58 protein-coding genes and 1 pseudogene (2 of these 59 only partly in view) are annotated in these 57,671 nt (G+C 37.7%); 33 read left to right on the top strand and 26 right to left on the bottom strand.

What is annotated here, in order from left to right; translation table 11 throughout:
* From V6670_RS19180 to V6670_RS19170, 3 genes are all read left to right on the top strand, one after another.
* Positions 1-349: the end of an ABC transporter permease gene (locus tag V6670_RS19180; protein ID WP_141904871.1), read on the top strand. It extends 683 nt beyond the left edge of the window; 349 of the gene's 1,032 nt are visible here — the last part of the coding sequence; the start codon falls outside the window, past its left edge; the stop codon is at positions 347-349.
* Positions 350-351: 2 nt separating this feature from the next.
* Positions 352-1,041, top strand: coding sequence for an ABC transporter ATP-binding protein (locus V6670_RS19175; protein ID WP_141904872.1), 690 nt, complete (start codon positions 352-354; stop codon positions 1,039-1,041).
* A 99-nt stretch (positions 1,042-1,140) separates the two neighbouring features.
* A complete protein-coding gene (locus V6670_RS19170; RefSeq protein ID WP_141904873.1) occupies positions 1,141-2,226 on the top strand; it encodes an S-layer homology domain-containing protein in 1,086 nt (361 codons plus the stop codon).
* Positions 2,227-2,266: 40 nt separating this feature from the next.
* Here V6670_RS19170 and V6670_RS19165 read toward each other — a convergent pair whose 3' ends face one another.
* Complete coding sequence (locus V6670_RS19165) at positions 2,267-3,013, bottom strand: arylamine N-acetyltransferase (protein ID WP_141904874.1); 747 nt, start codon at positions 3,011-3,013, stop codon at positions 2,267-2,269.
* A 186-nt stretch (positions 3,014-3,199) separates the two neighbouring features.
* Between V6670_RS19165 and nagB the strand changes: the two genes are divergently transcribed.
* The 3 genes and pseudogenes from nagB (at position 3,200) to V6670_RS19150 (ending at position 5,533) form a co-directional block, all read left to right on the top strand.
* The gene (nagB, locus tag V6670_RS19160) at positions 3,200-3,913 is read left to right on the top strand and encodes a glucosamine-6-phosphate deaminase (RefSeq protein ID WP_141904875.1); all 714 of its coding nucleotides are present in this window, start codon (positions 3,200-3,202) and stop codon (positions 3,911-3,913) included.
* Between the two features lie 350 nt (positions 3,914-4,263).
* Entirely contained in the window at positions 4,264-5,169 is a 906-nt protein-coding gene (locus tag V6670_RS19155; RefSeq protein ID WP_141904876.1) for an LD-carboxypeptidase, read from the top strand.
* A gap of 6 nt (positions 5,170-5,175) precedes the next feature.
* Positions 5,176-5,533 (top strand): annotated as a pseudogene (locus V6670_RS19150) (cytidine deaminase).
* Positions 5,534-5,709: 176 nt separating this feature from the next.
* On the opposite strand, the gene V6670_RS19145 reads toward V6670_RS19150, so the two are convergent.
* The 3 genes from V6670_RS19145 to V6670_RS19135 all read right to left on the bottom strand — a co-directional run bounded on the left by V6670_RS19145 (position 5,710) and on the right by V6670_RS19135 (position 8,864).
* Positions 5,710-7,296, bottom strand: coding sequence for a catalase (locus V6670_RS19145; protein ID WP_141904877.1), 1,587 nt, complete (start codon positions 7,294-7,296; stop codon positions 5,710-5,712).
* A gap of 353 nt (positions 7,297-7,649) precedes the next feature.
* Complete coding sequence (locus tag V6670_RS19140; RefSeq protein ID WP_058844479.1) at positions 7,650-8,159, bottom strand: hypothetical protein; 510 nt, start codon at positions 8,157-8,159, stop codon at positions 7,650-7,652.
* Between the two features lie 15 nt (positions 8,160-8,174).
* The gene (locus V6670_RS19135) at positions 8,175-8,864 is read right to left on the bottom strand and encodes a phenylalanine--tRNA ligase beta subunit-related protein (RefSeq protein WP_141904878.1); all 690 of its coding nucleotides are present in this window, start codon (positions 8,862-8,864) and stop codon (positions 8,175-8,177) included.
* A gap of 59 nt (positions 8,865-8,923) precedes the next feature.
* On the opposite strand from V6670_RS19135, the gene queG reads away from it, so the two are divergent.
* Together queG and trmL are read left to right on the top strand one after the other, a co-directional pair.
* Positions 8,924-10,054 (top strand): tRNA epoxyqueuosine(34) reductase QueG, encoded by a 1,131-nt coding sequence (gene queG / locus V6670_RS19130; RefSeq protein WP_058844477.1) that lies wholly within the window; start codon positions 8,924-8,926, stop codon positions 10,052-10,054.
* A gap of 330 nt (positions 10,055-10,384) precedes the next feature.
* Positions 10,385-10,858, top strand: a complete 474-nt coding sequence (gene trmL, locus V6670_RS19125; RefSeq protein ID WP_141904879.1) for a tRNA (uridine(34)/cytosine(34)/5-carboxymethylaminomethyluridine(34)-2'-O)-methyltransferase TrmL — start codon at positions 10,385-10,387, stop codon at positions 10,856-10,858.
* A gap of 38 nt (positions 10,859-10,896) precedes the next feature.
* Here the strand turns inward: trmL and V6670_RS19120 are convergent, their stop codons facing one another.
* Positions 10,897-11,742, bottom strand: coding sequence for a VOC family protein (locus tag V6670_RS19120; protein ID WP_141904880.1), 846 nt, complete (start codon positions 11,740-11,742; stop codon positions 10,897-10,899).
* Positions 11,743-12,132: 390 nt separating this feature from the next.
* Here V6670_RS19120 and V6670_RS19115 point away from each other — a divergent pair, with 390 nt between their 5' ends.
* Together V6670_RS19115 and V6670_RS19110 are read left to right on the top strand one after the other, a co-directional pair.
* Positions 12,133-12,306, top strand: a complete 174-nt coding sequence (locus V6670_RS19115; protein ID WP_186436195.1) for a hypothetical protein — start codon at positions 12,133-12,135, stop codon at positions 12,304-12,306.
* A 79-nt stretch (positions 12,307-12,385) separates the two neighbouring features.
* Positions 12,386-13,216, top strand: a complete 831-nt coding sequence (locus V6670_RS19110; protein ID WP_141904881.1) for an aldo/keto reductase — start codon at positions 12,386-12,388, stop codon at positions 13,214-13,216.
* Between the two features lie 47 nt (positions 13,217-13,263).
* Here the strand turns inward: V6670_RS19110 and V6670_RS19105 are convergent, their stop codons facing one another.
* Both V6670_RS19105 and V6670_RS19100 read right to left on the bottom strand, forming a co-directional pair.
* The gene (locus V6670_RS19105) at positions 13,264-14,103 is read right to left on the bottom strand and encodes an RluA family pseudouridine synthase (RefSeq protein WP_141904882.1); all 840 of its coding nucleotides are present in this window, start codon (positions 14,101-14,103) and stop codon (positions 13,264-13,266) included.
* Between the two features lie 54 nt (positions 14,104-14,157).
* Positions 14,158-14,583, bottom strand: a complete 426-nt coding sequence (locus V6670_RS19100; protein ID WP_036118605.1) for a disulfide oxidoreductase — start codon at positions 14,581-14,583, stop codon at positions 14,158-14,160.
* A gap of 188 nt (positions 14,584-14,771) precedes the next feature.
* On the opposite strand from V6670_RS19100, the gene V6670_RS19095 reads away from it, so the two are divergent.
* Both V6670_RS19095 and V6670_RS19090 read left to right on the top strand, forming a co-directional pair.
* Positions 14,772-15,887: a GAF domain-containing sensor histidine kinase gene (locus tag V6670_RS19095; protein ID WP_036118602.1), complete on the top strand. Its 1,116-nt coding sequence runs from the start codon at positions 14,772-14,774 to the stop codon at positions 15,885-15,887.
* A 12-nt stretch (positions 15,888-15,899) separates the two neighbouring features.
* Positions 15,900-16,547, top strand: a complete 648-nt coding sequence (locus tag V6670_RS19090; protein ID WP_036118599.1) for a response regulator transcription factor — start codon at positions 15,900-15,902, stop codon at positions 16,545-16,547.
* A 72-nt stretch (positions 16,548-16,619) separates the two neighbouring features.
* On the opposite strand, the gene V6670_RS19085 is transcribed toward V6670_RS19090, so the two are convergent.
* Positions 16,620-17,741 carry a response regulator gene (locus V6670_RS19085; protein WP_036118596.1) on the bottom strand — a complete coding sequence of 374 codons (1,122 nt, stop codon included), beginning with the start codon at positions 17,739-17,741 and terminating at the stop codon, positions 16,620-16,622.
* A 566-nt stretch (positions 17,742-18,307) separates the two neighbouring features.
* On the opposite strand from V6670_RS19085, the gene V6670_RS19080 reads away from it, so the two are divergent.
* The gene (locus tag V6670_RS19080; protein WP_141904883.1) at positions 18,308-19,234 is read left to right on the top strand and encodes a YafY family protein; all 927 of its coding nucleotides are present in this window, start codon (positions 18,308-18,310) and stop codon (positions 19,232-19,234) included.
* Between the two features lie 65 nt (positions 19,235-19,299).
* Entirely contained in the window at positions 19,300-20,043 is a 744-nt protein-coding gene (locus tag V6670_RS19075) for an effector binding domain-containing protein (RefSeq protein WP_338651874.1), read from the top strand.
* A gap of 18 nt (positions 20,044-20,061) precedes the next feature.
* On the opposite strand, the gene V6670_RS19070 is transcribed toward V6670_RS19075, so the two are convergent.
* From V6670_RS19070 to V6670_RS19055, 4 genes are all read right to left on the bottom strand, one after another.
* Complete coding sequence (locus V6670_RS19070) at positions 20,062-20,970, bottom strand: cation diffusion facilitator family transporter (protein ID WP_338651873.1); 909 nt, start codon at positions 20,968-20,970, stop codon at positions 20,062-20,064.
* A 189-nt stretch (positions 20,971-21,159) separates the two neighbouring features.
* Positions 21,160-22,479 (bottom strand): hemolysin family protein, encoded by a 1,320-nt coding sequence (locus V6670_RS19065; protein ID WP_170829877.1) that lies wholly within the window; start codon positions 22,477-22,479, stop codon positions 21,160-21,162.
* 444 nt (positions 22,480-22,923) lie between these two features.
* A complete protein-coding gene (locus V6670_RS19060) occupies positions 22,924-23,340 on the bottom strand; it encodes a hypothetical protein (protein WP_141904886.1) in 417 nt (138 codons plus the stop codon).
* A gap of 171 nt (positions 23,341-23,511) precedes the next feature.
* The gene (locus V6670_RS19055; RefSeq protein WP_141904887.1) at positions 23,512-23,715 is read right to left on the bottom strand and encodes a YheE family protein; all 204 of its coding nucleotides are present in this window, start codon (positions 23,713-23,715) and stop codon (positions 23,512-23,514) included.
* A gap of 212 nt (positions 23,716-23,927) precedes the next feature.
* Between V6670_RS19055 and V6670_RS19050 the strand changes: the two genes are divergently transcribed.
* The 4 genes from V6670_RS19050 to V6670_RS19035 all read left to right on the top strand — a co-directional run bounded on the left by V6670_RS19050 (position 23,928) and on the right by V6670_RS19035 (position 27,749).
* Positions 23,928-25,070 (top strand): DUF445 family protein, encoded by a 1,143-nt coding sequence (locus V6670_RS19050; protein ID WP_338651872.1) that lies wholly within the window; start codon positions 23,928-23,930, stop codon positions 25,068-25,070.
* Between the two features lie 15 nt (positions 25,071-25,085).
* Positions 25,086-25,433 carry a YlbF family regulator gene (locus V6670_RS19045; RefSeq protein ID WP_141904889.1) on the top strand — a complete coding sequence of 116 codons (348 nt, stop codon included), beginning with the start codon at positions 25,086-25,088 and terminating at the stop codon, positions 25,431-25,433.
* A 147-nt stretch (positions 25,434-25,580) separates the two neighbouring features.
* Positions 25,581-26,243 carry a ribonuclease H family protein gene (locus V6670_RS19040; RefSeq protein WP_036118570.1) on the top strand — a complete coding sequence of 221 codons (663 nt, stop codon included), beginning with the start codon at positions 25,581-25,583 and terminating at the stop codon, positions 26,241-26,243.
* A 594-nt stretch (positions 26,244-26,837) separates the two neighbouring features.
* Positions 26,838-27,749, top strand: coding sequence for a copper amine oxidase N-terminal domain-containing protein (locus tag V6670_RS19035; protein WP_338651871.1), 912 nt, complete (start codon positions 26,838-26,840; stop codon positions 27,747-27,749).
* Between the two features lie 256 nt (positions 27,750-28,005).
* Here V6670_RS19035 and V6670_RS19030 read toward each other — a convergent pair whose 3' ends face one another.
* Complete coding sequence (locus V6670_RS19030) at positions 28,006-28,401, bottom strand: hypothetical protein (protein ID WP_141904891.1); 396 nt, start codon at positions 28,399-28,401, stop codon at positions 28,006-28,008.
* A 173-nt stretch (positions 28,402-28,574) separates the two neighbouring features.
* Here V6670_RS19030 and V6670_RS19025 point away from each other — a divergent pair, with 173 nt between their 5' ends.
* The gene (locus V6670_RS19025) at positions 28,575-30,080 is read left to right on the top strand and encodes a coproporphyrinogen III oxidase (RefSeq protein ID WP_338651870.1); all 1,506 of its coding nucleotides are present in this window, start codon (positions 28,575-28,577) and stop codon (positions 30,078-30,080) included.
* 22 nt (positions 30,081-30,102) lie between these two features.
* Here the strand turns inward: V6670_RS19025 and V6670_RS19020 are convergent, their stop codons facing one another.
* Positions 30,103-31,200 carry a sugar diacid recognition domain-containing protein gene (locus V6670_RS19020; protein WP_338651869.1) on the bottom strand — a complete coding sequence of 366 codons (1,098 nt, stop codon included), beginning with the start codon at positions 31,198-31,200 and terminating at the stop codon, positions 30,103-30,105.
* 164 nt (positions 31,201-31,364) lie between these two features.
* Between V6670_RS19020 and V6670_RS19015 the strand changes: the two genes are divergently transcribed.
* The 5 genes from V6670_RS19015 to V6670_RS18995 all read left to right on the top strand — a co-directional run bounded on the left by V6670_RS19015 (position 31,365) and on the right by V6670_RS18995 (position 36,266).
* Positions 31,365-32,504: a glycerate kinase gene (locus V6670_RS19015; protein ID WP_338651868.1), complete on the top strand. Its 1,140-nt coding sequence runs from the start codon at positions 31,365-31,367 to the stop codon at positions 32,502-32,504.
* Complete coding sequence (locus V6670_RS19010; protein WP_141904895.1) at positions 32,505-33,851, top strand: GntP family permease; 1,347 nt, start codon at positions 32,505-32,507, stop codon at positions 33,849-33,851.
* A gap of 69 nt (positions 33,852-33,920) precedes the next feature.
* Entirely contained in the window at positions 33,921-35,111 is a 1,191-nt protein-coding gene (locus V6670_RS19005) for an MBL fold metallo-hydrolase (RefSeq protein ID WP_338651867.1), read from the top strand.
* The gene (locus tag V6670_RS19000; protein ID WP_141904897.1) at positions 35,098-35,346 is read left to right on the top strand and encodes a DUF3006 domain-containing protein; all 249 of its coding nucleotides are present in this window, start codon (positions 35,098-35,100) and stop codon (positions 35,344-35,346) included. Before V6670_RS19005 ends, V6670_RS19000 begins: the two co-directional genes overlap by 14 nt.
* Before the next feature lie 131 nt (positions 35,347-35,477).
* Positions 35,478-36,266 carry an HAD family hydrolase gene (locus V6670_RS18995; RefSeq protein WP_338651866.1) on the top strand — a complete coding sequence of 263 codons (789 nt, stop codon included), beginning with the start codon at positions 35,478-35,480 and terminating at the stop codon, positions 36,264-36,266.
* A gap of 43 nt (positions 36,267-36,309) precedes the next feature.
* Here the strand turns inward: V6670_RS18995 and V6670_RS18990 are convergent, their stop codons facing one another.
* The 3 genes from V6670_RS18990 to serA form a co-directional block, all read right to left on the bottom strand.
* Positions 36,310-37,233, bottom strand: coding sequence for a hypothetical protein (locus tag V6670_RS18990; RefSeq protein ID WP_141904899.1), 924 nt, complete (start codon positions 37,231-37,233; stop codon positions 36,310-36,312).
* On the bottom strand, positions 37,223-37,726 hold the full coding sequence (locus V6670_RS18985; RefSeq protein WP_338651865.1) for an RNA polymerase sigma factor: 504 nt from the start codon (positions 37,724-37,726) through the stop codon (positions 37,223-37,225). The genes V6670_RS18990 and V6670_RS18985 overlap by 11 nt, the downstream gene beginning before the upstream one ends.
* Positions 37,727-37,822: 96 nt before the next feature.
* The gene (gene serA, locus V6670_RS18980) at positions 37,823-39,430 is read right to left on the bottom strand and encodes a phosphoglycerate dehydrogenase (RefSeq protein ID WP_036118072.1); all 1,608 of its coding nucleotides are present in this window, start codon (positions 39,428-39,430) and stop codon (positions 37,823-37,825) included.
* Between the two features lie 806 nt (positions 39,431-40,236).
* On the opposite strand from serA, the gene V6670_RS18975 reads away from it, so the two are divergent.
* Both V6670_RS18975 and V6670_RS18970 read left to right on the top strand, forming a co-directional pair.
* Entirely contained in the window at positions 40,237-41,886 is a 1,650-nt protein-coding gene (locus V6670_RS18975; RefSeq protein WP_141904901.1) for an FAD-binding dehydrogenase, read from the top strand.
* A 308-nt stretch (positions 41,887-42,194) separates the two neighbouring features.
* Positions 42,195-43,544: an IS1182-like element ISBsp5 family transposase gene (locus V6670_RS18970; protein WP_338651864.1), complete on the top strand. Its 1,350-nt coding sequence runs from the start codon at positions 42,195-42,197 to the stop codon at positions 43,542-43,544.
* Between the two features lie 230 nt (positions 43,545-43,774).
* On the opposite strand, the gene V6670_RS18965 is transcribed toward V6670_RS18970, so the two are convergent.
* On the bottom strand, positions 43,775-44,746 hold the full coding sequence (locus tag V6670_RS18965) for a rhodanese-related sulfurtransferase (RefSeq protein WP_338651863.1): 972 nt from the start codon (positions 44,744-44,746) through the stop codon (positions 43,775-43,777).
* Positions 44,747-44,885: 139 nt separating this feature from the next.
* On the opposite strand from V6670_RS18965, the gene V6670_RS18960 reads away from it, so the two are divergent.
* Complete coding sequence (locus V6670_RS18960; protein WP_036118062.1) at positions 44,886-45,668, top strand: enoyl-CoA hydratase; 783 nt, start codon at positions 44,886-44,888, stop codon at positions 45,666-45,668.
* Between the two features lie 47 nt (positions 45,669-45,715).
* Here V6670_RS18960 and V6670_RS18955 read toward each other — a convergent pair whose 3' ends face one another.
* Positions 45,716-45,901: a YhzD family protein gene (locus V6670_RS18955; RefSeq protein WP_036075853.1), complete on the bottom strand. Its 186-nt coding sequence runs from the start codon at positions 45,899-45,901 to the stop codon at positions 45,716-45,718.
* Positions 45,902-46,148: 247 nt separating this feature from the next.
* On the opposite strand from V6670_RS18955, the gene V6670_RS18950 reads away from it, so the two are divergent.
* From V6670_RS18950 to V6670_RS18935, 4 genes are all read left to right on the top strand, one after another.
* The gene (locus V6670_RS18950; protein ID WP_338651862.1) at positions 46,149-47,363 is read left to right on the top strand and encodes a DNA repair exonuclease; all 1,215 of its coding nucleotides are present in this window, start codon (positions 46,149-46,151) and stop codon (positions 47,361-47,363) included.
* Positions 47,364-47,367: 4 nt separating this feature from the next.
* Positions 47,368-50,256 (top strand): AAA family ATPase, encoded by a 2,889-nt coding sequence (locus V6670_RS18945; protein ID WP_338651861.1) that lies wholly within the window; start codon positions 47,368-47,370, stop codon positions 50,254-50,256.
* Positions 50,253-51,188 (top strand): 3'-5' exoribonuclease YhaM, encoded by a 936-nt coding sequence (gene yhaM / locus V6670_RS18940; protein WP_058843256.1) that lies wholly within the window; start codon positions 50,253-50,255, stop codon positions 51,186-51,188. Before V6670_RS18945 ends, yhaM begins: the two co-directional genes overlap by 4 nt.
* Before the next feature lie 243 nt (positions 51,189-51,431).
* Positions 51,432-52,676, top strand: coding sequence for a HAMP domain-containing methyl-accepting chemotaxis protein (locus V6670_RS18935; protein WP_338651860.1), 1,245 nt, complete (start codon positions 51,432-51,434; stop codon positions 52,674-52,676).
* Positions 52,677-52,758: 82 nt separating this feature from the next.
* Here the strand turns inward: V6670_RS18935 and V6670_RS18930 are convergent, their stop codons facing one another.
* Positions 52,759-53,739, bottom strand: a complete 981-nt coding sequence (locus V6670_RS18930; RefSeq protein ID WP_141904906.1) for a peptidylprolyl isomerase — start codon at positions 53,737-53,739, stop codon at positions 52,759-52,761.
* A 143-nt stretch (positions 53,740-53,882) separates the two neighbouring features.
* Between V6670_RS18930 and V6670_RS18925 the strand changes: the two genes are divergently transcribed.
* On the top strand, positions 53,883-53,987 hold the full coding sequence (locus tag V6670_RS18925; protein WP_004230765.1) for a YjcZ family sporulation protein: 105 nt from the start codon (positions 53,883-53,885) through the stop codon (positions 53,985-53,987).
* A gap of 167 nt (positions 53,988-54,154) precedes the next feature.
* Here the strand turns inward: V6670_RS18925 and V6670_RS18920 are convergent, their stop codons facing one another.
* The 6 genes from V6670_RS18920 to V6670_RS18895 form a co-directional block, all read right to left on the bottom strand.
* Positions 54,155-54,340 (bottom strand): hypothetical protein, encoded by a 186-nt coding sequence (locus V6670_RS18920; protein WP_008173337.1) that lies wholly within the window; start codon positions 54,338-54,340, stop codon positions 54,155-54,157.
* A gap of 74 nt (positions 54,341-54,414) precedes the next feature.
* Positions 54,415-54,960 (bottom strand): DUF3267 domain-containing protein, encoded by a 546-nt coding sequence (locus V6670_RS18915; RefSeq protein ID WP_036118042.1) that lies wholly within the window; start codon positions 54,958-54,960, stop codon positions 54,415-54,417.
* 205 nt (positions 54,961-55,165) lie between these two features.
* Positions 55,166-55,726 (bottom strand): HTH-type transcriptional regulator Hpr, encoded by a 561-nt coding sequence (locus V6670_RS18910; RefSeq protein WP_036117418.1) that lies wholly within the window; start codon positions 55,724-55,726, stop codon positions 55,166-55,168.
* Between the two features lie 157 nt (positions 55,727-55,883).
* The gene (locus V6670_RS18905) at positions 55,884-56,279 is read right to left on the bottom strand and encodes a YtxH domain-containing protein (RefSeq protein WP_036117416.1); all 396 of its coding nucleotides are present in this window, start codon (positions 56,277-56,279) and stop codon (positions 55,884-55,886) included.
* Positions 56,280-56,411: 132 nt separating this feature from the next.
* Positions 56,412-56,948, bottom strand: a complete 537-nt coding sequence (locus V6670_RS18900; RefSeq protein ID WP_036117414.1) for a tryptophan transporter — start codon at positions 56,946-56,948, stop codon at positions 56,412-56,414.
* Between the two features lie 148 nt (positions 56,949-57,096).
* Positions 57,097-57,510, bottom strand: a complete 414-nt coding sequence (locus V6670_RS18895; protein ID WP_036117412.1) for an HIT family protein — start codon at positions 57,508-57,510, stop codon at positions 57,097-57,099.
* 104 nt (positions 57,511-57,614) lie between these two features.
* Between V6670_RS18895 and V6670_RS18890 the strand changes: the two genes are divergently transcribed.
* Positions 57,615-57,671, top strand: the 5' end (the start) of a protein-coding gene (locus V6670_RS18890) for an ABC transporter ATP-binding protein (RefSeq protein ID WP_036117411.1). 693 nt of this gene lie beyond the right edge of the window; the window shows 57 of its 750 coding nt (coding positions 1-57); its start codon is at positions 57,615-57,617; the stop codon falls past the right edge of the window.

The raw sequence follows: 57,671 nt of genomic DNA, 5'->3' as shown, positions 1-57,671 counted from the left end.
AGTTGTCATTAGTGGCATGTTATTCGCCATTTTCTTCTATATGATGAATGTGCAAAAAATTGGTTTGTATGGCATCTTAAAAGCAATTGGTTTAAAAACAAGTACGTTGTTTAAAATGATCTGGACACAGATGGCTATTATTACTATGATCTCACTTGTCATATCCATTAGCCTTAGCCAGTTATTTAATGTTGTTGCACCTAAGGGAATGCCTTTCACCTTAGCAATTGGCACTACAACACAGTTATCCATTGTGTTTCTTATCATTGGCTTTATCGGAGCTACATTGTCGGGTCTACAAATTAAAAAAATTGAACCGTTACAAGCCATACAACAAGGGGAGGCATAATCATGACATTGTTTACAATTGATGAAGTGCGAAAAACGTTTAAAAATGGTGAAGTGGAGGAGGAAATTTTAAAAGGTATCAATCTTTCGTTAAAAGAGGGGGAGATTACTGCATTGGTAGGTGCGTCTGGTTCAGGGAAAAGTACACTGTTAACGATAGCTGCGGGACTACAGCCAGCAACAGATGGGCAAGTGTTTTTCGAAGAACAAAATCTTACAACGATGAGCACTGAGCAGGTACGGAAATTACGTGCAAGTAAATTTGGCTTTGTCTTTCAGTTTGCGCATCTCGTACCATTTCTGACAGTGGAGGAGCAGCTGCTGTTAATGCTAGATGTTGCTGAGTCTCGGTTAAAGAAGTACGAACAGCAGCATGAAGTGAAGCATCTACTACAATTAGTTGGAATGGCTCATCGTAAAACGGCTTATCCTTCCTCCTTATCAGGTGGAGAAAAGCAGCGTGTAGCAATCGCACGTGCCATCATTCATCAACCAAAAGTATTGTTTGCTGATGAACCAACAGCTAGTTTAGACTCCCAGCGTTCTAAAGAAATTATGCTGTTGCTAAGAGAATTAACGAAAACATTAAAGATTACAACATTAATGGTGACACATGATGAAGAAATGCTCGCCTATGCTGATCGTATTATTAAAATGAGCGATGGGCTTGTGTTACCAAATGCTATGTACTAATTGGAAATACCACAATCATATCTTTTATGGTTGTGGTATTTTCATATGAAGAGTAAAAATTGACTTAGATGGGTAAAGAATCGAAGGAGGAGGGATAATGTGAAGAACCTATTGAAAATTATATGTTTAATCCTTATAACTGTTTGTCTATTACCTAAGGAAGTACGGGCAGCAAGCTTTAAAGATTTAACTGATGAGACATTATTAACAGAAATTGATTATTTAGTAGAGCAGGATATTGTGAGGGGTTATTCAAATACTCTGTTCAAGCCGAACGAAAAAGTTACGAAAGCACAGGTTGCTGTGATGTTAACTCGTGCTCTAGGATTAAATACAATCAATATAAAAAATCCTAATTTTCAGGATGTAACGACTGCACATAAGTATTATAAAGAAATTGCTGCGGTACAAAATGCGGGCATTTTTAATGCAGTCGATAAATTCCATCCAGATGCAATGATGACAAGAGGACAAATGGCTATTGTACTGCACAGAGCCTTTCAATTAAAGGGCTCAGATCCTTATTATTTTTCGGATGTAACGGAGCAGACACCAGGCTATAAAGAGATTTTAACATTGGCTCATAATCATTTAATAAGAGGTTATGAGGATGGAGCATTTAAACCAAATGAGCCTGTTACACGTGCTCACTTTTCAGCATTTTTGGCACGAGCGATGACTCTGACTAAGCCTGATTTGCTAAAAGATCCTGCTTTTGTTTATACGTATGCTCATTATTCTTTAAGTGATAATCAACGCTATACGTTAAACTATCAATATGACCATCATGACGGTAAAAATGATGTATGGACAGTCCAAAATGTAAGTACAGCACAAACATTTCCTAATGAACTGTTATATGGACATGACCGTATATATGGTCAAGCTATTGCTAGTGATGCTACCACACATTATGATTTGTATTTGGAACTACCACTAAGACTAGGTGTCATTTTACATGAGGATGACGAGGGAGTGACGTCTGGTGTACGAGTGACAGTTAAAACGACTAACGGTACTGTGCAAGCTGGTGAGGTTCAATATACGGGTGTCGTGATACTTGAAGAAAGATCCATCTATAGTGATGTGGTGAAAACTTATTATTTTGTAGATGGAATTGGTTTAGTGAAAGAGCTACACAATGACATTGTTGTGTTAGAGTTACTAAATCGTACAATGAAATAAATTGAAAGCAAGCCTCTTTTTGAAGTGGCTTGCTTTGTTGTTAGTCTTGTAATGTAATATGAAAAAAACGCTGAAGAGCTTGCAGCCATTCTTTGTCATTTTGTGTAGTATAAATTGTTAAGGATGAACCTTCATAGATTCTAAATTCGTTGTTCATCATAGTATGACGTCCACGAGTAGTGCGAATCATAGCAATTTTATTTTTTTGCTGCGAGAGTCGAGGTGCAAATTTTGCCTCATTTGCATCATCATGAAAACTATAAAGCAAACGCCAATTTTGTTTTGTTTGTTCAAGCAGCATCCAACCATTTGCTTCATCTCGTTCTATTTTATATAACTCTTGGCCTTCACGATGTTGATGTCCTGCAATCAATGGTACTGGCTTACAGGGGGCTAAGGCACCTACCCCTACATCTGAGATATAGGTCTGTCCACCCTCATTTATTAATAAAAGCTGGTGCATAGGAATCGCCTCTGTAGGTGTATCTTCTGCCACGTTACGCCAAAACTGCGCATATCGATTAGTAACAGAGAATCCAAGTTCCCGCAAGAGCCAGCTAAATAAGATATTGAGTTCAAAGCAATTGCCACCACGTCGTTCAACCATTATTTTTTGATATAAATCAGGGATAGCGAAGGAGATACCACGGTTCAAGGCAACATCTAAATTTTCATAGGGAATGGTCAATAGATGTTTCGTTTGTAGTTGTCCAAGTAGTTGTATAGTTGGCTCTAAAGATCCTTGAAATTGAATATGCTGTAAATAGTGATGAATCTGAGAATTCATAAAATCGCCTCACTTCCTTATTAATAACATAACCGAAATAGTCTAAGATTACACGCATAAACTGAAGGAGGAAATGATAGAAAAATAGCTAAATAACTAGTAAGATTAATATATTAGCTACTATAAAGTGAAATATTTTACATATTAGTTAATAATATTGAGGGTAAGGTAGGTATCGTAATTACTATGAAGTGGATAGAAGTAAATACATATGAGGAAATGAGCGAAGTTGCAGCTCATATTTTCTCCAAGCAAATACAAGAGAAACCTAATAGTATTTTAGGGTTAGCAACGGGTGGATCACCTGTTGGTATGTATAAGAAATTAGTGGCAAGACATCAGGCAGGTCATCTATCTTTTAAGGATGTTCAAACTTTTAACTTGGATGAGTATGTAGGTCTTGAGCAAACAAGTCCAGCAAGCTATTGGACTTTCATGCATAAGAATTTATTTAATTTTGTAGATATACAAGAAGAAAATATACATTTGCCAAATGGCAAGGCAGCCGACTTAGCTACCGAATGTCTTGCATATGATGGACGTATTGAGGAAGCAGGAGGCATTGATTTACAGCTGCTTGGAATCGGTGTGAATGGTCACATAGGCTTTAACGAACCAGGCACTTCGTTTGATTCTATGACCAATATAGTTGAGTTAACAGAGTCCACAAGAACAGAAAACGCTATTTACTTTGATGACCCTTCTGAAGTGCCCACACATGCGATTACGATGGGCATTCAATCCATTATGAAGGCAAAGGAAATCGTCCTTATTGCCTTTGGAGAGAAGAAGTTGGATGCAATGGAAAAATTGAAGAGTGGTCATGTGACGGAAGATTTCCCAGCAAGTCAATTATTAAACCATCCTAATGTTACGATTATTTATGGTGGAACAAACTAACAAGAATAAGCAAAGACTTCTTATAATGGAAGTCTTTGCTTATTTGTTTTTCCGGTAGGATAATTTTCATCGAAAAAAAATAAATATTCACCTTGTTCGCACCAAGCAGTATAACACTGTTATTCCAGCAAAAAAGCAACAATAGAAGCAAAAATACCAGCAATCGTTGCTGTCTATTTCCAATGAATAAAGTTTGTGCTAGATAGTGTTTCTGGAAGGTAACTCTATGGCGAGATTATCATGAAGCGATAACTTCTAATATTATGGTTTATTTTAGGCATGAAGCATCGCAATAATCAATGCTCCCATAGTATGGCTATGCTAAAATAAGAAAAAGAGGAGTGATTGCGTTGAAAAGTACAGTACCATATCTACAAAAAGGTGATTTAGTTGGTGTTATTGCCCTTTCAAGTCTTGTAGAGCCTGAAAAGCTAGGAGATGCATTAGCCTTTTTGGACGAATTGGGGCTTCGCTATATTGTAGGAGATACGATCCATGCAAAACATGATTATTTAGCTGGAGATGACGAGACCAGGTTAGCTGATCTGCATGAAATGGTGAAAAACCCTGAAGTGAAAGCGATCTTTTGTGCAAAGGGAGGCTATGGCTCTGCACGAATTGCTGAAAAAGTTGATTATACTTTATTAGAGGAAAACCCTAAAATTTTTTGGGGCTTTTCAGATCTGACATATTTACATTGTGCCATCAATGAATATGCCAACCTAGTGACATTTCATGGCCCTCTGCTTATGGCAGCTAGTAAGATGGATGACTTATCAAAGAAAATGTTTTTACAATTATTTTCCCCGATGGAAATTCAGTATACAGAGGCGATTTCTCCTTTAACAACAATTGCTGGGGGTGTTGCAAGAGGTGAAATTATCGGAGGCAATCTCTATCGTCTTGTCAGCACATTAGGAACGAAATTTGAAGTGCGTACTGAAGGTCGAATTTTATTGATAGAAGAACTAGGTGAAACGATTCCGGGAATTGATTCGATGCTTCAGCAATTAAAACAGGCTAGGAAGTTAGAACAGTTAGCAGGAGTAATCATTGGCTCATTTACACAGACAGGAGCTGATGAAGCGGCATTGCATCTGTTGATGAAGGAGTATTTTGCTGAATTGGGCATTCCGGTTGTGGCTGGCTTTAAGATTGGGCATGAAACGACGAATATTGCCATTCCACTAGGAGTGGATGCTATTTTAGACGCCGAGGAAAAGGTATTGAAAATATTACCTGGCGTACATAAATGATGTAGGATGGATATTGAAAAAACACTATATGAATCGGCAGTAGCATTAGCAGAAAAAAGATATCCCTCTGGCTGGGGAGGAGCTGCAACTTTGTATACTGAAGATGGGCGGATTTTAACAAGTATCGCACCAGAGGTCATGAATGCAAGCCACTGAATTATGTATGGAAACGGGAGCCATTCTAGAGACCCATCAATTCAATACAAAGGTTACACATTCAATTTGTGTTGCTCGAGAAAATGAAAAATCAGAATTTGTAGTACTTACACCATGCGGGTTCTGTCAGGAAAGACTTTTCTATTGGGGAGAGAATGTGAAAGCTGCGATTACGGATGCAAATGGTGAATTAGTATTTAAGTCATGAAAAGAAATTCAACCCTATCATTGGTATAAGGCTTATACATAATTAATTTGGCTATTATGAAAGCCAGATAATTTTAAGACAAAAAGCAAACCCGAGCTACTACAAAACACTAAAGGAGTGTATTGTAAAATAGATCGGGTTTTTCATTGGTTTGTCCCAGCCTATTTTTAACTTAGTTAATATGGCTCGGCATCATGACCTTTATTGATAGCATCTTGAGGTGCTTGATCGCCATCGATATTGCCAAGTGGTTTAGAAGCGGAGGCGTTTTTTCGTGCCTTATGCAAACCTTCTTTGAGTAAACGACCATATTCTTCATCCGCTTCCTCTGCTAGCGCAATCATTGCATTTTGAATATCCTCGTGACAGACTGATAAATCGCGTATTAAGTTTTCAAGAAGTTCATCTCGCTCCCACTGCTCAAAGCTACGGTAAGTTTCGCCAGCTTGCTTAGTATTGCTTTGACGATCGATTGATTCACGAACAAGATTTCCCTCTACATAGGGTGTATGTTCTTTCCCAGCTTGTGTCGCTTCCTTTAAACCATTGAGCATAGATGGCTCATAATTTATATGTGGATTTTGACCGGGAGCCAAATCACGCTTATACATCATTTGCCCACCATGTTGATTGGTAGCAACACGCTTTTTAGGCGCATTAATCGGTAGCTGTAAGTAGTTAGCCCCTACACGATGACGCTGTGTATCGGAGTAAGAGAAAGTACGACCTTGCAGCATTTTATCATCAGAAAAGTCTAAGCCATCAACCAGTACCCCTGTGCCGAATGCGGCCTGTTCCACCTCAGCAAAATAATCCTCAGGATTTTTGTTTAAGACCATTTTGCCAACTGCATACCATGGGAATTGATCGTTGGGCCAAAGCTTTGTATCATCCAATGGATCAAAATCAAGCTCAGGATGTGGACCATCCTCCATTATTTGAACATGTAGCTCCCATTCAGGATATTCACCACGATCGATGGCATCATATAAATCTTGAGTAGCATGATTGAAATTTTTCTGTTGGATTTCTTCTGCTTCTTTTTGTGTTAAATTTTTAATGCCTTGTAGTGGTTCCCAGTGATATTTAACAAGAACCGCATTACCTTCATCATTAACCCATTTATACGTATTGACCCCAGAGCCTTGCATCATACGATAATTAGCTGGAATCCCCCAAGGTGAGTAGACAAAAGTGACCATATGGAAGGTTTCTGGAGAGCTAGCACAAAAGTCAAAGAAGCGTTCGACGCTCTGAATATTAGTAATAGGATCTGGCTTAAAAGCGTGGATCATGTCTGGGAATTTCATGGCATCACGAATAAAGAAGATTTTTAAATTATTGCCCACTAAATCCCAGTTGCCATCCTCTGTATAAAATTTGACTGCAAAGCCTCGTGGATCACGTAAAGTTTCAGGGGAGTGACCGCCGTGTATCACAGTTGAAAAACGCACCAAGACAGGCGTTTTCTTCCCTTTATCCTGAAAGACTTTTGCACGTGTATACTTTGAAATTGGATCATCACCCACAACACCATAAGTTTCAAAATAACCATGTGCACCAGCACCACGAGCATGGACCACTCGTTCAGGAACTCTCTCTCGGTCAAAGTGACTCATCTTTTCTAGAAAATCATAATTTTCAAGTGTTGCAGGACCACGATTACTGATTGTTCGTAAATTTTGATTGTTGGTAATCGGATGGCCCTGTCGATTTGTTAAGGTTGTATCTTGCTCATGTGTTGAATCATTTTGCTGTGTCATAGTATGACCCCTTTCCTATAGATACTTCCATTTTGTCCTTGAATGGGGCAAACTAGACATTCGAATTCATCGACATTTAAACTTGGCATCAATGTGCCATGATTTACTGTTTATGTCTTTAAAAAAATGCTGAATCTACATAAAAAGGCTCTCCATACATAAATGTAGGAGAGCCATGGATGGCGTTTTCAAACGGAATCAAGTTGGTTGAGTATGGCTTTTGCCTATAGTTGGTCATTAGTCATCGGTCATACAGTAACAGGTAACTTGTTATTGGTTTGAGGCAAGTTAGCTCAAAAGCTGAATTTGAAAACAGCACATCCAACTCGGTTTGGAGTCTCACCGCCCCGAGATTAGAAATAACGAGAATCGTCAAAGTTAATTTGTATACTATAATTTTTTGAATTAATAAGATTGGATAGTTTATGTGCATCTTTTTCGAGTTGAATTGCTCGTTCTCGATATGCATCAGGCTCATACAAAGTGATTTCGTATAACATTGCATTTTCACCATAGCCAAATCGGACACTTTCTTTTTCACGCATACTAAATTCTTTACACAATTCAGCCTCGGCACGGAGCTGTGTCGCCAATTCGATGGCTTCTACTAGTGCTAACTTTTCACCTTTAAAATCGACGGAGTTTTGAATGTTCGCTTCATATACTAAACGGTCTAGCGTACGTGCATCGAGACGAATTTGTGCTAGGTCAGCCTCAATAAGGGGGAGAGCACGATTACTTGTTTTAGGAGCTTGTCCTTTTTCTACTGTCACAACAGCACTACGATGTAGTTCACTAACAAGCTCTTGAGTTTTCTTCCCTAAAATACTTTTTAGTTTAACTGCTTCTGCAAGATTAATCATGAAAACACGTCCTTTTTATAGTGTTGTAGATGGCGCATTATTTGATAAAAGTGCGGTTTGATAATGACCGCCATGGATTTGATTAAACATTTTTCCTGCTGACGAAAGAAGTTCGTTTGCTGCTTCAGTTGTTAACGATGGTCGGAGATAAAATATATGTAATGCCTCAGTCGTTTCCTCTGTAACAGCTGTGCGTTTAGAATCGACAAAAGGTGAGCCAAATGCTCCTACTTCATCACGACTATATAGAATATTTGTTAATGTATTCAATCGCCCATTTAAACCTTCGTAACTAATTTCATCATGACCAAGAGCAATTTCCACAGACCCTTTGATTGGAGCGACATCATACAGCCCAATTGGCATTTCGTATTGGAGAGAAAAGAAATTATTTAAATCAACACCTGAATGAAGTGGTGTTAAATAGTTTTGCTTACTAATTCGACGCATTAGGCTTTCTGCTGAATGACGGTAACGGTTTGGATCAGCACCAAGCTTTTTCCATAGCTGTCTCCATTCTGCGACACCCTCACGCTGTGTCACAGGTTGTTCTTGCATTTCTAGAAAGAGATTTTCCTGATACAATTGCATACGTCCCTTAATCATTTGAGGGGATGCTGCTACGACAATTTTGGTATAATGAATAATGCCGATTTTTAGCTCGGGATGTTGTGCTAATAGAGATTGGTTAATGGAAATTTCCAATGAACATCACCTACTTTATCTATTTCTATTATTGTACCATGTAAGGAGTTGGAAATAAAATGAACATACATGACCTACAACGTGACTTTGTGGCATATGCGATGTCCATTGGCGTTGATAAAATAGGTTTTACAACAGCAGCTCCCTTTACAGAACTAAAGAACAGATTGCGTCGCCAGCAGGAGCTAGGCTACCAGTCTGGTTTTGAAGAAAGTAATATTGAAAAACGTACCGAACCCCTTCAATTATTAAATGAAGCAGAGAGCATTGTAGCGATAGCCGTTGCCTATCCTTCGCGTATGCAAAATGCACCAGTAGGTAAAAAAGGTGCAAGGCGTGGAATTTTTTGTCGAGCTTCATGGGGTGTCGATTATCATACAGCAATACGTGAACGTTTGAAGTTATTATCTGCTTGGCTTGAGGAACACGTCGAAGGTGTGCGAATTGAATCGATGGTAGATACGGGAGCACTTGTAGATCGAGCTGTAGCAGAACGTGCAGGCATTGGCTGGAGTGGAAAAAATTGTTCCATTATAACGCCTGAATTTGGCTCTTATGTGTATTTGGGAGAGCTCATCACAAATATACCTTTTGCACCAGATAAGCCAATGGAGGATGAATGTGGAGATTGTCGATTGTGCTTAGATGTTTGTCCGACTGGCGCCTTAATCCAAGGAGGACAACTGAATGCGCAGCGCTGTATTGCCTTTCTGACCCAAACAAAGGGATTACTGCCTGATGAGTTCCGAAATCATATCGGCAATCGTCTTTATGGCTGTGATACATGCCAGACAGTATGTCCTAAAAATAAAGGGAAAATTAATTGGATGCATGAAGAATTTATGCCAGATCCAGAGCTTGCCAAGCCATTATTAACTCCTCTTTTAACGATTTCTAACCGAGAATTTAAGGCGAAGTTTGGTCATGTCTCAGGCTCTTGGCGTGGGAAAAAGCCTATCCAGCGTAATGCCATTTTAGCACTCGCTCATTTTAAAGAAGAAGCTGCCATACCAGATTTAATCGATGTTCTTCAAAAAGATGAACGTCCTGTCATTCGTGGCACAGCTGCATGGGCTTTAGGCAAGATAGGTGGAGAAATAGCCCAATCTGCTTTACATGAAGCGGAAGTTACAGAACAGGATGAAGAAGTACTCAGTGAAATTCATAAAGGGTTGCAGTTTTTCCAATAAGTTGGGTCAGGGGCAATTGGTTTACTTGCTTTCCATTAGAGGGTAAAATCAGTCTCTCGAATTGTCGGAGGAGTGACTCTAGTTTGAACGGAGGGTGCTCCAAAAGGTTGGGGTTTCGTTCATAAAGGAAGTCGGTTCGCTCTAAAAGAGCCGTGCCTGCTCATAATATGTAGAAAAGTCGCTCCCAAAGAACTGTGGCCCGCTTATCCAGAGGGAAAACCGACTCAAAAGAACTGAGTCTCATTTTATCCGAGGGGCTACTCATTCTGAAAAAATTGGCTCTGTTCAAGAGCCTGATGAAAGAAATTTTGAATAAGGAAGTGTGTCGTTATGCCATTGCATATCGTTTTATATCAACCAGAAATTCCAGCTAATACAGGGAATATTGCTCGTACTTGTGCTGGTACGAATACATCGTTACATTTAATTCGTCCACTAGGTTTTTCGACGGACGATAAAATGTTGAAACGAGCAGGCTTAGATTATTGGCATAGTGTGAATATTGTCTATCATGACTCACTTGATGATTTTATAGAGCATTCTAAAAATGGAGATGTTTATTTAATCGAAACGTATAGTGATGAGCCGTTTACGACGCATGATTTTAGTGATCAAGATCGAGATATTTATTTTATGTTTGGAAAAGAAACGACAGGGTTGCCAAAGGACTTTGCATATGATCGACGAGATATGTGCTTGCGTATTCCGCAAAGTGATCATGTACGTTCACTCAATTTGTCTAATACGGCTGCCATTGTCATTTATGAGGCATTACGACAACAAGGCTATCCAGGTTTACATTAAAAAGGCAGTTCTCCGCATGTGAGAACTGCTTTTTAATACTAAAACTTCAATAACACAACATTCCCAGCAGGGTCTTCTGTTTGGAATCCACCAGCAATTTCTATGACTGGTGCACCCATTACACGAAGGTTTCCTTTCATAGTGGCTGCTTGTTCTTCGTTATCTAGTCGCAAGGAGAATGTTTTCAAGCCGACTTGGTTTTGGCCAAGCTTTGGAGCATTTTCTGAGTGCCACGTGTTTAAGCCGATATGATGATGATAACGGCCTGTTGAAATGAATAATGCTTGGGAACCATAGCGTGTGACAATCTCAAAACCTAAGCCTTTAGTATAAAAATGCTCAGCTTCTGCTAAGTTGGAGACAGATAAATGAATATGACCCATCACTGTACCAGCAGGAAGTCCATTCCAGTTTCCATCGCCTTCTTCTAAAATAGAACGGATATTGAGTGGTTCTGTCACCATATGCACGTAATCATTATGCCATGTCCATTCGCTTTCATCACGATCCACATACACCTCAATACCGTTATGATCAGGATCATTTAAATAGAGTGCTTCACTGACAGCGTGATCAGAAGCCCCAAGGTGTACACCTTTGTCGTGAAAATGAGTAATGACATTGGCTAGGTCACGGCGAGTTGGCAATAATAAGGCGAAGTGATAAAGCCCTGTCGTCATGCTTCGCTTTTCTTCCACTGCTTCAGGCTGAACAATGGTTAAAAGAGCAGTTTCTCCATCGGCAGTCAACGTAGCTTTATGTGATTCTTGCTGTAAAATTTTAAAGCCTATTATTTCTTGATAAAAAGTTAAAGAGCGTTGGAGATCACTTACTTTTATTTCAACATTCGTTACATATGTGTTAGGTTTTTCATGGAAATGCATATAGGATACCTCCAAATAGTTATCTTTTTTTATTAAGTTACTTTATGTAAGTTAGTTTATTTTAAAAACAAAGGAAAGTCAAGTATTTCTATTGTTCCACAAAAAAAGAAAATCACTAAGCCTTGCAAAATGCTTAGTGATTTTCTTGAGATATTATTTGTCTGCTTTGTAGTCGCCTTCGTATCCAGCGGTAAAAATAGCTGTTAAGAAAGCAACTGTTACACCAATGATTAATAATAATTTCATGGAAGTACCCTCCTCATGTTCTAAAGACATCTTTTTTTAGTATAGCCTATCTATTATAAAAATGAAACGACATAGCGGAATAAAATATGTCAGAAATGGTTCAAACATATCGATATCGGGAAAACTATAAATGAGGTGATCATTATGGAAAAAAAAGTGCCAAACATTGAAAATGGTTCAATGGCTAGAGATATGAAAGAATTAAAAGATTTGGGCAAACAGATGGAGCATTTACGAGATGGTCTTGAACTGGCAGAGGATGAACGTATTGCTGACCCGATACAATTGGAGGAGGATACGGGAATCGAGAAAAAGTAAGGTTTAAAACAGTTGCTTTATTTTTCTTAAATCCAATTTTTTGTATAATGGTACTAAGAAAAGAAAGGGGTTGTGCTTCTTGCATTTACAATCAACGAAAACATTATCAAATGGTGTAGAAATGCCTCGATTTGGTTTAGGTGTTTATAAAATGACCGAACGTGAAGAAACATTACAGGCTATTGATAAAGCACTTAAATTTGGTTATCGAGCTATTGATACAGCGTCGTTATATGGTAATGAGGTAGAGGTAGGGGAAGCGATTCGTCATTCAGGCATTCAACGTGAAGATATATTTGTTACGACAAAAGTGTGGAATAATGACCAAGGGTATGATGCCACATTACGTGCTTTTGAGGTTTCATTAAAGAAATTAAATATAGATTACCTAGATTTATATTTAACCCATTGGGCTGTCCCAGAAACTTTTGAAGAAACCTATCGAGCAATTGAACGCCTATACGATGAAAAATTAATTCGTGCGACAGGTGTATCCAATCACCATGAGCATCATTTAGAAAAAATACTGGCAAAGGCAAATACGGCTCCGATGGTCAATCAAGTGGAGTTACATCCTTATTTACAGCAGCTCCCATTACGCGCATTTTGCAGTGAACACCAAATTGCTGTTACTGCATGGTCACCGCTAGGGCGCGGAGGCGTACTTACTGACCCTGCAATAGTGGAAATAGGGCAAGAAATCGGAAAGACGGCTGCTCAAGTAGTGTTACGTTGGCATTTACAAAACAATACATTGGTTATTCCTAAATCAGTGACACCAAGTCGAATCGAGGAAAACGCACAGATTTTTGACTTTGAATTAACACAAGCCCAGATGGAGAAAATGGCTACATTAAATCGAAATCAACGATTTGGGCAAGATCCTGATCATTTCAAATTTGATTTTTAGGAAATAAGTAAATCCCGCTCTCAAATAGAGGGCGGGATTTTTTTTACTTACTGCTCGTCCTTGACGGTAATTCGTTTATTTAAAAATGGATGTTCAAATTCTAATTGAATCGCATGGAGCTCGTAGTCATCACTTGCAGTTTCACGTGCGCCATACATTGTATCACCAATAATCGGATGGCCGATATAGGCTAAATGAACACGAATTTGATGCGTTCGTCCAGTTTCAAGAATGAGGTGGACAACACAGGAATTTTTGTAGCGGGCCACCACTTCATAGTGAGTTACGGCATGCTGTCCCGTTTTGGATACAACCCGTCTTGTCGCATGATGGCGGTCCTTTCCAATTGGTTCAGCAATCGTTCCTGATGATGTACGTAAATTACCCTGTACCTCTGCGGCATACGTACGAATAATGGATTTTTCCTCAATCATTCGATCAAAAATAGACTTTGCTAATGGGTGTTTTGCTACAAGTAATAAACCTTGTGTCCCTTTATCAAGACGATGAACATGCTCGGCGTATATACCACCTTGTTCTCTAATATGTGCCATAACATGATTCATACAAGTATGTGTATCACGAGCATCATTCGGATGTGTTGCCATGCCCTTTGGCTTCGAGACGATTAAACAATGTTCATCTTCATAGACTACATCAATAGCACAAACAGGTGTTGGTTTGTAGTTAGATGTCGGAATGGGAAATGTAAATTTTATAATTGTCCCTGCCTGTAAAGGTGTATTCCATTGAATCAGCTCATCATTTGTCAAAGTGATTGCTTTAGCCATACGTAATTCATGGACTAGCTTTTTGCCAAGTCGCCATTGATTGCGTAACAGCTCTTCAACATTTAAGTTATCTTCAGTTATTTCATAATGAAACATAGATCTTCCTCCGTAGAAAAGACCGCATTCCATTGGTAGAACACGGTCTCTCGATTATTTTGCAGCTTTTGAAGCTTTTATTAAATAGAAGCTTGCCCCTGCGATTAAAATAAATGCAGTTAATGCTAAAAACGGAATAGTAATAAAGCCTAGCCAGTTAATATATTGTCCTGTGCAAGAAACAGCGCCGCAGGAAGGGGCATTGTCAGCTAAAAAACTTAGCTTTTGAATTCCGTAATGGTAAAGTGAGATACAGCCTCCAATCACAGAAAACACAGCTGTTGTGACAGCGATACGCGCATTTTTTTGGATCAATGCTACTGTCGTCATAATGACGATTGGGTACATAAAAATACGTTGAATCCAACACAATTTACAAGGTTCATAGTGACGAATTTCAGAAAAGTATAATGAACCTAGTGTTGCTACAGCAGACACTATCCATATAAATAATAAGCCATTTTCCTCTTTTTTAGACATATCCATTCTTCCCTTCATAAAACCATGTACTTGTTCGATTATAGTTGTTCTAGTTTTATATGTAAATCAACTTACACAAAATAAGGTATGTTATGAATTTCAGTCTAAAGTATGAACGACTCAAGCAGACGTCTCCAATCCCTTAATGGTATCATTAACAGTAGTAATGCTAAAGAAGAGGTGTTTTCGTGAGGGAGAATGAGCATTCCAATATTAGTATTTTAAAGGAAATTGCTGAACTATTAAATGAAGAAACTGAAATTGTCACAATGCTAAAAGGTGCACTCATCAAATTTTTAAATGGCACTAAATTTGAAACAGGCTGGATTTTTTTTATTGATGCAAAGGGACGCTCAGAGCTTGTTGTCCATGAAAATCTACCAGAGGCATTGGAATTTAATAATTGTCATTATTTAAACAAGGGTGGCTGTTGGTGCGTCTCCCGTTATCGCAATGAAGAGCTAAAAAAAGCCTCCAATATAATTGAGTGTCAACGAATTGAAAGTGCCATTGCAGCAAATGTTGGCGATCATGAAGGAATTACACATCATGCCACGGTACCCCTTCAATCTGGACAAGAACGTTTTGGTGTATTAAATGTTGCATCCAAGGACACGGTACGCTTTTCAGAGGAGGATCTAGCTTTATTAGAATCCGTTGCATTTCAGATGGGTTCAGCTATTAAGCGAATTTTACTGACAAAGCAGGAGCAAGAAATGGCACTTGTGAAGGAGCGTAACCGTCTAGCACGCGACCTACATGATTCCGTTAATCAACTACTATTTTCTGTTACGTTGACAGCGAGAGCTGGTATTGAGATGACGGATGATTGTGATGTGAAAGAAACATTTAAAGAGATCCAGCATTTAACACAAGATGCACTAACAGAAATGCGTGCGCTGATTTGGCAATTGCGACCGAAGGGATTAGAAAATGGCTTACTTGAAGCCATTAAAGTATACGCTGAAATGCTTGGCTTAAAGCTACATGTTATGGTTTCTGGTGTACTGCAATTCCCCTCTCGTATTGAAGAAACATTATTTCGTGTAGCACAAGAGGCGCTCAATAATGTGCGTCGTCATGCAGGGGTGCTAGAAGCAGCCTTGTATATTACGGTTACATCGACAGATATTTTATTGGTGATTCGAGATGAGGGACGAGGCTTTGTCATCGACAACAATACAAAGCTGCTTTCAATGGGCTTACAATCTATCAAGGATCGTGCAAAATCAGTTGGTGGCACTGCTGACTGGGTAAGTGAAATTGGCAAAGGTACGGAGCTGCTCATCCGCTTGCCATATTAAGGGGGAGAGAACATGATACGTGTATTAATTGCAGATGATCATCATGTGGTGCGTCGAGGACTATTGTTTTTTTTAAAGACACAAAAGGATATTGAGGTTGTGGGAGAGGCGAAAAATGGGCATGAAGCTGTATCATTAGCAGAGAGCATTCAACCAGATATTATCTTAATGGATTTAGTGATGCCTGAGATGGACGGCATTCAGGCGACAAAACGCATCAAAGCAAAATTTCCACAAATAGAAATTCTAATGCTGACTAGTTTTTCTGATCGAGATCATGTAGTTCCAGCAATGGAGGCGGGAGCAGCAGGCTATCAGTTAAAAGATATTGAGCCAGATGAATTGGTCTTATCCATTCGTCGTATTATGCGTGGCGAAAATACATTGCATCCAGAAGCAACGACAACGCTTGAAATGGATCGTCAAGAGTCACAAAATGCACCACATTTATTAAATCCACTAACACCTCGTGAGCAAGATGTGCTTGCAGAGCTGACAAAAGGAAAGAGTAATCGAGAAATTGCATCCTCACTTTTTGTCACAGAAAAAACAGTGAAAACGCATATTTCCAATATCTTTACAAAGCTACAAGTGCAAGATCGTACACAAGCAGCACTATATGCGGTGAAGCATGGTCTAACAGAGGGTAGCGGTATTTAAACATTTTTCAAAATACACATATAAATAAACGGCGAGCTACTACAAAACAAAGTAGTGCTCGCCGTTTTTACATTATTTATATTGAACAAATAATTTTTGGGAAATCTCTAATAAGGTAGCACTTGGTGTCAGTGCTAAATCTTCCTGAAGTTTTTGTTTATATGTTTGAAAAATTTTATAAGCTTGTTCGTGAAGCCCTGCCTGAGTCAACGTGTATAAATAATGTTCAAGCTTTTGTTCATTGTAAGGGTCATACTCAAATAAAGCATGTAGAAATTCAAGAGCCTTCTCAGTATCAGAAAGAAACGTTGTTTGAAATCCCTTCTCTAATAACTCTATGTATGATTTCGTTAATCTATCTTTAGCGGCAGTTGACCACTCATAATCATCGAATACAAAGAGGCCATTTTTATAAATAGAAAGACATTGATTAATCAAAGAAATGGAGGGAAACTCCAAGCGTGAAAAATCTTCATGAAGTTTTTGAAAATCATATAGATCACACACAATAGTTGGTTTCTCAAAGATATAGTATTTATTTGAAAAGACGATACAGTTTTCATAGCCGATCATATTCAAAGTCTTTCTTAAATAAGAAAGAGCGGTATGGAGATTAGATTTAGCTCGTACATAGTCTAAATCTGGCCATAGGATTTCAATTAAGTAATCCCGATGAATCGGTATGTTTGGGTGCAAAATAAAGTAAGCAAATAATTCCTTCGTCTTTTCTGTTTTAAAAGCCACTAAGCTATTATTGCTATAGACTGCGAATTGATCAAAGCATTGTACGTTTAACACAGTTTGCGTAGCTTGCTGAAGCATTTGCTGGATAGAATATTCATGCTCAATGCGAGCTACCGTTTTTTCTAAACGAGCAGGACTGATAGGCTTTAATAAATAGTCCAGACCACCAATCTCATAGGCTTGTAACGCAAATTCATGATAGGAGGTAATAAAAATTACGCTCACTTGTGGACGTTCCGTTTTGATAATATCAGCTACTTCAAGTCCAGATAATTCTTGGAGTTTTACCTCTAAAAAGATAACCTCAAACTCTAAATTAGGCAGCTCATTCAGAAAAACTTCGACACTTGTAAAGGTTTGAATAACCTGTATTTGTTGAAAGGCATGTAGTTTATTTTGAAAATAGTGTAAAGCTAAAGGTTCATTGTCTATTAAAACGGCTCGAATCATATCAAACTCTCCTTTTTACAATTAAATTGATAACGATTAAACTCTAGTTCATTTTTGGTGAAAGGCTTCCTATATAGAGTGAAGGGCAAGAAAAGTGAACATCACGTAACTTTTCTATTAAAAATTTGATACTAGAAAAAAGCAATCAATGTTGTAGGATTTTCACAGGCGAGAGTCAAAGAATCCTGTAGTATATTGTCACACACCACGTCAAATCCCTTCATAGAAAGTATTCGCCGTTCATTATATAGAAGATAAAAGTTTTTTATGTTGTGTAAGAGAATTGAAATAATTGTTTAGGCGTTTATTATTAAACTATTCTTATAAAAAAATGAAATAGCATCGTATTGGGAAATAAAAGCTAGACATGTAGCCAAAGTATTGTATTTTCTTATATTGTAAAAATAGTATAATCATTGTAATAATTAATCAGGCGTTATTATAGTACATTTGTCTTAAATAAAACTCAAAAAGTACTTAAAAAATACTTAAAAAGATAGGTTGTTAGTAATTGAAACGAAAAGTTGTATAGGAATTATGGGATATGGATGGAGGAGGATTTCGCTATGAAATTAGAACGTCTACTAACAATGACGATGATTTTAATCAATCGAAAAAAAGTTAAGGCACAAGAACTAGCGGAGCTATTTAATGTATCCGTTCGGACGATTTATCGAGATATTGAAACACTAAGCTGTGCAGGTATCCCTGTTATTAGTCAACAAGGTGTGAATGGTGGCATTCGTTTAATGGAGGGTTACCGTGTTGATAAACAAGTGTTGACGAAGGATGAGCTTATTTCACTTTCTACAGCTATTAAAAGTGCCTTGACTACCTATGAGGATTCGCACGCTGAAGCAGTTCTTGAAAAATTAACAAGTATTGCTGATGACCAGGTCAAACAATCTATGGATCACCTTTTTGTAGATTTTAGTCCTTGGGGGCCGAACGTTCTTTTTAAAGAGCATATGACGACATTAAAAAATGCAATAGAGAGCATGCATTGTGTAAGCTTTTACTATTCTACTACGCATGGTGAACAAACAAGTCGGATAGTTGAACCTCATACAATTGTTCAGAAAGGAAAGACATGGTATTTATATGCCTATTGCACATTAAGAAAGGACTTTCGTTTATTTAAACTTGCGAGAATCAAGAACTTATTGCAAGAGGAGACTATCTTTGAGCGTAAGGAAGTGAATTTAAGTGAACTGCCATGGGGGCAAAAATGGCATCAACCACAAAACGTCGTCAATTTAGTTATTTTTTTTGATAAAGCCATCACAACATTGGTGGAGGAATCTTTTGGAGCAGAGTATATAGATCATGAGCAGTCTATCATTAATATTGCCATACCAGAGGATGAATGGCTTTATAGCTTCTTGCTTAGCTTTGGTCATCGTATAAAAATCATAGAACCGCTATATATAAGAGATATTATCCAAAAACGCGCACAAGAAATTGTCCTTTTATATAAAAATCAAGACAATTGATGACATACAGCTGTCAGGTTTCCTTTGCTATAGTAAGAACAAATAAAGCGAGAGGTGGAATGACGATGCAAAGCTATTGTCAATGCTGTGGTATGCCATTAGTAGATGAGGCATTATTAGGTAGTGAAAAAGAAGGGCACAAAAATCAGGAGTATTGTACATATTGTTATGAGGGGGGAGAGTTTAAACAACCCCAATTAACAGTGGAAGAAATGATCGAAATATGCGTACCACATCTTAAGGAAGATGGTATGCATGAAAATGAGGCACGTCATATGCTGACATCCTTTTTACCAAGTTTAAAACGATGGAGAAAAGGTGAGTGGAAAGAGCCAAAAATGGTGAAATTGGATTCCTTTCAAATCATAGGAATTTCAGCCCAAACAAGTAATGCAAATGAAATGACAGCACAAGCTAAAATCCCACAATTATGGGATCACTTTTACCAGCAAAATATTTCAGGCCAAATAGCTGAACGTAAAAATAACAATATTTATGGTTTGTATTCAGACTATGAGACGGATGTGAACAGAGATTACGCCGTTACACTAGGTGTAGAAGTGTCAAGTAATGATGATGAAGCACCAGCTGGTTTAGTCGTTAAAACGATGCCAACAGCTAAATATTTAGTTTTTACATCTGAGAAAGGAAGCATGCCAGAGGTTGTTATCCAAGCTTGGCAAGAGATTTGGGCATGGTTTGCAAATGCTACAGTTGAACGAACATATACAGGGGATTTTGAATTGTATGATGAACGATGCGCTAATCCACAAGAAGCACAGGTAGATATTTATATCGCCATTAAATAAAAACAAGTCTCTTACCAATCAATTGGTAGGAGACTTGTCGTCGTTTTGTGGAGGAATCAATTCTACATGGGGCTCGATATGCACAAGAATCTGACAAAAGCGATTTTCGCGCATAATGGTATGCTCAATTTCTTCAGTAATGCGGTGACTTTCAAAAACATTTAAATAAGGGTCAACGGTAACCGTTATGTCGATGAAGTACATATTCCCATGTGCACGACCTTTAAAGTCCAAGAGCTCGATTACACCATCCACATTACGGATTAAGACCGATAATGTCTCCACTTCATCAATATCAAATGCATCTGTCAGACTTTGAACAGCTTCCCAGAAGATTTCTACTGCTGTTTTAATAATTAAAAACGCAACAATGAGGGCTGTCAGAGAATCGATGATCGGAAAGCCAAAAATAGCTCCAAAAATACCGATGGCTGTGCCGATACTGACAAGGGCATCCGAGCGATTATCAAATGCTGCTGCCTTAACAGCGGCACTTTTAATTTTTTTAGATAGTGCCAAATTATAGCGATAAACGACATACATGACAACGGCACTACCGATTGCTACATAAGCAGTTAGCAGGGAAGGCGTTGTACCAGTTGGCTGCCATAAACTTTGTAAAGAATTAATAAGTACTTGGAGACCGACTACAAGCATAATGAATGATGCAACTAAAGAGGCAACCGTTTCTGCACGTAAATGTCCGTATTGGTGGTTGGAATCAGGCGGTCTTTGAGCAATGCGTAATCCAATCAATACGGCGATGGAGGCGATGATATCCGTGGTATTGTTTAAACCATCTGCTTTTAATGCTTCTGATGTACCAATGTAGCCAATAGTAAGTTTGGTAGAGCTTAGGATTAGATATGTACCAATGGATAGCCAAGCACCTTTTTCCCCTTGCCGTAAATTTGTATAGAGCTCCATTTTGTTTCCTCCTCGCAAAACTTTCGGACATTATAAAACGACTCCCTCTTAAAAAGGGAGTCGTTTTATCTATTTATTACGGTATTTGCTCCCATCTATAAGATGTGAAGGAAAGACCATATTTATAGCTCGGATTATACAAGCGTGATTTCAATAATACCATGACAAGTACAACGAGGCAATTCAATTTCAGTCCATGACTGCGTCAAATTCATTTGATAAATCACTTTCAGGTAATTTCAGAACTTCTAAGTATAAAATATGGTGCCCATCTAATTCTTTTGCGATAAATTCAAAGCCTTGCTCCTGAATACTGTCTCCTTCGACTGCATCAAAACGCTTCGTCATGAACCAACCGCCGATCGTATCAATATCATCATCTTCTATGTCAGTACCTAGTATATCATTTACATTTTCAAGAAGCATCTTAGCATTTAAAATAAAATGATTTTCTGCAATTTCCTGTACTTCTGGGATTTCATCTTCATCGAATTCGTCTTGAATATCGCCGACAATTTCCTCAATAATATCTTCAATCGTCACTAGACCAGATGTTCCGCCATATTCATCCATTAAAATGGCCATATGAATACGTTCACGTTGAATTTTTAGTAACAAATCGTTAATTTGCGTTGTTTCCATCACTCGAATAATCGGTTGCATATAGTCCATAACAGGCTTATCACCATTTTTGGAGTCTTTAATGTAAGCGGTTAACAAATGCTTCATGTTGACTAAGCCGATAATATGGTCTTTATCCCCATCAAGAATTGGATAACGAGTATACTGCTCGACACCCATTAAATCGAACACTTCTTTAATTGTTAGCTCTTTTTCAATGCCGACAATTTCAGTCCGAGGAACCATAATTTCTTTTGCAAGACGATCTGAGAACTCAAAAATACTGTTAACATATTCATATTCTGAGTTATTAATTTCTCCACCTTTTAAACTATCCGACAAAATCATTCGCAGCTCTTCCTCTGTATGGGCTACTTCTGATTCTGACATCATTTTTAAGCCGAAAAGACCAGTTAAACCACGGGCAGATCCGTTTAATAACTTAATGATTGGATACGTAATATTGTGGAATAAAATTAATGGGCCAGACAAGTTTAATGTGACAAATTCTGCTTTTTGGATGGCTAATGTTTTTGGCGCCAATTCCCCAATAACAACATGCATAAACGTTACGATTGAGAATGCAAGTATGAATGAAAGGATAGATGTAATACTACCATTCAAATTTAGAAATTCAAACACTGGGTGCAAAATGATTTCGAATGTAGGTTCACCTAACCAACCTAAACCAAGTGCAGTGATGGTAATACCTAACTGACACGCAGATAAATACTCATCTAAATCTGAAACAACTCGTTTTGCATTTTTCGCTTTCTTATGCCCTTCTGCGAGCAATTGATCAATGCGGGTAGATCTCACTTTTACGATTGCAAATTCAGTTGCAACGAAAAATCCTGTCATTATAATTAGTAGGGCGAATGCCGCCAACCTAATGGTTATCTCCAATATGTCTCCGTCCAAATAATTCCTTTGTTCCCGCCCGAATGAGGGAAGTAAACAAAGTGTACACCTCCTATGATTTAAAAAATTGTTGGATGTCTCAATAATAAATTATTTAAAAGAAAAACACAAATATTGACAACGATTTTTTCGCTAGTTTTTCCAGTACCTTTTTGAAAAAAAGTAACTAGATTCAAATACCAAAAGATTGTAATTGCCATAGCTATATGCTAACTTTAAAAAGAGCAAAGATAGTTTGTTTAGGGAAAGAAGCATTTTGCATCTCATATATTACGACACGTCAAAAAATCTCAAGAGTGCTTTAGCTTGCGGATTTTTTTAAATGAATTATTTTTTATAGCTAAAAGGGGAGTCTCGATTATTTGAGACTCCCCCTTTCTATGCAAAAAAACGTTGCCATTTTTTACTCGTTTATTCTTGTTGGAACCGTAATTTTAAACATGCCTTTTCAACATCATGAACGGTTTCCTTGCTAGGTATTACGCCTGTGAAGGGAGCAATAGATACAGGTGCTTTTTCTGTAATGCCCTGCTGTGTTAATACATAATTTTTTCCATTATACGTTAAATACAACGTTTTACTTGATTTCTTCCCGAAAGAGCTAGTAGAAGAATCAAAAAAGCCCTTTAATTGACTGCAATATTCATTGTAGAAGTCGCTTTTATAGCCAGAAAGTTCTTCGAATTTTTTACTATTCATAGTACCTGCTTCATCGGCTAGTTCGAATATTTTGGTTGAAAATTCTGAAAAAAATTCTTTTACTTTTGTACGAATTAATGCTTTTGAATTATAGCTGTTTAAGTCATCCGAAAGTGTGACTTTACTCATTGAAATGGCCCCCTGCATAAAAAACATTTACTATTAAGCTGATACCATAAATGTATAAGAAAAATATACAAATTTCAACATGAATCAACATAATTAGCTTAAAGGACGTGCTATTAGTTAGTAAATATAGGTAGTTTTATGCGGAATTATTACGAAAAAATGACTATTTTTTTAGTCATATACGTGGAACAGCATGAGTTCGTGTATCATTTTTTTAACATCCTCTTCGTTTGGTGGAATTGGTCCTATCCATTGAATTGTCCCATCCTTTATATATTCAGCCTGATATCGTTGTCGTTGATAAAAAAATGAAATAGCCCACCCAGGAATTTGGGTATTTTCAAATAATGGTTTAAAACTGAAATGCTGAATCATCATCAAACCTCGTTTCTATTGTATGTAGTTCATATTATTCAAGGATAATGGTAATTTTGCAACTATTCGCTTTTAGGATAGAAGTTAATAGCATGAGATTTGAAATTCTAAAGAGGGTATTTCTTTCGTAGAAAATCATTGCTCTGCTATAATGAGTGCAGAAGGCGACAAAATACGCCAATCGTGAATACAATTGAAATGAGAGGATACTAATGGATAATTTTATCGTGACATTACTTTTTATGGCAATTATTGGGGCAGCAATTGGTGGCGTAACAAATCATCTGGCCATTAAAATGCTTTTTCGTCCACATAACGCAATATATATTAAAAATTGGCGATTACCGTTTACGCCAGGTCTTATTCCAAAACGACGTGATGAATTAGCAAAACAACTTGGTCTCACAGTAGTAAATTACTTATTAACGCCTGAAACATTTAGAAAGAAATTTTTCTCAAAGGATATTCAGGACAAAGTAGAACAATTTGTGCAAGAAAAGGTTGAAGAGACAGTCTTTACAAACGATAAAACCATTCAGGATTGGCTAAACTTAGCAGGATTTTCGCAACTGCCAGCTACCATTGAGCAGAAGGTTGAAGCGATAGTTGAGGGACAATTTTCGGCAGTAAAGAATACACTATCAACAAAATCAATTCGTTCTCTGCTATCTGATGATATTCAAAATACGATTGATGCTAAAATTCCTGTAGCGGTTCATCATATTTTAGAAAAAGGTGAGGATTACTTTTTATCACCAGAAGGCGAAATGACAATCAAGGCGATGATTGATGATTTTTTATCATCAAAAGGCTCTCTTGGTGGCATGATCAATATGTTTTTAGGTGATTCCTCCTCACTTGTTGGTAAAGTTCAACGTGAGCTTGTGAAATTTTTACAAGCGCCAGGAACGTCAACATTACTAACAAAAATATTTACACAGGAATTGGAAAAATTAAAAGATCGACCAGCAATGGACTTTTTACAAGACGTTCAATTTGAACCTATTTTATCGAAATTACAAGTGTATGTGAAAGAGCAATTAGCAATCGCAGAACGTTTAAATCAACCGATTTCTTATTACTGGCCTGAAGGAAATGAGTGGGCGAAGTATACGGTGATTCCACAAGCTATAGAAAAAGCTTTTGTGAAAGCTGAGGAAAAACTTGAGGATGTACTAAAACGTTTAAACTTACAAGAGGTTGTTAGAGAGCAGGTAGACTCTTTCCCAGTAGAAAAATTAGAGGAGCTTGTATTAGGTATTTCAAAACGTGAGTTTAAAATGATTACCGTATTAGGTGCAGTTCTTGGTGGATTGATTGGGATTGTGCAAGGTTTAATTGTTTACTTTATTTAAAAGGAGAATGTATGAATGATTAATATTTATAATGACATTAATGCGTTAGAGGCAACTTTTCGGAAGATTCCTGAGTTTGAAGCTTTAAAAGCTGCAGTTGAAGTTGTAAAGAATGATGAAGAGGCATTAAATGTCTTTAAAAACTTCCGTAAAATCCAAATTGATTTACAGAAAAAACAATTAGCAGGTGAGGATATACTGGAAGATGAGCTTGTCTATGCACAAAAAGCAGCACAGCTTGCACAGCAAAATGAAAAAATCTCAACGATGCTTGAGGCAGAAATGAAGTTAAGTAAAGTGATTGAAGAAGTGAATCGCATTTTAATAAAACCTATTCAAGGTTTATACGAAGGAATTCAATAAATAAAAATGTGATAAATTGCAATTTAAAAAGGAATAATTGTCCTCGGAATTGCACATATAACAAGTAAGAAGAAAACGTGTATCCGCAAGTGGTCGGTACACGTTTTTACTTTATGTATAAGTCAGGGAGTATCGGAGGTTATGATTATGCATGTCATCATTGAATGGACCTATAAAACACCAAAAGGAGCAACAACTGTTTTACGTTCAGCTGAAATGCCTGCTGCTCAAGCATTATTACTAGCAGAGGATATGGAAAGAACGGGAAGAGTAAAATCGTTACATTGCATAGATCGGCAAGATACCAATTGGTCACTGAAAGAGCTAAAAGCCTATTTAAAGGAAATAGAGACGGAGCCGCATAATATTACTGTCTATTTTGATGGTGGGTTTGATCTTGGGACAAGGCAGGCAGGGTTAGGCTGTGCCATTTATTATGAACAAAATGGTAAACCTTTCCGATTAAGAAAAAATGCCTTTTCGTCTGAACTAAAATCAAACAATGAAGCAGAGTATGCGGCACTTTATTTAGGCTTAGTGGAGCTAGAATTGTTAAATGTTCACCATTTGCCTGTGAAGATTATAGGAGATTCGCAAGTAGTCATCAATCAGTTAAATGGGGAATGGCCTGCTTTAGAAAAGGAGTTAGCAAGCTGGGCAGATAAAATCGATGCCAAGCTAGAGCAGTTTAACATTCAACCGGAATATCAGCTGGTCTCCCGTAAAGATAATGCTGAAGCGGATCGTCTTGCTACACAAGCGTTAAATGGTATAGATATTACGGGCTTGAGAGAGATTGTAAAAGACTAACGAAGAAGAGGTGGCAGTAGTTACTGTTACCTCTTCATAGTGTTGAAAAACAAAACCATCCATAGAATTTTTGCAAAAGGTGAACATGGATTTCCGTTGCAGGCTACTTGCTTTCCTGTGCGTGAGCGGGAGTCAAGTAGCCTTCCACTTCAATCCATAAAAATGTTTCTTGTTAGCAAAGGTTTTGAAATAAAGTGAAGTATTCACTTTAGCAAAGGTTTTCAAATAAAGTGAAGGTATTCACTACTCTTTCTGGAGGGGGGGGCACTCATCGCTTCTCCACATTGACAATAAGAGACTATCCTTTCTCTACTCATAAAAAATAATGAGTTATCTTCACTACGGCTCGTATGAAAGATAAGGAAAGGACACTTTTGTACATGGTTGATTGGAGTGAACGCAGTGAGTGAAGCTTGCTCATCGGATGCCCCCTGGAAAGAACACTGGCAGAACGGACATCAACCATCGCCTTTCAAAATGGCTGTTTCTGCTGATGACATCACCTTTTTTCATAAATTTCTCTGCTTATGATGAAACTTTTCCCATTTTAAAACTACTACTCCTTTGAACCCAAACAATTAAGGAGAGATTTTTATGAACATGAAAAAGTTAGCACCAGTGGCAATGACTGCATTATTATTTGGAAGTGCCATGGTGCCAATAGCTTCAGCAAATGAGCAGCATGCTACAGAAGCAGAAGTACCACAAATTCAAATAGATCCAGTACACATTTTCAATAATACGCGTGGTACTGTGGAAGATGTTCGTGTTGGAGAAAACATTACATACTATACTGTAAAAGACGGCGAGCAAATAAATGTATTAGAAATGACGAAAGATACTCTTGTGTTTGACAATACAGGTAAGAAAGTGGATCTTCAAAAAGGAGATAAAGTAATCGCTTATACATTTGCCAACAAGCCTCAAAAATATATTTATCCACCACAATTCAATCCTGAGGTTGTCATTGTAGAATCAGAAGAAGTTGGCTTTGTTGAAGTTGATTATTTCTTTGAGGATTTAACGAATACGTATGATATGTTAAAACTAAATATCGGTAATGAAACAGAGCTATTAAACGCAAAAAGTGAAAAAGTAGAGGCTAAAGATTTAACAGAGAAGCACCTAGTTGTTTTCTATACAGCCTCTACTAAAAGTATTCCAGCACAAACAACACCATCTAGAGTGATTGTACTGGATGATTATCCCGCAACTACGACGAATCCAGTAAATGAAGAAATTGATAAAATTATTTCATCAGACTCTTACGAAGTAGAAGGTACAAAAATGGTGCCATTACGTATAATTGCTGAAAAGCTTGGCTTCAAAGTGGACTCAACTGGTAAGGGGGCTATTCTTACAAAGGGGAATATGTCTTACACATTGACACGTGGAGAAACAACATTTGGCTATAATAAAGCATTACGCACACTAAAAGTAGCACCAACACTGAAAGACACAAAAACCTATGTATCGGTTGAATTTGTTGAAGAATATTTAAAATAAAAGATTAAAGATGATATCAATAGCTGAAAAAGACTTTTTGGCAAGGTAAGAGGTTGATTTTCGTTCCGCCAACGTCCCTTTCCATGGACGTCCGACTCCGGGAGGATAGCGAGGCGGCGAAACTGATTTTGTTCGGCGTAAAAGCAGCAAGTAAGTTGCCTAAAACGAAAAGCCTTTTTCGAAAGTTTATTGTTTGTTTTTTAACACTAGGAGAGTATGCCGAAAGTTTTTGGCATACTCTTTTCATTTGTGGTCATTATGCTATTGCTATGGGATAGTAGTTTTTCAAGGAAGCATAGGTAGGATACCTTTTTGCAAATTGTTGAAGACATTGCTTAAAAGACACTGTATTCATAAAATTTTTGGCTAATGTCATTTCATCTGAATACAGTAAAAATTGCTGGGAGTGTTGTTGAATAAATTCTCTTGCTTTTTCATAGTGCTCATTGATAGAGATGGCACCATAAATGTCTTGTTGGTCGATTATATAGATAAAATCACAAAGAACATGATGTGTGCCATATCTAAATAAAACCGTTACATATAATGTTTTTTCATCACAACGTTCTAAGTCAAACTGGTGAAATGTTATTTCTATTTGATGTATAAAGCGAGAAATGTCTATTCGGTTGCTATTTTTTAAAATAAACACTATCAACACCACCTTTTTAAAAATTATAATGATAAAGAAATAGTTTGTCTATTTAAAAACTGAATATTCTGTTATTTTAGGATTATAATTGTTACTTTGCTTAAAGACATAGAAATTTGTTAAACTTAAATCTGCACTATATCTGGAATAAGAAAAGAAGAGAGCGAAATAAGATGAAAATTATTCACATAGATCAAAAATATCCTGAGGATTGGATAAGGGTATTAAATCATATAGCGAATTTATTTTTTGAGGATTCCAAGCTGAAGGTAGAACCAGAGGGAGCAGATATGTCTGCATCATTTGACTATCAGACTGGGGACGATTTTTCCATTTCTACAAAAGCAGTATTGTCTGTAGATGGGCAGCAATATACAAATGAATATAGCATTCAATATGAATCAGCAGCGACTGATCGTGAGCTAAATATTCGTATGAAACGTGCATTATCACATGTATTTTTAAATGTGCTTGAGCAGCATACGGGGATGCATCAGCAATGGGGGATTTTAACAGGTGTGCGCCCAACAAAGCTTTATCATAAATTTAGAAAAGAAGGGAAAAGTGAACAAGAGATTGCTGATCTTTTGATTCGAGATTTCCGTTTATCAGAGGACAAGGTGGCACTATTAAAGGAAATTGTGGAACGACAATTAGTAACCATTCCTGATATAGATGAGATTGGGCAAGAGATTAGTGTTTATATTGGCATTCCATTCTGTCCGACGAAGTGCGCGTATTGTACTTTCCCAGCCTATGCGATTGGTAGTAACCGTAAGCAAGGTCGTGTGGCAACATTTTTAGATGGCTTGCATATTGAGCTGCGCGAAATGGGCAAATGGTTAAAGGACAATAATATGAAAATCACCTCTATCTATTGGGGCGGCGGCACACCAACTTCAATTGAGGCAGATGAAATGGACGCCTTATATCAAACAATGCATGAGTCTTTCCCGAATCCCGAAACAATTCGAGAGGTGACTGTTGAAGCCGGCAGACCAGATACAATTACACCTGAAAAATTAGAGGTACTAAAAAAATGGGGCATTGATCGTATTAGCGTTAACCCGCAATCATATACAGATGAAACATTAAAAGCAATTGGTCGTCATCATACGGTTCAGGAAACCATTGATAAGTTTTGGCTTGCACGAGAATCAGGTATGAACAATATTAATATGGATCTCATTATTGGATTACCGAATGAAGGGGTAGACGAATTCCAGCATTCCTTAGAAGAATCCGCTAAGATGCAGCCTGAATCATTAACGGTTCATACGCTATCATTTAAACGAGCGTCAGAGATGACACGTAATAAGGATAAATACAAAGTTGCGGATCGCGATACAGTGGCTGAAATGATGGAAATGGCACAGGTTTGGACTAAAGAAAATGACTATGTTCCATATTATTTATACCGTCAAAAAAATATTTTAGGTAATTTAGAAAATGTCGGCTATAGTAAGGCTGGTGAAGAAAGTATCTACAATATTGTGATTATGGAAGAGGTGCAGACAATCTTAGGGATTGGCTGTGGAGCATCCTCTAAATTTGTTCATCCTGAGACAGGAAGAATTACGCAATTCCACAATCCGAAAGATCCAGCAGCCTATATTATGACCTTTGAAGAGGCTATTGGGAAAAAAATAGAGTTTTTAGATGAATTATATAAAGCATAAAGGTAAAGGCAATCTGCGTTGTTCAGGTTGCCTTCATTATTTGTAGTGTTCGCAATGTACAGGCCATTTTTAAAATAACGGCATCCTCGAAATATTGTGGATCATAGCCTGTTATCTCTCTTATTTTATTTAATCGGTAGGAAAGCGTATGACGATGAATAGCCAGTTGTTGTGCACAAAGCTTTAACTGTAAATTACAGTCAAAAAATGATTGTAATGTTTCCAACTGTTTAGCATCCATATTTTTCAGTATACGATGATGAAATGCTTGTACTTCTTCTGATTCTCGAGGCTTAAAAAGAGAAAATAACTCGACATCTTCAAAAAAGGTTAATTCATTCTGGACTGTTGCAAATTCTAACGCTGTTCTTGCGCCTTGGTAGCTATAGGGAAGCTGTGATACATGTTGCACAACAGGACCAACACCTATTTGAAGAGAAGGCAGCTTCTGTTTCTGTTTGCGTAGTGCTTTGATAATGGGACGACAACTCTGTTCTTCACAATTTGTCAGCAGAATATAGTATTCTTGCAATTGGCTATGACCCGCAAGAATAGGCTGTTTATAAAATAAATCCTCAAAAAAAAGGGGAATTGAATTTTCTACGTAAGATGCCTCATTAAAACTCACTAAAATTACTTGAAAGGGAGCTTTTAGAGCAAAGGTCAATTTTTGAATTCGTTCATTTAAGGCTGCATCTAGCTTGCTACCATGAACAAGTGCTTCAAATATATAATCATTATTTTTTCGTTGCCATTCACTTTTAGATTCAACAATGGCTTGGTGTGTCATAATTTCTGTTGTGAGTTGTACAAGATTGGCAATTTCAAACATATCCTCAGCCTCTCCTGTGATGCCAATAACCCCTACTACTTCATCCTGATACAAGATTGGCATATTAATGCCTGGTTTTGTGTTCGGATACTGCTCGATATTTTCTTCGTTAATAATTAATGTCTCTTTTGTTTGTGTCACATGAAGCGCACCTTCATGAATATTTTCCACCCTCATTTTATCGCCGGAGGCTAAAATCACGCCACTTGGGCTAATGACGTTAATATTGTGGCGCAAACGTAGCATCGTTTGATGTACGATTTCTTCTGCTAATTTTTTCGTCAACATGTTTATACACCTCGCATAAAAAACAGCCTGTTATATGACAGTTAAATTGTACACCCATTATAATGTTTTCTGAATTTATTGTCATTATAATAAATTGTAAGCGCTTAACTTAGGATGTGAAAATTTACGTAAATGTCAATGGACGACATAAGTGGAGGTATAGCATGAAGGTCATCATTAGTCCAGATTCCTACAAGGGTACTCTGTCAGCAGTTGAAGTAGCAAAATCAATGCAGGAAGGAATCCTAGATGCGGATCAATCGATTGAAACAATCGTATTACCAGTTGCAGATGGGGGAGAAGGCACTCTACAATCACTGATTGCCTCTACAGAAGGTCAATATTTTTCTGTAAACGTCCTAGATCCATTGGGTAGGGCAATTCAGGCTCAATATGGAGTGTTGGGGGATCAAGTAACATGTGTTATAGAAATGGCCCAAGCATCTGGCATTATGCTGCTACAAGATAATGAGAAAAATCCAGAGCTAGCTACATCTTATGGCACTGGCCAGTTAATTAAAGCCGCACTCAATCAAGGCTATAGAAAGTTTATTATCGGCATTGGTGGAAGTGCCACGAATGATGCTGGGATTGGAATGTTACAGGCATTAGGCGTTCGATTAATGGCGGAGGATGGTTCAGAGCTAGAGGCTGGAGTTTCTAATTTAGTGAAATTAGATGTTATAGATATTAGCCAGCTAGATGCTAGATTAGCCGAGGCGACATTTACAATAGCCTGTGATGTTGATAATCCGCTCATTGGTGAACGAGGGGCAACAGCCATTTTTGGTCCACAAAAAGGTGTCCGAAAACAGCAGATTGCCGAATTTGATCGCTGTTTAAAGCATTATGCAGATATTGTTGAAGCCCAATTTTCCATTCGGCTGCATGATTATAAAGGTGCGGGAGCTGCTGGGGGAATGGGTGGTGCTTTAATCGCATTTTTTAATGGAACATTTCATGCAGGGATTGATATTGTATTAGATGCTGTACAGCTTCAGGCACATTTAGTAGAGGCACAGTTTGTGATAACAGGAGAAGGTAAATCCGATCTACAAACATTACATGGTAAGGCACCATTGGGTGTGGCAAAGGCTGCTAGACTTGCTAAGGTAGAGGCATTGTTATTATCGGGAGGAATCGATGGAAAGGCGAAGGCAGCTCTGCAAGAGTATTTTACAGTTGTCGAATCTTTAGTAGATGAGGAGACTAGTGTGCAGCAGGCGATGCAAGATCCTACTCACTATATTCGCTTAAAAACTAAGAGATTGATTGAGCGTACCATACAAAAGGGGGATGACTAGATGTTGTTCATCATTATTTTAATAGGGGTATTATTTGTTGTACTGGGGACGGCTAAGTTGAAGCTTCATCCGTTTTTAGCTTTATTAATTAGTGCTTTCTTTGTTGGGATTGCTTCAGGTATGCCATTATTGACCGTTGTGGAAAGCATTAATACTGGATTTGGAGGCTTGATGACAAGCATTGGCTTAGTTATTATCGCTGGTACGATTATAGGCTTAATATTAGAAAAGTCAGGTGCTGCTTATCGTATGGCAGAAGTAGTGTTACGCATTGTAGGACCTAAACGTCCGCAATTAGCGATGTCTTTAATCGGTTATATCGTTTCCATACCAGTATTTTGTGATTCAGGCTTTATTATTTTATCTAGTTTGCAAAAATCATTGGCAAAGCGAGCAAATGTCACAATTGCTTCAATGGCAGTAGCTTTAGCAACAGGCTTATTTGCTACACATGTATTAGTGCCACCAACTCCAGGGCCTATTGCAGCAGCAGGGAATATTGGTGCTGCGGATTATTTAGGAACGGTCATTGTCATTGGTTTATTAGTAGCGATACCAGCGACATTTGTAGGTTATCTATGGTCGGTGAAAGTGGCGACAAAGATTCGAGTACCCGAAGATGAGGTAGAGGCATTAGATTATGAGGAAGTGATTAAATCCTTTGGCAAAATGCCGTCAACATTTAAAGCCTTTTTGCCAATCGTTTTACCAATTGTGTTAATTGGTCTAGGTTCTATAGCAGCATTAGTTGGTGATACAGAATCGACATTCAATACAATTTTTAAATTTTTAGGTTCACCAACAGTAGCTTTATTTTTAGGTGTAGCATCGGCATTTTTATTATTACCTGAAATTAGTGAAACGACATTAACGGGCTGGATTGGTGAAAGCTTAAAAGAAGCGGCTCCTATTTTACTTATTACAGGAGCTGGCGGTTCATTTGGAACTGTTATTAAAAATGCTGGTGTTGGAGAAATGCTTCAGGAAATGGATTTAGGTATGTTTGCCTCAGGTACATTATTCCTTCTTGTGCCATTTATTGTAGCAGCAGCATTGAAAACAGCCCAAGGTTCTTCCACAACGGCACTTGTGATCACCTCTACTTTAGTAGCGCCAATGCTTGTAACATTAGGAATTGAGGGAGCGGTACCGTTAGCATTAGTGGTGATGGCAATTGGTGCTGGAGCAATGACAGTTAGTCATGTGAACGACAGCTTTTTCTGGGTAATTACACAGTATAGTGGCATGGAAGTCACACAGGCCTATAAAGCACAAACGGTCGCAACTTTATTGCAGGGTCTTGTCACAATTACAATTACGATGATTTTATGGTGGATATTCGTTTAAAGAAGAAGGAGAGCGGCCCATGGCTAGCTCTCTTTTTGTATAATAGAAAAAGAGAAAGGAAGTTAGTTGATGAAAAAGATAATAGTATTGCTCCTTTGTATTTTTTTAATAGCAGGCTGTACTGAGGCAATCAAGCCAGAGAAAATTGCTGTAACGGCTGGTCATGATATGCGCGTTCATTTTATTGATGTGGGTCAAGGGGATTCCATATTGATTGAATCACCAAATGGTAAAACAATGCTTGTAGATGGAGGAGTGAAAGGTGCAGGGCAGCAGATTGTCTCTTATTTAAAGGAACTTGGAGTGAGCAAGCTCGATGTAGTTGTAGCGACACACCCAGATGCAGATCATATTGGCGGTCTCATTCCTGTGTTAAATTCACTTACGATTGAGCAATTTTATGATTCGGGTAAAGTACATACATCCCAAACCTTTGAAGAAATGCTGACACTGATTGATGACAAAAATATCCCTTATTATGTGCCAAAAACAGGTGAAACTATTGAGTTTGATAAGGATGTAACTGTGAAGGTGTTGAATGCGAATGAGCAGGCATCAGATAATAATGATGCTTCCATTGTTTTAAAAATGACTTATGGCAATGTCTCTTTTTTATTAACAGGAGATGCTGGAGTAGCATTAGAAAAAGAAATGCTGCAGTACGATGTAACAGCAACTGTTCTGAAGGCAGGGCATCATGGCTCTAACACAAGTAGCTCACAGGAATTCATTCGGGCTGTAAAACCAGAAGTCACGATATTAAGTTACGGGGAAGATAATAAATATGGCCATCCACATGCAGAAGTAGTGGATCGTTTGCAGACTATTGGTAGTAAAATCTATGCCACTGCTGATATGGGAACGATTATGGTGTCTACAGATGGGGTAAACTATACGGTGAATGGGAAGGAAACTTCTAAAGTGGAAACTAGCAAAAAAACTACCGAAATAGAAGTATCCGCTCCAGCTATTGAGATCGTCAGCAAGGATTTAGTTACTGAAATTGTAGGCATTAAAAATAATGGACAACAAGCTGTTTCTTTAAAGGATTGGCAGCTTGTTTCAATTGAAGGGAATCAAGTGTTTAATTTTCCAAATCTCACTTTACAGCCAGGGAGAATAATTTATATTACAAGTGGAGCTAATGCAAGAGAAGGGCAAAATTATTTAAAATGGACAGGTAAACAAATTTGGTTAAACGATGGAGATGCAGCACAATTACGAAATGAGAAGGGGGAACTTGTAAGTGAGCTCGACTAAGTATACGCTAGACCGAATTGAAGATGGTTATGCGGTTTTCTTAAAGTTTCCAGAGGAAGAGGAACAACTCATTATTTCACAGTCAGCCATGAACAAGCCAGTGCAAGTAGGTGATCGTGTTCAGATAGAAGAAAAAGATGGCATTTACTATATTGAAATTTTACAAGATGAAACACAACAAAAAAGAGCAGACATTCAAAGTTTAATGAACCGTTTGCGTAATAAACATAATTAATAGATGACAAGCTGTGAAGATTTGACGCACAGCTTGTTTTTAGATAGAGGAATTGTACATAATTTGTTATCCTAAATATTTTGAAAATATGCTAAAATAGTAGTATTAATCGGGAGCTAGGAGCGGACAAAATGTCGATAAATACAATTATTTTTGATTTAGATGATACACTACTATGGGATAAAAAATCGGTCAAAACAGCATTTGAAAAAACATGTGACTATGCAGCAACAGTACATAATGTGAATCCTGCTGAGTTAGAGGAAGCTGTTCGCCGAGAGGCACGTGCTTTGTATGAAGGGTATGAAACATATGATTATACGGTTTTAATTGGTATCAATCCATTTGAAGGGCTTTGGGGAACGTTTGACGACTCGACAGATTCCTTCCAAAAAATGAAAGAAATTGTTCCTAGTTATCGTGCAGCGGCTTGGACAAAAGGGTTAGCTGCTCTTGGTATTGAAGATACAGCGTTTGGAGCAGAGCTAGGAGAGCGCTTTGTAGCCGAGCGTAAAGTAGCGCCATTTTTATACGAAGATACTTTTGCAGTGTTAGATGAATTTAAAGGAAAATATCAGCTTGTATTGCTAACAAATGGCGCACCAAGTTTGCAAAATTTAAAGCTAGAAATTACACCAGAAATTGCACCATATTTTGATCATATTATTATTTCAGGAGACTTTGGTAAAGGTAAGCCGGACGCATCTATTTTTGAGTATGTGATGGAGAAAGCAGGCATTACAGCTGACGAGGCAATTATGGTTGGTGACAATCTTAATACTGATATTTTAGGTTCATCTCGTGTCGGAATGCGCAATGTATGGATTAATCGTGAAAATAATATCGCCAATGGGGCTGTGACACCTACCTATGAGGTAGACTCTTTGACAGCATTGTTGGAGCTTGTAAATAAGCTATAATATAAAAATGTACTGATCCCTCATGGAGTCAGTACATTTTTTGTTAAAAATAGACATTTAGTCCAAGATATAAACATGTAAAAGCTATAGCTATACAAAGCTGGACAAGAGCGCTAGCTATTAAGTAACCCTGAGGTTCACCAGCCTTTTTACGATAATAGATTTGCATAAAGGAGTAGAGTGAGAAAAGGCCATAAATAATTACTGCATGAATAGTATGGTGTACAAGATAGATACCAAATGAAATACCTCCAAACAACACGAGCATAATGGCATTGGCAATGGCATGCTCAACTGTCGCAGCGAAAAAGCGACGTTCTGTATAAGGCATTCTTTTTTTAGCAATCCACAGTATGAAATGCATAAGTAGGATGAAAATGTTCCCAATAATAAGTTTCGTTGACCGCTTCTCATCATAAAAATAGCGTAGTGAGTCAAATGACTCTTCAATCAGAAAGGCTTGCTGTGTTTCAACATTGAAGAAAATCTTGTTATTGAGTACCTTCCATTTCTCTTGTGTACGGTCATTATAGAGAATCAAAATATCATAGATAGTACCACTTTTCCACTGACTAGCGGATATTGTTACAGGAGAAGCGTTGTCCCAATTTTGTTGTAGCTGTGTGATAGCCTTTGCATGAGCATAGCATTGCTGAGGAACATAAAGGCAAGAATCCTGTGCTATAAAGGTTTCCTTGTTCATATTCTCCTTTAAATAGATTCGTTGGATTGCTTTGGAGGAATCCATTGTTGTAGGAGAATTAGTAGGACTTTGAACAAAAGATAATAGTAATATAGAAAGAACTACTATAAATAGCAATGACACAGAAGGAATTTTCCATCTATTTTTAGTCTTTTGTTTATTAATTACTGAGGGCTCTGTCATATTGCGTAATAATTTTTTTTGCTGCTGATCAGATAACATTAAATCATCTAAGTGTTGCCATGTCTTCTTATCATTCTTCATCCATCTCACCTCCTAACTGTTTTTTTAATGCGATGAGTGCTCGTTTTAATGTGTTTTTTACTTTCCTCTCATTCCAACCAAGGACATTACAGGTTTCCTCGATGGATAGTCCCTCTATTTTGCGCAGAATGATCACATCACGATAGGTGATTTTTAGTTTACGAATAGCAAGATATAGCATCTTGGCATCTTCTTGTTGCATCAGCCATTGATGAGGAGAAGGTGACGCTTGTTCTTCATGCTGTTGTAAAAAAGGGACAAACTGAATTATCCTTTTTCGACGATAATGATCATAGGCAAGGTTACGTGCAGTGCACCGCAACCAAGCGAGATCGGCTCCTTCTTTTATTGTTTGGTGATGTTTCAAATAACGGACAAAGGTTTCCTGTGTATAATCCTCCGCTAATTTTTCATCATTTAGTAAGTAATATAAGTATTTAAAAATGGTGTGGTTATGTAAGTAAAATATTTCTTCTATCTTCAAGCTGTACACCTCCTTTTCTTTAAAGACGAAGAACCCTTAGAAAAGTATCATTTTACCAAAATAAAAAGCAGAGAGTAGAGACTCCCTGCTTCTTGTTATTATTAATTATAGGTTAATGGCTTTTACCTCATCAATGTTTTCAAGCTGTGCTACAAAAACTAAATCTTCTTCAGTTACAACATTATCAACCGTTAGCATCATAACCGCTGTACCACCAACCTGTGCACGACCAACCTGCATTGTTGCGATATTGATTTCTTTTTCTGCAAGCTTTGTTGCTACACGGCCAATTGCACCTGGTTTGTCTGTATTTTTAATGTACAGAAGGTGGCCTTGTGGAATGACGTCGACAACATAGTCCTCTACTTTTACAATACGTGCACCTAAACCGTTTAATAATGTACCCGCTACAGTATGCGTTTCGTTAGCAGTAATAATTTCAATCGTAATTAAGCTTGTAAAGCCTTTAGCAGTTGTTGTTTTGTGCTCATTAATTTTCATGCCGATACGTTCAGATAAGTAACGGGCATTGACATCATTGACATGATTACCATGATTTTTTGCTAATAAGCCTTTTAGTGCATTTGAAGTTAATGGACGTACATCATAGTTTGCTACTTCACCAGCATAAGATAGGTTGATTTCTTTTACAGGCTCTGTTGTTAATTGTGATAGGAATGAACCAAGCTTTTCAGCTAATTCAAAGAAAGGCTCAACTTGTGCAAGAAGCTCTTTCGGAATAGATGGCATGTTTACAGGGTTTGTTACGGTACCTGTTTTATAAAATTTAATGATGTCATTTGATACATCAACCGCAACAGATTCTTGTGCCTCAATTGTCGATGCACCTAAGTGAGGCGTTGCGATTACCTGTGGTAAAGTCAGTAGCTTATGATCTGTTGCTGGTTCAGAAACAAATACATCTAGGGCAGCACCAGCTACTTTTCCTGCTACGATTGCATCATATAAATCATCTTCATTGATAATTCCACCACGTGCACAGTTAATGATACGCACGCCATCTTTCATCATCGCAAATTTTTCTTTATTAATAAGATTACGTGTTTCAGGAAGAAGTGGTGTATGAACTGTAATGAAATCTGCTGCTTCGCAAATTTCTTCAACTGTTGCTTTTGTTACACCTAATTCTTTTGCACGTTCATCTGTTAGGAAAGGATCGTAAGCCATAACATTCATGCGTTGACCTTTTGCACGATAAGCTACTTCAACACCGATTCGTCCAAAGCCTACAACACCCAACGTTTTATTTTTTAGCTCAACACCAACATAAGATTTGCGATCCCATTTTCCATTTTTTAATGTATTAAAAGCTTGTGGAATATGACGGGCAAGTGAAGTCATCATTGCGATTGTATGCTCAGCAGCTGAGTTTGTGTTACCATCTGGTGCGTTGACAACGATAATGCCATGTTCAGTAGCAGCAGCAAGGTCAATATTATCGACACCCACACCAGCACGACCAATTAATTTTAAGTTTTTAGCTGCTTCGATCACTTCACGTGTCACAGTTGTTTGAGAACGAACAAGTAATACATCCACATCTGCAATTTTAGCGATTAATTGTTCTGGTGCAAGACCAGTGTCTACAATAATGTTTAAATCTAAATCTTGCTCCTGACGTAATGGGAAAATACCATCCTCACTTAGTGGATCAGCGATAAATACGTTAATGTTTTTTGTTGCAGTAGTCATTATAATTAGCTCCTTTTTAATAAATATGGGTTGTGGATTTATCTACGACAGTCTGAATTTTGTAAAATTCGAACATCTTACAGCATGCAAACGATCTCCTTTCTAAATCGAAAACAATATAAAAAGCCTTCCACGCCTTACAGACACAGTTATTGTGTTGTAAGGGGCGAAAGGCTGAATAAACATTGGTTCGCGGTACCACCCTTAATCACTGCTGGAAAATTTATTCTGGCAGTCTTAGCTATATGCGTAACGCGCATGGGACGGATAAGCTTACTGTTAAGTTGTTCGGCTTATCTATTCTGGAGTGGAACTATTATCGTAGAAATCACTGATTTACACCAACCATCAGCTCTCTTTGGATTTTCTTGTGACTAGTATGTCTCCGTCGCTATATTTTGTGTGATTAAATTTGTTAACATCATAATCCCTATTGTTCACCTTTGTCAACGATATTTCTGAAAAACTTAAAAAATATAGACTTCAAAAGTCTGAATAATAACTAAAAACGAACATTTTTAATTTTATTTGTGTTTAATGTTCGTCTTTTTGGAGTATACAATGAAAGCGTTAACGATATTTGAAAAGTGCGATAGTATCAGTGTTCCATGTAGTTTACGGTTAAAAAATTATATGGTAATTAAATGGAATAAATTAGATGATTTATGCTACTCCTTGATGATTTTAGTGTAAGAAAGCGAACATTTTCGCTTGTCACATTTTAGACAAAAAATTAGATTTTAGAAGGTAAACAGACTGTGAGAGAAGAATGTTAGTTAAGGATGATTTGATTTGGGGGTGTAAAAATGCAGTACGATGTTGCAATAGTTGGTGCTGGACTTGCGGGTTTAGTTGCTGCTTGTGAGTTAATCGATGCAAAGAAAAAAGTTCTTTTAGTAGATCAAGAGCCTGAAAATTCAATGGGGGGACAGGCATATTGGTCTTTTGGTGGGATATTTTTAGTAAATTCTCCAGAGCAGCGAAGGCTTGGAATTAAAGATAGTAAAGAACTGGCGTGGCAAGATTGGCAAGGAACTGCAGGCTTTGATCGTTTAGAAGATGAGGATTCGTGGGCTTATAAATGGGCCAGAGCCTATGTTGATTTTGCTGCAGGTGAAAAATATGACTGGTTAAAGTCAAAAGGTATCAAATTTTTCCCTGTGGTTGGATGGGCAGAACGGGGAGGCTCTTTAGCGGGAGGACATGGCAATTCTGTACCAAGATTTCATATTGTATGGGGAACTGGTCCTGGCATAGTAAAGCCGTTTGTAAATAAAGTAAAGCAAGCTATGAAAGATGGATTTATCGATTTTAGACCAAGACATCGTGTGGATGAATTTATACAATATGATGGAAAAATTACAGGAATCAGTGGAACAGTGCTAGCAGAAACCTTTATTAATCGAGGTGAAAAAAGTTCGAGATTGGGGATTGGCGAATTTTCCTACGAAGCCGATGCTGTGATTGTAGCAAGTGGCGGTATTGGGGCTAATTTTGATTTAGTAAGAAAAAATTGGCCTGCACGACTTGGGACTCCTCCTAAAAATATGGTATGTGGTGTGCCAGCTTACGTTGATGGAAGAATGCTAGAAATCACAGAACATGCTGGAGGACGTATTGTAAACCGCGATCGCATGTGGCATTACACAGAGGGATTAAGAAATTGGGATCCAATTTGGCCCAACCATGGCATTCGAATTTTACCAGGGCCTTCCTCCTTATGGTTTGATGCAGAAGGTAATCGATTCCATGCACCCAACTTCCCAGGCTTTGATACGCTCAGTACGTTAGAGGCAATTCAAAAGACAGGTTATGATTACTCTTGGTTTATTTTAACGGAAAAAATTATTGAGAAGGAATTTGCGCTATCTGGTTCAGAACAAAACCCAGATTTAACAAACAAAAGCATTAGTGATGTGCTTAAGCGTATAATGCCAGGCCCACCCGCCCCTATCCAAGCTTTTAAAAATCATGGCGAAGATTTTGTGATTGCACATGATTTAAAAGAACTAGTAGAAGGCATGAATAAACTAGCAGGGAATGAGCTACTGGATTTCATGAAAGTGAAAGAGCAAATCTTGGCAAGGGATCGAGAAATGGACAATAAGTTTACGAAGGATTTACAGGTTAACGCTATTCATGGGGCAAGGCATTATATTGGAGATAAATTAGTGCGTGTTGCCAAACCACATAAAATTCTAGATACTAAAAATTGGCCATTAATTGCCGTACGTTTAAACATTTTAACTAGGAAAACCTTGGGTGGCTTACAAACAAATTTAAATGGTGCGGTGTTGGGCATGGATGGTCAACCTATACCAGGTTTATTTGCTGCTGGTGAAGTAAGTGGCTTCGGTGGCGGGGGTGTTCATGGCTATCGCGCTTTAGAAGGGACATTTGTCGGAGGCTGTTTATTTAGTGGACGGCAGGTTGGGCGCTATTTAGCGCAGGAATAATAAGAAAAAGAGCATCGTTCATCAGGACGATGCTCCAGACTGTAGACAAACTCGATGAATTTTGAGTTTGCCTACAGTCTTTTTTCTTTTACAATAAAATAAAGTAAAAAAGTAAAGCCGTTGATTTCCACTACGGGCGGATGCTTTCCGCGGGCGGGATCGAGCTGCTTCCCTCGCTTCGCTCAGTCCAGGATCTCGACTTTCCCGCTTTTCCCGCAGGAGTCGCCGCCCTTCGTTCCAATCAACTTCTACATAAAGTACTCTATCTACATAGGGTGTTGAAAAGTAAACTTTTGAGGTGATGAAGCATGATGACGAAGAATCAAACCAATGAACGTGAACAATTAGAAATGTTAACGATTGATCAATTAGTTCCCAACGATCATTTAGTGAGAAAACTGGAGGCTGCTATTGATTTTTCATTTATCTATCCTTTAGTAGAAAATCTTTATTCACCTAATGGGCGTCCTAGTATTGATCCTGTCGTTCTCTTCAAAATGACGTTTATTCAATATGTTTTTGGCATTCGCTCCATGCGTCAAACGATCAAAGAAATTGAAACGAATATGGCGTATCGCTGGTTTTTAGGATTTGGCTTCCATACAGAAGTCCCGCATTTCTCTACCTTCGGTAAAAATTATGCCCGTCGCTTTCAAGACACCGATATATTTGAACAGATATTCTATCGTATATTAAAAGAGATTATGCATCAGGGACTCCTCCATGCAGACCATCTATTTATTGATTCCACGCATGTGAAAGCGAGTGCGAATAAACGGAAGTATGATAAAAAGGTCGTGCGAAAAGAAACACGAGCTTATGAAGAGAAGCTTCAATTAGAGTTAAATATGGACCGTGAAGAACACGGAAAAAAGCCCTTTCCCCCGGAGAAGTTTGAAAAGGAAGAATGGAAAGAAATAAAGGAAAGCACGACAGATCCTGAAAGTGGGTATTACGTGAAGGATGAACGTACGAAGCAGTTTGCATATTCCTTTCATGCAGCCACAGATGAAAAAGGCTTTGTCTTAGGTGCCATTGTGACTCCGGGAAATGTGCACGATAGCCATGTATTGCAGCCACTTGTTGAAAGGGTCATTCAAAACGTTCAAAAACCAATCGCCGTTGCGGCAGATGCAGCCTATAAAACACCAGCGATTACGAACTTTTTGTTAGAGAATCAAATGTTGCCTGTTCTTCCATATACACGTCCTAAAACGAAAGATGGATTCTTCCGAAAGCACGAGTATACATATGACGAGCACTATAATTGTTATCTTTGCCCACAAGGGCAGATATTGAAGTATGCGACAACGACGAAGGAAGGATATCGCCAATATAAATCGAATCCTTTGATTTGTGCGAAGTGTCCAAGCCTTTCCCAATGTACAGAAAGTAAGCATCATCAAAAACTCATTCAACGCCATATTTGGGAGTCGTATGTGGAGGAAGCTGAACATTTACGCCATTCCTATGACATCAAACAGATTTATGCAAAGCGCAAAGAAACGATTGAGCGTGTCTTTGCCGATGCAAAAGAAAAGCATGGTATGCGATGGACAACCTTAAGAGGTCTAAAAAAATTGTCCATGCAGGCGATGCTTACTTTTGCTGCCATGAATTTGAAGAAACTGGCTACTTGGACGTGGCAAGTAGCTTAAGAGAGCAACTAAGCTCGAAAAGTATGTTGAATTTGGTAGTATATTACCAAATGTTAAAAATAAAATAGGAAGAAAAATGACAAAAACCATCGAGAGTGAACTTCTCGATGGGCTTTTGTCTACAGTCTGGAGCATCGTTCATCAGGACGATGCTCCTTTTGGATGGGCTAGTAGATGGCTTACTATTTTAAGGTTTAGACCATTTGCGCACACGGCTAAACTCTACCTCATTAACGATTCACGTTTTGAATCTCTGCAATCTTAGCAATTTGCTTCTCAACCTGCTCCTTCGTCCAACCATTCTCTTCGACGAAGAAATTACGTTCTGCACGGCGGCAATCATCTGAACAGCTACGCATATAAAATGCTTCGTGTTTTTCCTCACATAACATTAATTTATGACATTCAGGGTTTGCACAGTTTGTATAACGTTCAGAAGGTTCACCTGTGAAGTAATCCTTCCCAACGATGACATGCTCAACCTGATTAATCGATACACTTCGACGACGGTCAAAAACAAACATCTGACCATCCCATAGCTGGCCCTTTACTTCGGGATCTTTTGCATAGGTGGCAATACCACCGTGTAATTGACCAACACTTTTACCATAACCTTCACGTTTTAGCCAACCAGAGAATTTTTCACAGCGAATACCACCTGTGCAGTATGTTAAAATCTTTTTATCTGCAAAATCTTCTTTATGTGCTTCCATCCAAGCTGGGAGGTCACGGAAGGCTTCAATATCAGGTCGTACAGCACCTTTGAAATGACCAATATCATATTCATAGTCATTTCGGGCATCGATAATCACAGTGTTCTCTTCTTGCATTTGTTCCATAAATTCTTTAGGCGATAAATAATCGCCTGTGATTTCCAAAGGATTAATATCATGCTCCAAGCCTAAATGGACAATTTCCTGACGAGGACGTACATGCATTTTCTTAAAGGTATGTCCTTCCACCTCATCGATTTTCCACATAATATCATTAAAACGAGCATCTGCCTTCATATGATTCATATAAGCATCTGTTTGCTCAACGGTACCAGAAACGGTGCCATTAATGCCTTCAGAGCCTACTAAAATACGTCCAAGAAGTCCAATTTCTTTACATAATGCTAAATGTTCTTCTGCAAATGCTACAGGGTCTTCAATTGTAATATATTTATAATAAAGTAATACACGATAGTCCTTCTGTATCAAAATACGTTACCACCTTTAACTCAATATTCGTCCTTTAATATAGCATAACAAGAGCAATTTTGCTTAGAGTAGAAGGAGTTTTCTAAAAAAACACGAATAGTACATAGTGAATGACTATTCATATTTGGGGGTAATAGAGATGGAATTTTCAACGATTACTTTAGAAAAGTTAGAACGTCGTGCAACATTAACATTGAATCGTCCGCAGGCGATGAATGCTATGGATGATGTTATGATGCGAGAACTTGCAGAATGCTTTGAGGCTCTCCAACAGGAACAAAATATACAGGTGCTTGTTATTCGTGGAGAAGGAAAAGTCTTTTCTGCGGGTGGCGATATCAAGGCTATGTTAGATGAAAATAAACCATTAAATATTGATGAGGCAATGGTCTATCTTTCACGTATTGTGAAAGCGTATTATCAGTTACCAATGATTGTGATCGCGGCTGTTCATGGTGCATCGGCAGGTCTAGGGTTTAGTCTAACACTTGGAGCAGATATAGTTGTGGCTTGTGAAAATAGTAAGCTAGCTATGAATTTCATTGGAATAGGACTAATCCCAGATGGAGGCGGTCATTTCTTCATGAAGGAACGTGTGGGGACTGTCAAAGCGAAACAGATGATTTGGGAGGGGAAGGTATTAACAGCAAAAGAAGCATTAGATGAAGGGCTTATTGACTTTATTGCACCAGAGGGTACTGTATTTGCCATGGCAGATCAGCTTGTTGGTAAAATGCTTGCGTCACCTATTTCTTCCATGATTACAACGAAAAAAATTCTACATGCTCAAAATTTGCCTCAGCTAGAAAATATCCTAGCTTTAGAAGCAGAGGGGCAATCCGCTATGCGTAAAACAACAGATCATCTAGAAGGCATTCATGCATTTGTAGAGAAAAGAATGCCTGTCTTTGTAGGAAAATAACAATCATAAAAGGCGCGTAGCAACATTGACTACGTGCCTTTTAGCCACTAAACATGGAATAAAATTAATTTACCCGAAGCGTTTACAAGACGATGAGTTTTGTCGGCAACACCTTTTTCCTCAATTTGTTGTTGTCCGTTTAGTTTAGCAGCCTCATCATTTTCAAATGTCCAAGTTTCATCAAATAATGTTTCCCCTGTTTTTTCAAAAGCTGTAAAACGATAATTCTCCATACAAACCCCACCCTTTTACTTAAATATATTTCTATTATACATAGAAGATTTATAAACTTCACGGTAAAACTAGTGAATTTTTTGATAAATTACGAAAATTGTGGAAAAAGTAAGGCAATGCTGTTTTTTATGTAATACCATTTTTCATAAAACGCGAACTATGATAAAATAGAACAAATATTCGGTTTTGTTTAGTGAACATATTACGGTACCGAGGCGATAATTATCTACTATTTGAGGTGATTGGATGACAGCAATTCGTTTTTTTCATTTGGCAGATTTACATTTAGATAGTCCATTTAAAGGTTTATTTGGATTACCTGAGCACATTTTAAAGAACATTCGGTCGAGTACTTTTGAAGCATTCGATAAAATTATCCTTAAAGCAATTCAAGAGAAACCTGACTTTTTATTAATTGTTGGAGATATTTATGATGGTGAAAATCGTAGCTTGCAAGCACAACGAAGATTTCAGGATGCAATGGAAAAGCTCTTCCAGCACAACATCCCTGTGATTGTGAGCTATGGTAACCACGATCATTTAAATGGCACTTGGACACGCTTTGCTTTGCCAAGCAATGTCTATGAACTACCGGCGGAAACGACCGTGGTTCAATTAAAAATCCGAGGTCAGCAAGTAAATATATATGGTTTCAGCTATCATGAACGCCATTTAAAGGAATCAGTTATTGAAAGTTATCCAATTGCACAGGATCAGCATGCCATTCATATTGGTATGCTACACGGCAGTGAGGCAGGCAACACGACCCATGATGTTTACGCCCCCTTTACTAAGCAGCAGTTGATTGAAAAGAACTATCATTATTGGGCTTTGGGACACATTCATAAACGACAGCTTTTACAGCAAAACCCTCCCATTGTTTATCCAGGCAATATTCAAAGTCGACATCGTAAAGAACAAGGACTGAAAGGCTTTTATGACGTGACGTTATCCCAAACATCGAATGAGCTAGATTTTATCCCTACATCTACTGTCGTTTATAACACGATAGAAGTGGATTGTACGAATGTTATACATGCCAATGAATTACTAAAAAGATGTTCGGAAGCGATCACAACGAATAGGACGAAGTACGGGGCATCAGTAGTTGAGCTTCACCTGCAAAACATTGATGAACAAACGGAAGCTTTATTTGAACACGCAACTGTAGATGCATGGTTAGATACTGTGCGAGAGACGGAGGAAGGCATTGAGCCGATGTGTTGGGTACAAAAGTTGGTATTGCAGAAGACAGCAAGTCTTTATGAGCAGACAGCAGCAACTCAATCCGTTGTCAGCTTAATGGAGCAGTGGGACAGTAATGAATGGAAAGATATTCTAAAAGATTTATACCAATATGCTGGTGGTGCAAGGCTGATAGAGCCACTAAGTGACAAGGATATTGAAAACTTAACGCAAAATGCACAGGCATTATTGGCAGAAGAAATTCAAAGGGCGTGATCACATGCTGACTATACAAAAAATCCAAATATATGGCTTTGGTAAGCATGAAAACATCACCATTTCCTTAAATGAGGGTGTCACTATTTTTTATGGATTAAATGAAGCAGGAAAGACGACGATTCAGCAGTTTATACTACAAATGCTCTTTGGTTTCCCCATACGGCAGCAGGCACAGCGCAAATATGAACCAAAAGTTTCGACGAAATATGGTGGTCAGCTCACACTCGTGCATCCTATTTATGGTCAGTGCACTATTGAACGTGTGAAAGGAAAGGCATCGGGCGATGTTTCTGTTTATCTAGAGGATGGGACAACGGGACACGAGGAACTATTAACTAAGCTTTTATATGGGTATTCTAGAACGTCCTTTGAATCCATTTTTTCATTTTCATTGCACGAGCTACAGGGCATTGAAAAAATGTCAGAGGAGGAGCTAACCCATTTGCTACTAGCCTCTGGCACAACGGGGGTTCAACATTTATCAGCTCTTGAAAAGAAGATGGAGAAAGAGGCAAATGAGCTGTTTAAAAAAACAGGTAAAGTACCCGTGATTAATCAAAAGGTTGAGCAATTAAAGCAGCTTGAGCGTACGATTAAACAGGAGCAGGGAAAGATTCTAACATTTGAGGACAAATTAAAGCAATTACAACTACTTGAGCATAATCTAGAAAAGCTTTATAGTACGCAAAAACTGCTGCAACAACAATGGCAGCAGTTAACGATTCAAAAGCAGGCACTTCCTCTCCTCAAACAGCAACAGATTTTACAGCAGACACTGGTCAATTATCAACATGTACAGTTTCCGCCAGAAGGTATAAGACGCTATGAGCAATTAAAGGATCGTCTATTACACGAAAGTCAGCAGCTAATGCAATTAAAGGAGCAATATCAAACATTACAAGATCAAGTACTTACCATAGCGGATGAGCATACGGTCAATGAAATGGCTCGTCTTATGCAAAAAGAGGCAACGTGGCATCAGTTGATGGTGAAGGAGCAAAATTTACATGATGATCTCTTTATGTTTGAGCAAGAAATGAAAGCACAGTTTCGTTTATTAGGTGTACTCGAGACAGAGGCACAGGAGAATCTTCTCGAAGAAACGGTTTCACTCCAGCAGGAACAACAATTTCAGCTTCAATTAAGTAAGTTGGAGGAGGCAGAGGACGAGCTAAAGTTTCATCTACGCTCACTAGAGCAAGTCCATCTAGAATTAGAGACAATTGCCAAACAAAAGCAACGGCTCATGCAAGAGTCATTAACAAATGAAGAAGAACATATTTTAGCACAGTGGTCCCAACAAAAGCGTAAGCTTGAGCAATTACGTGCGGCCAAATCGCAACGTAGTAAACAAAAGCAACCCCATTATTTTAGCTGGCTTGTACTGCTAATCGGTTTATTGTCATTGATTTATGGTGTATTTGAAAAAAACATGGTTGCGACCATTATCGGAGCTGTTTTATCATTGCTGACTCTGTTATTTATCCGATATGTTAAACAAGCGAATGAGCCTACTAGTAAAGAGCATAGCTCCCTTCTTCGAGAGTTAGAGCAGGAGGAAATGACGGTACAAGCGGTGCTATTAAAGAAGCAAAGATATGAAGATCGTTGGGTACACGTCAATGAACAGCAAAAGGAGAAGGAGCAGCAATACGCTTCTCTTGAATATAAAATTCAACAGGCTGAGATAGAGAGTGCAGAAGCCACTCACACACTCCAGCATTTTTTAAAACGTTATCGATTACAGGGAACAATCGCCAGAACGTTAATGCCCGAATTATTTATGCGTATTCGGGGTGTGCAAGAGCTAGCAGCTAAAAAAAATAGTACCCTAAGCCTTATGCAAGAAGTTCAAAAAGAAAAGCAGCATATTTATAAACAGCTTCAACAGGTTTTAGAGGGAGCCTATGATGAACAGGAAATATATATGTATTTACGGACAGCCTACCTTGAAGCACAACAACATCAACAGCAAGTACAGCAAACGAAAGAACAGCTAGCTAACCTGAAGATAAAAATGGATGGTGGGCAATCAAAACTGGACCGTTATACAACTGAAATGGCTGTGCTATTGAATGAAGCACAAGCTCCAAACGAACAGGCTTATTATGAAATGTATGAGCAATTTGAGCAGCAAAAAAACATCATGACAGAGTTACAAACGGTTCAGGCTCAACTCGCCTCACTCAATCTTCCACAGCGAGAGAGTCTAGTGGAGGACACTGTTAACGAGGATATACACGCTTTAGAACAAGAGCAAAATTCAACGCAGCTAGCGATCGACCAATGTCTTGCGCAACGTGCTGCTTTGCTCATTGAAAAAGATCAGCTATTAAATGATGAAAAGTATGGGCAATTGCTACAACAGTTTGAGCAGGAGAAAGCACAATTGCAGCAGCTGATTGAGCAATGGGCAACTAAAAAAGCTGTTGCGACAGCCATTCACGAAACATTATTCCGCCTACGTGAAGAAAAATTACCTCATGTCCTTGTGGAGGTGAATGCGATTTTCCGTTTACTAACAGGGGAAAGATACGATAAACTTTCGATTCATGATGAAGGTTATTTTGTGGCACAAGATGTAGCAGGATTACGTTATCAAATGGCTGAATTATCTCAGGCTACCAAAGAACAAGCCTATATTGCATTACGTCTGGCCCTTGCAAAAACACTAGTGAGCACTGCTCCATTTCCAATTATTATGGACGATCCATTTGTCCATTTTGATCGAAACCGTACAAACAAAATGGTACAATTAATGAAAGAAGTAGGATATGAACGTCAAATTTTATATTTTACTTGTCATGATACAATGCTCAAACATTGGCAGAAAGAGCAAATTGTCGATATAGGAGCATTAGCAAATGAAAGGGGAGTGGCGTCAACATGAAAGGGATTACGACGCTCCAAGTTGGAGAAGCAGTTGATCAATTTTTATTAATAAAACAAGCGACAAAAGGTGTTACAACCGTTGGAAAGCCATTTATGTCGCTATTACTACAAGATAAAAGTGGAGATATTGAGGCAAAGCTCTGGGACACAAATGAGGATCATGAAAAAATGTATCATGCTGAAGCCATTGTACGTGTAGGTGGAGAGATTCACGACTATAGAGGAAAGAATCAATTGCGTATCAAATCTATTCGTGTTGCCAAGCCAGAGGAAGGTATAGCGATCGATGATTTAGTGCCGTCCTCTGCAACACCGAAAGAACAATTGTATGAAGAATTGACACAATTTTTCTTTGATATTAAAAATCCAAATATCTCACGTATTACAAGAGCGGCTATTAAAAAACATTATGATGCCATCTTAGTTTTTCCAGCAGCAACTAAAAATCATCATGACTATGCGTCTGGTTTATTAGATCATATGGTATCCATGCTCAAACTAGGAAAAGCCATTGCTGATTTATATCCAACACTTAATCGTGACCTGTTATATGCAGGCATTATTTTGCATGATATTGGCAAGGTTGTGGAGTTGTCTGGGCCTGTTGCCACGATGTATACAGTGGAGGGCAATTTATTAGGTCACATTACCATTATGGTGAATGAAATTGCCAAAATTGCAAGTGAGCTAGAAATTGAAGGCGAAGAAGTCATGCTGTTGCAGCATATGGTATTGTCTCACCATGGGAAAGAAGAGTGGGGGAGTCCGAAAAAACCAATGCTTCAAGAAGCGGAAATCTTACATTATATTGATAATATAGACGCGAAGATGAACATGCTAACAAGAGCATTAGGGAAAACGACACCAGGTGAATTTACTGAGCGGCTTTTCCCACTTGATAATCGTTCATTCTATAAGCCTACTATTTAAAAAGTAATATGATTAAGCCCCTAACCTGTTGAGAAATTGATAATTGATGTTGCTTATTAACTAACCTATACTGATTTCGATAAGTCTAAATGTGCATATGTGTAATTTTAGTACCTAACTATTGTACCAATGCTAGTATTTATTTTAGAATAAAGAGAGAAATGATAGGAATGGGGAAGAGCAATGGAAACAGAGGGACTTTTTTCACGGGAAATTAAGTTTTGGAAAAGTTTAATTTTCAAAATGATACTAGCTATAGGTATAAGTTTATTTATTAGCTCACATATCTCAGAATTTGTTAGTCATCAATTTGAAAAAGTAGTAGATTTAAACGGCAGTGCAGGTGTTGCCATTAATACGTTTATTTCGTTATTTATTGGTACAGTCATTATTTCGTTATGTACGAGATATATTGTCCTAAAACGTGTAAAGCGTGTATTAAAGGCTATGACACAGGCGGCTGATGGTGATTTAACGGTACGCATTGATGACCGTTTCAAAGATGAGATTGGACAATTATCCACTGAATTTAATCATATGTTAGAGCAAATTGGCACGGTTATTGAAAAGACGAATAAAGCATCTGCGGATGTCTCGACTTATACAAAGGAATTTACAACGATTACAGAGCAAAGTAGTCACACGGTTGAAACCATTTCTGATGCTATTGGAGATATTGTTTCCAGTGCGGAAGGACAATTGAAGCAAATGGACCTTTTATCTGAATCCGCTAATCTAATTTCCAAAGATATGGATCATGCATCTTCTGCTGTACAGGCTGTTGCAGATATAGCGAATGAAACAAATCAAAAGGCTGATTTAGGTTTACAGCTAATTGAGCAAACGATTGATAAAATGAATACGATTAATGATTCTGTTCACCAATCAACAGAAGTTGTGAATGCTTTAGGTGAAAAATCAAAGGAAATTAGTACGATTGTCTCGTTAATTACAAGCATTACCGATCAAACAAACCTGCTTGCATTGAATGCATCTATTGAGGCGGCTCGAGCAGGGGAGGCTGGAAAAGGCTTCGCGGTTGTTGCGGATGAAGTTAGAAAGTTGGCAGAGGAATCTGGAAAGGCTGCTGACAATATTCGAACACTAGTGGATGATATATTAAACCAAACTTCCGGTGCTGTTTCTGCTATTAATAGTGGCACGCAATATGTAGATGAAGGGCGAGAGGCTGTTGAACAGACAGGTGATGCCTTTAAAAATATTGTGGAATATGTACAACAGATTAGCCAACGTACAATGGAAGTTACGGATATTGTATGGCGTGTTAATGAGAAGGCAAGCCAAACAGATTCTGCTGTAAAGGAAATTGTAGGTATGGCGAATGGCACATCTTCAGGTATGCAGCATATTGCTCTATCCATAGAGCAACAAAGTGCTTCTAATGAGGAAATTGCGAGCGCGGCAAATGTCCTTCAAACGATGTCGAATGACTTACAAGCTGAAATTAGCCAATTTAAAGTGAAATAGAGAAGGAAAAAGGAGCATCTGACAAATCAGATGCTCCTTTTTGTTGTGGATATTGTTCAATTGATAAACAATATTCCCTCGATTATTTAGATTCCTTGTCCGTATCTTCTGCTTTGTCTTCAGAATCTTCTTTAGCAGCTTTTTCTTCTGCTTTTTTAGCTGCTTCTTCAGCTGCCTTTGCTTGTTCTTCACTTGTTGTTGTGAAGAATTCTAGTGAATCTTTTAAATCTTTATCAGATGTTTTAACATTCGCATCTTTAGCCATTTTTGCAATGATGTCTTTTAGAATAGTTTGAGCTTCACCCGTTTGGTTTAGTTTATTTAACATTGTTGAACGAATGTTTTCTTCTTCATCTTTCAATGCACCAACACCTTTTACATCACGCTTCTCGGTAATTTCAATTACATGATAACCATAGCTAGATTTTACTGGCTCACTCAATGTATTTAATTCAAGAGCGTAAGCAGCATCGTTAAATTCGTCAACCATTACACCAACAGAGAACCATCCAAGCTCTCCACCATTTTTAGCAGAACCTGTATCTGTTGAGTACTCTTTTGCTACATCCTCAAACTTAGCGCCGCCCTTAATTTTTTCAATCACTTCTTTAGCTGTTTTTTCATCTGCTACTAAAATATGACGACCATTAAGTTCAGTTTTCATTTGCTCGTAGTATTTTTTCACATCTTCTTCTTTAATTGCTTGATCTTTTAAAGCTTTTTCTTGAAGAAGTTGAACACGTAAAGAATCTTTAAAGCCCTGTTCTGTTAAGCCACTTTCAGCAAGTGCTTGTGTAAAGCCTTCACCAAATTGTGAAGCTGTTGTGTCATAAGCTTCTTTAATTTCTTTATCTGTTACTTCATATTTGTCAGCTAAAACTTTTTCAGTCACCAATTGTTGCATTACATATGAGCCTGTTAAAGCTTTTGCCTTTTCATTAAAATCAGCTACTGAAATATCGCCCACTTTAGAAGTAACGATTGCTTTGCTGTCTCCGCCGCTACAAGCACCAAGCGCTAATACAGATGCAGCTAGAGTTAAAGATAAAACTGTCTTTTTCATAGTGGATATTCTCTCCTAACATGGTTTCGTCCATTTTTTACTATAACATAAACGTTTTAAAAACAAAATGGTTCCCCCTTGAGTATTGCCTATATTTCAAATTTTGAAGCGCATAGGATATAGAAAAGAAAGGGGGTGAAGTTATGGGCAACGGAGGATACGGTGGCGGTGGCTACGGCTCAGGCTTTGCTTTATTAGTTGTGTTATTTATTTTATTAATTATCGTTGGTGCAGCGTTCCTATACTAATTAATAAAACAGCGAAAAGCTAAGAGCTCTAACTCTTAGCTTTTCTTAACAATGTTAGACATTCGCGCCGCATGCCTTAGATACTACCAATCTTATTGGTTAGAAAAAGTTGTTGCATGGGGGGCTCGACTTACTCTTCGAGCGTGCGGACGGGCGCGGATGTACTGCTATACTGCATATAAAATTTCAATATAGAATGAGACAAGTAATATGGTAATAAGTATATTTATAGTTCGGAATATTTTTGGTTGGTTTTCTTCGGGAATTTCACGTCGCATGCATAGAGCATATGTCATGCGGTTAATTTGAAATAAATAGAATACCGAGAATAGAACTACAATCATTAATAGCAAGTCTATTCCTCCCCTCTTTCAATAGTAATAGCATAACAAAGAACGTCATTAAAAAACAAGTACAAGCAAAGCATTTAATGAACGGTTGGTGGAACTAAAATTTCATAACCTTTAGGTGTTTCCTCTATTTGCGAATTTTTAGGTGAGTGCAAAAGGTATTTCACGTAAAGGATATCAATCAAACATAGACTACAATGATAGGCTAGCAGCAATGTACCATAATGTGTGTATGCTGGTAAAAGCCAAGTTCCTATTATAATACTTGTGTTTAGAATGATAAAAGGCGTAAGTAATGCTAAGATGTAACGATTTTTTGATAAAGGCTCACGAATACGCATGTGTAAAACTGGAATTATATAAAATTGAGTACGTACACGCAATTTTAAATGCTGGCGTAAATCGTATAGTGCCAGAAAATGCAAAAATTTATGAACTGGATAAAGTGTTAAGGCTGCTATGACAAAGAGCCAGAATAAACGATCTGTATAATGCTCCTCGTTGAATAAATTAAACAATACATACGAAACAGAAAAGACCGACAAAAAAGTAATAACACTCATTATAATAATACGCGTAGTACCGTAATGATGTTCTAGATTTAAAATTTTCCAACAATGCATGGCTTAGTATCAACTCCGAAATAGGAAGTGTCCTATTTAATGTAAATTGAATGATGTTAGAATGCAAGAAAAAGGAGGTATTTCAGAAATATTTCTGAAATACCTCCTTTCACATGATTTATTCCTGAATGAACAGTAGTATACCTCATTATGTTCAACTAATAAATAAGGGCAGGAAAAATTCTGTGCAGTTTGAAGCTTCGTCTTATCCTTTTACAGGTGTGCGTTCTTCTAGTGTGTCAAAGGAATCGCGGAAATGTTGGAAGGAGCGTTCGAAAATATCGATGAAATCCTCACCATAAATATTACGAATAACAGCCATCACATCTAAAAAATCTGGGAAACGGCCATATAGATCTTTTAATGCTAGTGATCCTTCTAATACGGAATGATACGTATTATGGTAGTTTTTATTCATCTCTATAATGAGTTCTGTCCCAGTTTCAGTTAGCTCCACGTAAGTATTACGTTTGTCGTCATCACGCTTCGAAAATTTAAGGAAGCCACGCTCTTCTAACTTTTTGGAGAAATTAAATGCGGTAGAAACGTGCATCACGCCAAATTTTGCTACATCTGAAATGGATGCTCCTTTTAAATGATATGAAATCCATAAAATATGGTGTTCATTGATATTTAAATCATAAGGTTTAATCCATTGTTGCCAATCTTTTTCTACCGCTTTCCATAGCGCTTTAGATAACTGTGCGATTCTTTGACTATAAAGCATCGCTTCTTTTTGTGTATATAATTCCTCTGACAAAGCCATCACCTACTGCTTTCTTTCACATTTTTAAAAATATTATAGCAGTAAAGAAAAAAAGTTTAAAGTTAGAAAAATTAAAAAATTGAAAAGTGGTTAAAAAATAATATTATAGTAATGATTTTTGATAAAAAAATAGATTTTTTACCATTCGAAAAGGACTTTAGTCGCTAACTTTTTCTTGTGGTTTTTTCTTATTTTCTGTAATTTGTGCAATGTTTTTCTCGATTTCGCTAATCGAATTCTGTAATGCATCTAATTCTTGTTGCAAATTATTTTTTGTTGGTTCGATTTCTTCAGTGAAAGTTGTAATTGTTTGTTTTAAATCATTTATTATTTGGGGGATATTATTTTTTACTTCAATTGTTAAAGTGTTGACAGATTGTTTAACAGTCCCTACTTGTTGTTTGACATCAAGGAGCATTCCTTTTGTCTGATCGACATTTTGTTTGACAGAAGCACGTAGCTGTTGTCCTGATTGTGGCGTTGAGAAAAGTACAGCGACTGTCCCACCGATAATGCCTGTTGTTAGTCCAAGTAAAAATGGTTTTGCTTTCATATTGATACCTCATTTCTAGTCATGTTTATTTACTATTAAACCATGAATTGTACAAATACAAAAAGAAAAAAGAAACTAGACGAGTGATTTACCATCACCGTTTAGTTTCTTTTAATTATTTTAAGTAAGTGTTTATGATATTTGAGAAATGGCTGTATTGAATTTAGAACGCTTCACTAATTTTGTGACAATGGGATAAATGACGGCAAAAGCAACGACATTAAATGCGACAGCTGGCAGGACAACGCCAATAAATAACATCGCAAACGTTGCACCAACATTTGCATTAAACACAAAAAGTGCTACGGCTAAAAAGACAGTTCCTGAAAGAATAGTTCCTAATCCAACTAAGATAGCTGATACTGCGAAATGATTTGCTAGTTTTTTAAGAATCAATAAAGCGGCTAAAAAGACAAAGCCTGTTACTGCTTTATCAATAATATTTGGGACAAGACCTGCTGGGAATGTTGTAAATAAACCTGAAAGTACGCCTGTTGAAAGCGAAAGTAAGAACGTTTCTTTCACAGTGGGGAACAATAAAATGCCAATAAACATCATTGTTAACATGAAATCAGGTTTCATGCCATTCACCATACCTGGTGTCACCACATAAAGGGCTGCACCGACACCTACTAATAATGCCATTAATACTAAATTTTTTGTATTCATCTGTATCTCTCCTCGACTAAGCTAATCTATTTGTCTCCTAACGTATCCTCTTGATCGTTAGCGAAACTTATTTGTGATTGTACGCCAAAATTTTTCAATTTGCAATACAGTTTTCTGAACATTTTAATGTTAATATATTACAAATGACTTATAGATTGGCCTTAATACTTTCTGCAACTTCGGCTAACTGCTCTGGTGAATATTTTTGAGTCTGCCAAATTAAGCCTAGTCCTTCTTTTTCATCGTAACGCGGAATAAAATGTAAGTGGTAGTGGAAAACAGTTTGTCCAGCGGCAGCACCATTGTTATTAATCGTATTCATACCTATTGGCTGAAATGCTGCTTTAATAGCATTAGCGATTTTTGGTGCAACTGCATATAGATTACGTGCTACATCCTCTGGCATTTCAAATAGATCTTGACAGTGATGCTTTGGAATTAATAATGTATGACCTTTTGCAACAGGTGAGATGTCTGTAAATGCATAGACATGATCGTCCTCGTAAACTTTGGTACTTGGAATAGATCCGTCAATAATTTTGCAAAATAGGCAATCGCTCATGAGAATTTCCCCCTTAACGTATATGTAAGTACATTCTATCATACTCAAACCTGTATCATTTGCTAATTTTTGATAAAATATAAAACAAGAAGAGGAGTGAGGATATGTCAGTATTAGAGGTACAGCATGTGACAGGTGGTTATACAAGAAAGCCTGTGATT

Source organism: Lysinibacillus sp. Y5S-8 (genome assembly GCF_036894365.1).
In the GTDB taxonomy this organism is placed as follows: Bacteria; Bacillota; Bacilli; order Bacillales_A; family Planococcaceae; genus Lysinibacillus; species Lysinibacillus fusiformis_D.
The sequence above is the reverse complement of the archived record's forward strand: the minus strand, read 5'-3'. Positions and strand labels throughout refer to the sequence as shown.

Excerpts from the sequence above, each read along its gene's own strand:
- trmL (WP_141904879.1), top strand. The coding sequence starts at position 10,385 with ATGCCATTGCATATCGTTTTATATCAACCAGAAATTCCAGCTAATACA.
- V6670_RS18915 (WP_036118042.1), bottom strand. The coding sequence starts at position 54,960 with ATGCATTGTTGGAAAATTTTAAATCTAGAACATCATTACGGTACTACG.
- V6670_RS19035 (WP_338651871.1), top strand. The coding sequence starts at position 26,838 with ATGAACATGAAAAAGTTAGCACCAGTGGCAATGACTGCATTATTATTT.
- V6670_RS18970 (WP_338651864.1), top strand. The coding sequence starts at position 42,195 with ATGATGACGAAGAATCAAACCAATGAACGTGAACAATTAGAAATGTTA.
- V6670_RS19045 (WP_141904889.1), top strand. The coding sequence starts at position 25,086 with ATGATTAATATTTATAATGACATTAATGCGTTAGAGGCAACTTTTCGG.
- V6670_RS18900 (WP_036117414.1), bottom strand. The coding sequence starts at position 56,948 with ATGAATACAAAAAATTTAGTATTAATGGCATTATTAGTAGGTGTCGGT.
- V6670_RS19100 (WP_036118605.1), bottom strand. The coding sequence starts at position 14,583 with ATGTCTAAAAAAGAGGAAAATGGCTTATTATTTATATGGATAGTGTCT.
- V6670_RS18950 (WP_338651862.1), top strand. The coding sequence starts at position 46,149 with ATGACAGCAATTCGTTTTTTTCATTTGGCAGATTTACATTTAGATAGT.
- V6670_RS19060 (WP_141904886.1), bottom strand. The coding sequence starts at position 23,340 with ATGAGTAAAGTCACACTTTCGGATGACTTAAACAGCTATAATTCAAAA.
- V6670_RS19080 (WP_141904883.1), top strand. The coding sequence starts at position 18,308 with ATGAAATTAGAACGTCTACTAACAATGACGATGATTTTAATCAATCGA.
- V6670_RS19005 (WP_338651867.1), top strand. The coding sequence starts at position 33,921 with ATGAAAAAGATAATAGTATTGCTCCTTTGTATTTTTTTAATAGCAGGC.
- serA (WP_036118072.1), bottom strand. The coding sequence starts at position 39,430 with ATGACTACTGCAACAAAAAACATTAACGTATTTATCGCTGATCCACTA.
- V6670_RS19010 (WP_141904895.1), top strand. The coding sequence starts at position 32,505 with ATGTTGTTCATCATTATTTTAATAGGGGTATTATTTGTTGTACTGGGG.
- V6670_RS18935 (WP_338651860.1), top strand. The coding sequence starts at position 51,432 with ATGATACTAGCTATAGGTATAAGTTTATTTATTAGCTCACATATCTCA.
- V6670_RS19025 (WP_338651870.1), top strand. The coding sequence starts at position 28,575 with ATGAAAATTATTCACATAGATCAAAAATATCCTGAGGATTGGATAAGG.
- V6670_RS18975 (WP_141904901.1), top strand. The coding sequence starts at position 40,237 with ATGCAGTACGATGTTGCAATAGTTGGTGCTGGACTTGCGGGTTTAGTT.
- V6670_RS19070 (WP_338651873.1), bottom strand. The coding sequence starts at position 20,970 with ATGGAGCTCTATACAAATTTACGGCAAGGGGAAAAAGGTGCTTGGCTA.
- V6670_RS18895 (WP_036117412.1), bottom strand. The coding sequence starts at position 57,510 with ATGAGCGATTGCCTATTTTGCAAAATTATTGACGGATCTATTCCAAGT.
- V6670_RS19140 (WP_058844479.1), bottom strand. The coding sequence starts at position 8,159 with ATGATTAATCTTGCAGAAGCAGTTAAACTAAAAAGTATTTTAGGGAAG.
- V6670_RS18925 (WP_004230765.1), top strand. The coding sequence starts at position 53,883 with ATGGGCAACGGAGGATACGGTGGCGGTGGCTACGGCTCAGGCTTTGCT.
- V6670_RS19120 (WP_141904880.1), bottom strand. The coding sequence starts at position 11,742 with ATGCATTTCCATGAAAAACCTAACACATATGTAACGAATGTTGAAATA.
- V6670_RS19075 (WP_338651874.1), top strand. The coding sequence starts at position 19,300 with ATGCAAAGCTATTGTCAATGCTGTGGTATGCCATTAGTAGATGAGGCA.
- V6670_RS19090 (WP_036118599.1), top strand. The coding sequence starts at position 15,900 with ATGATACGTGTATTAATTGCAGATGATCATCATGTGGTGCGTCGAGGA.
- yhaM (WP_058843256.1), top strand. The coding sequence starts at position 50,253 with ATGAAAGGGATTACGACGCTCCAAGTTGGAGAAGCAGTTGATCAATTT.
- V6670_RS19165 (WP_141904874.1), bottom strand. The coding sequence starts at position 3,013 with ATGAATTCTCAGATTCATCACTATTTACAGCATATTCAATTTCAAGGA.
- V6670_RS18960 (WP_036118062.1), top strand. The coding sequence starts at position 44,886 with ATGGAATTTTCAACGATTACTTTAGAAAAGTTAGAACGTCGTGCAACA.
- nagB (WP_141904875.1), top strand. The coding sequence starts at position 3,200 with ATGAAGTGGATAGAAGTAAATACATATGAGGAAATGAGCGAAGTTGCA.
- V6670_RS18910 (WP_036117418.1), bottom strand. The coding sequence starts at position 55,726 with ATGGCTTTGTCAGAGGAATTATATACACAAAAAGAAGCGATGCTTTAT.
- V6670_RS18990 (WP_141904899.1), bottom strand. The coding sequence starts at position 37,233 with ATGAAGAATGATAAGAAGACATGGCAACACTTAGATGATTTAATGTTA.
- V6670_RS19145 (WP_141904877.1), bottom strand. The coding sequence starts at position 7,296 with ATGACACAGCAAAATGATTCAACACATGAGCAAGATACAACCTTAACA.
- V6670_RS18930 (WP_141904906.1), bottom strand. The coding sequence starts at position 53,739 with ATGAAAAAGACAGTTTTATCTTTAACTCTAGCTGCATCTGTATTAGCG.
- V6670_RS19050 (WP_338651872.1), top strand. The coding sequence starts at position 23,928 with ATGGATAATTTTATCGTGACATTACTTTTTATGGCAATTATTGGGGCA.
- V6670_RS18955 (WP_036075853.1), bottom strand. The coding sequence starts at position 45,901 with ATGGAGAATTATCGTTTTACAGCTTTTGAAAAAACAGGGGAAACATTA.
- V6670_RS19105 (WP_141904882.1), bottom strand. The coding sequence starts at position 14,103 with ATGTTTCATTATGAAATAACTGAAGATAACTTAAATGTTGAAGAGCTG.
- queG (WP_058844477.1), top strand. The coding sequence starts at position 8,924 with ATGAACATACATGACCTACAACGTGACTTTGTGGCATATGCGATGTCC.
- V6670_RS18995 (WP_338651866.1), top strand. The coding sequence starts at position 35,478 with ATGTCGATAAATACAATTATTTTTGATTTAGATGATACACTACTATGG.
- V6670_RS19015 (WP_338651868.1), top strand. The coding sequence starts at position 31,365 with ATGAAGGTCATCATTAGTCCAGATTCCTACAAGGGTACTCTGTCAGCA.
- V6670_RS19055 (WP_141904887.1), bottom strand. The coding sequence starts at position 23,715 with ATGATTCAGCATTTCAGTTTTAAACCATTATTTGAAAATACCCAAATT.
- V6670_RS19020 (WP_338651869.1), bottom strand. The coding sequence starts at position 31,200 with ATGTTGACGAAAAAATTAGCAGAAGAAATCGTACATCAAACGATGCTA.
- V6670_RS19085 (WP_036118596.1), bottom strand. The coding sequence starts at position 17,741 with ATGATTCGAGCCGTTTTAATAGACAATGAACCTTTAGCTTTACACTAT.
- V6670_RS19040 (WP_036118570.1), top strand. The coding sequence starts at position 25,581 with ATGCATGTCATCATTGAATGGACCTATAAAACACCAAAAGGAGCAACA.
- V6670_RS19175 (WP_141904872.1), top strand. The coding sequence starts at position 352 with ATGACATTGTTTACAATTGATGAAGTGCGAAAAACGTTTAAAAATGGT.
- V6670_RS18945 (WP_338651861.1), top strand. The coding sequence starts at position 47,368 with ATGCTGACTATACAAAAAATCCAAATATATGGCTTTGGTAAGCATGAA.
- V6670_RS19115 (WP_186436195.1), top strand. The coding sequence starts at position 12,133 with ATGGAAAAAAAAGTGCCAAACATTGAAAATGGTTCAATGGCTAGAGAT.
- V6670_RS18905 (WP_036117416.1), bottom strand. The coding sequence starts at position 56,279 with ATGAAAGCAAAACCATTTTTACTTGGACTAACAACAGGCATTATCGGT.